The organism is uncultured Brachyspira sp., assembly GCF_944393015.1.
Lineage (GTDB): Bacteria > Spirochaetota > Brachyspiria > Brachyspirales > Brachyspiraceae > Brachyspira.
Genome location: NZ_CALXYQ010000010.1, coordinates 1 through 57,671, shown reverse-complemented (window position 1 = coordinate 57,671; position 57,671 = coordinate 1). Strand labels below are relative to the sequence as shown.

At 27.7% G+C, this 57,671-nt stretch carries 48 protein-coding genes, 1 tRNA gene, 2 pseudogenes and 1 riboswitch; of the genes and pseudogenes, 32 read left to right on the top strand and 19 right to left on the bottom strand.

What is annotated here, in order from left to right:
- The first annotated feature begins 167 nt into the window (after positions 1 to 167).
- The 8 genes from Q0K19_RS05460 to Q0K19_RS05425 all read left to right on the top strand — a co-directional run bounded on the left by Q0K19_RS05460 (position 168) and on the right by Q0K19_RS05425 (position 8,495).
- Positions 168 to 923, top strand: coding sequence for a transporter substrate-binding domain-containing protein (locus tag Q0K19_RS05460; protein ID WP_297246109.1), 756 nt, complete (start codon positions 168 to 170; stop codon positions 921 to 923).
- A 322-nt stretch (positions 924 to 1,245) separates the two neighbouring features.
- Entirely contained in the window at positions 1,246 to 3,510 is a 2,265-nt protein-coding gene (locus tag Q0K19_RS05455) for an AAA family ATPase (protein ID WP_297246107.1), read from the top strand.
- Positions 3,511 to 3,607: 97 nt separating this feature from the next.
- Complete coding sequence (locus tag Q0K19_RS05450; RefSeq protein ID WP_297246105.1) at positions 3,608 to 4,942, top strand: restriction endonuclease; 1,335 nt, start codon at positions 3,608 to 3,610, stop codon at positions 4,940 to 4,942.
- A gap of 602 nt (positions 4,943 to 5,544) precedes the next feature.
- Complete coding sequence (fabV, locus tag Q0K19_RS05445) at positions 5,545 to 6,723, top strand: enoyl-ACP reductase FabV (protein ID WP_297246103.1); 1,179 nt, start codon at positions 5,545 to 5,547, stop codon at positions 6,721 to 6,723.
- Positions 6,724 to 7,102: 379 nt separating this feature from the next.
- Positions 7,103 to 7,177: transfer RNA gene (locus tag Q0K19_RS05440), tRNA-Asp, on the top strand.
- A 27-nt stretch (positions 7,178 to 7,204) separates the two neighbouring features.
- On the top strand, positions 7,205 to 7,468 hold the full coding sequence (rpsT, locus tag Q0K19_RS05435; protein WP_297246101.1) for a 30S ribosomal protein S20: 264 nt from the start codon (positions 7,205 to 7,207) through the stop codon (positions 7,466 to 7,468).
- A gap of 309 nt (positions 7,469 to 7,777) precedes the next feature.
- Positions 7,778 to 7,912 (top strand): hypothetical protein, encoded by a 135-nt coding sequence (locus Q0K19_RS05430; RefSeq protein ID WP_280642022.1) that lies wholly within the window; start codon positions 7,778 to 7,780, stop codon positions 7,910 to 7,912.
- A gap of 115 nt (positions 7,913 to 8,027) precedes the next feature.
- Positions 8,028 to 8,495: a PepSY-like domain-containing protein gene (locus Q0K19_RS05425; RefSeq protein ID WP_297246098.1), complete on the top strand. Its 468-nt coding sequence runs from the start codon at positions 8,028 to 8,030 to the stop codon at positions 8,493 to 8,495.
- On the opposite strand, the gene Q0K19_RS05420 is transcribed toward Q0K19_RS05425, so the two are convergent.
- Positions 8,496 to 9,500, bottom strand: coding sequence for a tetratricopeptide repeat protein (locus Q0K19_RS05420; protein WP_297246096.1), 1,005 nt, complete (start codon positions 9,498 to 9,500; stop codon positions 8,496 to 8,498). It abuts the gene before it with no gap.
- A gap of 172 nt (positions 9,501 to 9,672) precedes the next feature.
- On the opposite strand from Q0K19_RS05420, the gene Q0K19_RS05415 reads away from it, so the two are divergent.
- Both Q0K19_RS05415 and Q0K19_RS05410 read left to right on the top strand, forming a co-directional pair.
- Positions 9,673 to 12,507: a YidC/Oxa1 family membrane protein insertase gene (locus Q0K19_RS05415; RefSeq protein ID WP_297246094.1), complete on the top strand. Its 2,835-nt coding sequence runs from the start codon at positions 9,673 to 9,675 to the stop codon at positions 12,505 to 12,507.
- A 112-nt stretch (positions 12,508 to 12,619) separates the two neighbouring features.
- On the top strand, positions 12,620 to 13,960 hold the full coding sequence (locus Q0K19_RS05410) for a CoA-disulfide reductase (RefSeq protein ID WP_297246092.1): 1,341 nt from the start codon (positions 12,620 to 12,622) through the stop codon (positions 13,958 to 13,960).
- A 465-nt stretch (positions 13,961 to 14,425) separates the two neighbouring features.
- Here Q0K19_RS05410 and Q0K19_RS05405 read toward each other — a convergent pair whose 3' ends face one another.
- The 8 genes from Q0K19_RS05405 to Q0K19_RS05370 all read right to left on the bottom strand — a co-directional run bounded on the left by Q0K19_RS05405 (position 14,426) and on the right by Q0K19_RS05370 (position 21,906).
- Positions 14,426 to 14,914: a ferritin family protein gene (locus Q0K19_RS05405; protein WP_297246090.1), complete on the bottom strand. Its 489-nt coding sequence runs from the start codon at positions 14,912 to 14,914 to the stop codon at positions 14,426 to 14,428.
- Positions 14,915 to 15,116: 202 nt separating this feature from the next.
- Positions 15,117 to 15,587: a 6,7-dimethyl-8-ribityllumazine synthase gene (ribE, locus tag Q0K19_RS05400; RefSeq protein WP_012671528.1), complete on the bottom strand. Its 471-nt coding sequence runs from the start codon at positions 15,585 to 15,587 to the stop codon at positions 15,117 to 15,119.
- 241 nt (positions 15,588 to 15,828) lie between these two features.
- Positions 15,829 to 16,677, bottom strand: a complete 849-nt coding sequence (locus Q0K19_RS05395; protein ID WP_297246085.1) for an Rpn family recombination-promoting nuclease/putative transposase — start codon at positions 16,675 to 16,677, stop codon at positions 15,829 to 15,831.
- A 162-nt stretch (positions 16,678 to 16,839) separates the two neighbouring features.
- A complete protein-coding gene (locus Q0K19_RS05390; RefSeq protein ID WP_297246082.1) occupies positions 16,840 to 17,709 on the bottom strand; it encodes a hypothetical protein in 870 nt (289 codons plus the stop codon).
- A 267-nt stretch (positions 17,710 to 17,976) separates the two neighbouring features.
- On the bottom strand, positions 17,977 to 19,176 hold the full coding sequence (locus tag Q0K19_RS05385) for a bifunctional 3,4-dihydroxy-2-butanone-4-phosphate synthase/GTP cyclohydrolase II (RefSeq protein WP_297246080.1): 1,200 nt from the start codon (positions 19,174 to 19,176) through the stop codon (positions 17,977 to 17,979).
- Between the two features lie 82 nt (positions 19,177 to 19,258).
- The gene (locus Q0K19_RS05380) at positions 19,259 to 19,900 is read right to left on the bottom strand and encodes a riboflavin synthase (RefSeq protein WP_014489069.1); all 642 of its coding nucleotides are present in this window, start codon (positions 19,898 to 19,900) and stop codon (positions 19,259 to 19,261) included.
- A 113-nt stretch (positions 19,901 to 20,013) separates the two neighbouring features.
- The gene (gene ribD, locus Q0K19_RS05375) at positions 20,014 to 21,123 is read right to left on the bottom strand and encodes a bifunctional diaminohydroxyphosphoribosylaminopyrimidine deaminase/5-amino-6-(5-phosphoribosylamino)uracil reductase RibD (RefSeq protein WP_297246078.1); all 1,110 of its coding nucleotides are present in this window, start codon (positions 21,121 to 21,123) and stop codon (positions 20,014 to 20,016) included.
- A gap of 142 nt (positions 21,124 to 21,265) precedes the next feature.
- Positions 21,266 to 21,401, bottom strand: a riboswitch (FMN riboswitch).
- A 52-nt stretch (positions 21,402 to 21,453) separates the two neighbouring features.
- Complete coding sequence (locus tag Q0K19_RS05370; RefSeq protein WP_048593291.1) at positions 21,454 to 21,906, bottom strand: dual specificity protein phosphatase family protein; 453 nt, start codon at positions 21,904 to 21,906, stop codon at positions 21,454 to 21,456.
- A gap of 176 nt (positions 21,907 to 22,082) precedes the next feature.
- Between Q0K19_RS05370 and Q0K19_RS05365 the strand changes: the two genes are divergently transcribed.
- Positions 22,083 to 22,982: a LysR family transcriptional regulator gene (locus Q0K19_RS05365; RefSeq protein ID WP_297246075.1), complete on the top strand. Its 900-nt coding sequence runs from the start codon at positions 22,083 to 22,085 to the stop codon at positions 22,980 to 22,982.
- 533 nt (positions 22,983 to 23,515) lie between these two features.
- Here Q0K19_RS05365 and Q0K19_RS05360 read toward each other — a convergent pair.
- Together Q0K19_RS05360 and Q0K19_RS05355 are read right to left on the bottom strand one after the other, a co-directional pair.
- Positions 23,516 to 24,598 (bottom strand): alpha/beta hydrolase, encoded by a 1,083-nt coding sequence (locus Q0K19_RS05360; RefSeq protein WP_297246072.1) that lies wholly within the window; start codon positions 24,596 to 24,598, stop codon positions 23,516 to 23,518.
- 43 nt (positions 24,599 to 24,641) lie between these two features.
- Complete coding sequence (locus Q0K19_RS05355) at positions 24,642 to 25,208, bottom strand: DapH/DapD/GlmU-related protein (protein WP_297246070.1); 567 nt, start codon at positions 25,206 to 25,208, stop codon at positions 24,642 to 24,644.
- A 731-nt stretch (positions 25,209 to 25,939) separates the two neighbouring features.
- On the opposite strand from Q0K19_RS05355, the gene Q0K19_RS05350 reads away from it, so the two are divergent.
- Positions 25,940 to 27,295, top strand: a complete 1,356-nt coding sequence (locus Q0K19_RS05350) for a PhoH family protein (RefSeq protein ID WP_048593287.1) — start codon at positions 25,940 to 25,942, stop codon at positions 27,293 to 27,295.
- A 628-nt stretch (positions 27,296 to 27,923) separates the two neighbouring features.
- Positions 27,924 to 28,688 carry a hypothetical protein gene (locus tag Q0K19_RS05345; protein WP_297246067.1) on the top strand — a complete coding sequence of 255 codons (765 nt, stop codon included), beginning with the start codon at positions 27,924 to 27,926 and terminating at the stop codon, positions 28,686 to 28,688.
- Between the two features lie 733 nt (positions 28,689 to 29,421).
- On the opposite strand, the gene Q0K19_RS05340 is transcribed toward Q0K19_RS05345, so the two are convergent.
- Complete coding sequence (locus Q0K19_RS05340) at positions 29,422 to 30,345, bottom strand: ankyrin repeat domain-containing protein (RefSeq protein WP_297246066.1); 924 nt, start codon at positions 30,343 to 30,345, stop codon at positions 29,422 to 29,424.
- Between the two features lie 673 nt (positions 30,346 to 31,018).
- On the opposite strand from Q0K19_RS05340, the pseudogene Q0K19_RS05335 reads away from it, so the two are divergent.
- From Q0K19_RS05335 to Q0K19_RS05305, 7 genes and pseudogenes are all read left to right on the top strand, one after another.
- Positions 31,019 to 31,282 (top strand): annotated as a pseudogene (locus Q0K19_RS05335) (ankyrin repeat domain-containing protein); the annotation flags it as partial.
- A 129-nt stretch (positions 31,283 to 31,411) separates the two neighbouring features.
- Positions 31,412 to 32,005, top strand: a complete 594-nt coding sequence (locus Q0K19_RS15400) for an ankyrin repeat domain-containing protein (protein WP_367172138.1) — start codon at positions 31,412 to 31,414, stop codon at positions 32,003 to 32,005.
- 43 nt (positions 32,006 to 32,048) lie between these two features.
- Positions 32,049 to 32,366 (top strand): hypothetical protein, encoded by a 318-nt coding sequence (locus Q0K19_RS05325; protein WP_297246064.1) that lies wholly within the window; start codon positions 32,049 to 32,051, stop codon positions 32,364 to 32,366.
- A gap of 460 nt (positions 32,367 to 32,826) precedes the next feature.
- Positions 32,827 to 35,361, top strand: coding sequence for a DUF5682 family protein (locus tag Q0K19_RS05320; protein ID WP_297246062.1), 2,535 nt, complete (start codon positions 32,827 to 32,829; stop codon positions 35,359 to 35,361).
- A gap of 332 nt (positions 35,362 to 35,693) precedes the next feature.
- Positions 35,694 to 37,076: a TolC family protein gene (locus tag Q0K19_RS05315; protein ID WP_297246060.1), complete on the top strand. Its 1,383-nt coding sequence runs from the start codon at positions 35,694 to 35,696 to the stop codon at positions 37,074 to 37,076.
- Between the two features lie 7 nt (positions 37,077 to 37,083).
- Positions 37,084 to 38,337 carry an efflux RND transporter periplasmic adaptor subunit gene (locus tag Q0K19_RS05310; protein WP_297246058.1) on the top strand — a complete coding sequence of 418 codons (1,254 nt, stop codon included), beginning with the start codon at positions 37,084 to 37,086 and terminating at the stop codon, positions 38,335 to 38,337.
- A 45-nt stretch (positions 38,338 to 38,382) separates the two neighbouring features.
- Positions 38,383 to 41,517 (top strand): efflux RND transporter permease subunit, encoded by a 3,135-nt coding sequence (locus Q0K19_RS05305; protein ID WP_297246056.1) that lies wholly within the window; start codon positions 38,383 to 38,385, stop codon positions 41,515 to 41,517.
- 399 nt (positions 41,518 to 41,916) lie between these two features.
- On the opposite strand, the gene Q0K19_RS05300 is transcribed toward Q0K19_RS05305, so the two are convergent.
- The 3 genes from Q0K19_RS05300 to Q0K19_RS05290 form a co-directional block, all read right to left on the bottom strand.
- Complete coding sequence (locus Q0K19_RS05300) at positions 41,917 to 42,558, bottom strand: hypothetical protein (protein WP_297246054.1); 642 nt, start codon at positions 42,556 to 42,558, stop codon at positions 41,917 to 41,919.
- Positions 42,559 to 42,705: 147 nt separating this feature from the next.
- Positions 42,706 to 43,350, bottom strand: a complete 645-nt coding sequence (locus Q0K19_RS05295) for a hypothetical protein (RefSeq protein WP_297246052.1) — start codon at positions 43,348 to 43,350, stop codon at positions 42,706 to 42,708.
- A gap of 345 nt (positions 43,351 to 43,695) precedes the next feature.
- Entirely contained in the window at positions 43,696 to 44,232 is a 537-nt protein-coding gene (locus tag Q0K19_RS05290) for a hypothetical protein (RefSeq protein ID WP_297246050.1), read from the bottom strand.
- Between the two features lie 318 nt (positions 44,233 to 44,550).
- Here Q0K19_RS05290 and Q0K19_RS05285 point away from each other — a divergent pair, with 318 nt between their 5' ends.
- The 11 genes and pseudogenes from Q0K19_RS05285 (at position 44,551) to smpB (ending at position 53,578) form a co-directional block, all read left to right on the top strand.
- The gene (locus tag Q0K19_RS05285; protein ID WP_297246049.1) at positions 44,551 to 46,095 is read left to right on the top strand and encodes an acyl-CoA carboxylase subunit beta; all 1,545 of its coding nucleotides are present in this window, start codon (positions 44,551 to 44,553) and stop codon (positions 46,093 to 46,095) included.
- A 30-nt stretch (positions 46,096 to 46,125) separates the two neighbouring features.
- Positions 46,126 to 46,446 carry an OadG family protein gene (locus tag Q0K19_RS05280; RefSeq protein WP_297246048.1) on the top strand — a complete coding sequence of 107 codons (321 nt, stop codon included), beginning with the start codon at positions 46,126 to 46,128 and terminating at the stop codon, positions 46,444 to 46,446.
- Between the two features lie 91 nt (positions 46,447 to 46,537).
- Positions 46,538 to 46,936: a biotin/lipoyl-containing protein gene (locus Q0K19_RS05275; RefSeq protein ID WP_297246046.1), complete on the top strand. Its 399-nt coding sequence runs from the start codon at positions 46,538 to 46,540 to the stop codon at positions 46,934 to 46,936.
- Positions 46,937 to 46,951: 15 nt separating this feature from the next.
- Positions 46,952 to 48,079 carry a sodium ion-translocating decarboxylase subunit beta gene (locus Q0K19_RS05270; protein WP_297246044.1) on the top strand — a complete coding sequence of 376 codons (1,128 nt, stop codon included), beginning with the start codon at positions 46,952 to 46,954 and terminating at the stop codon, positions 48,077 to 48,079.
- 185 nt (positions 48,080 to 48,264) lie between these two features.
- Positions 48,265 to 49,530, top strand: coding sequence for a pitrilysin family protein (locus Q0K19_RS05265; protein ID WP_297246042.1), 1,266 nt, complete (start codon positions 48,265 to 48,267; stop codon positions 49,528 to 49,530).
- A gap of 137 nt (positions 49,531 to 49,667) precedes the next feature.
- The gene (locus tag Q0K19_RS05260) at positions 49,668 to 51,023 is read left to right on the top strand and encodes a signal recognition particle protein (RefSeq protein WP_047113031.1); all 1,356 of its coding nucleotides are present in this window, start codon (positions 49,668 to 49,670) and stop codon (positions 51,021 to 51,023) included.
- Positions 51,024 to 51,045: 22 nt separating this feature from the next.
- Positions 51,046 to 51,288 (top strand): annotated as a pseudogene (rpsP, locus tag Q0K19_RS05255) (30S ribosomal protein S16); the annotation flags it as partial.
- A 149-nt stretch (positions 51,289 to 51,437) separates the two neighbouring features.
- Positions 51,438 to 51,680, top strand: coding sequence for a KH domain-containing protein (locus tag Q0K19_RS05250; RefSeq protein WP_014489041.1), 243 nt, complete (start codon positions 51,438 to 51,440; stop codon positions 51,678 to 51,680).
- Positions 51,677 to 52,186 (top strand): ribosome maturation factor RimM, encoded by a 510-nt coding sequence (gene rimM, locus Q0K19_RS05245; RefSeq protein WP_297246035.1) that lies wholly within the window; start codon positions 51,677 to 51,679, stop codon positions 52,184 to 52,186. Before Q0K19_RS05250 ends, rimM begins: the two co-directional genes overlap by 4 nt.
- Before the next feature lie 116 nt (positions 52,187 to 52,302).
- Positions 52,303 to 52,968, top strand: a complete 666-nt coding sequence (locus Q0K19_RS05240; RefSeq protein ID WP_297246033.1) for a DUF305 domain-containing protein — start codon at positions 52,303 to 52,305, stop codon at positions 52,966 to 52,968.
- A 124-nt stretch (positions 52,969 to 53,092) separates the two neighbouring features.
- Positions 53,093 to 53,578, top strand: a complete 486-nt coding sequence (smpB, locus tag Q0K19_RS05235) for an SsrA-binding protein SmpB (RefSeq protein ID WP_012671549.1) — start codon at positions 53,093 to 53,095, stop codon at positions 53,576 to 53,578.
- A gap of 7 nt (positions 53,579 to 53,585) precedes the next feature.
- On the opposite strand, the gene Q0K19_RS05230 is transcribed toward smpB, so the two are convergent.
- The 4 genes from Q0K19_RS05230 to Q0K19_RS05215 all read right to left on the bottom strand — a co-directional run bounded on the left by Q0K19_RS05230 (position 53,586) and on the right by Q0K19_RS05215 (position 56,222).
- On the bottom strand, positions 53,586 to 53,864 hold the full coding sequence (locus Q0K19_RS05230) for a hypothetical protein (RefSeq protein ID WP_297246030.1): 279 nt from the start codon (positions 53,862 to 53,864) through the stop codon (positions 53,586 to 53,588).
- 3 nt (positions 53,865 to 53,867) lie between these two features.
- Positions 53,868 to 55,097: a hypothetical protein gene (locus Q0K19_RS05225; RefSeq protein ID WP_297246028.1), complete on the bottom strand. Its 1,230-nt coding sequence runs from the start codon at positions 55,095 to 55,097 to the stop codon at positions 53,868 to 53,870.
- Positions 55,098 to 55,330: 233 nt separating this feature from the next.
- Complete coding sequence (gene groES, locus Q0K19_RS05220; protein WP_008722116.1) at positions 55,331 to 55,597, bottom strand: co-chaperone GroES; 267 nt, start codon at positions 55,595 to 55,597, stop codon at positions 55,331 to 55,333.
- 112 nt (positions 55,598 to 55,709) lie between these two features.
- Complete coding sequence (locus Q0K19_RS05215) at positions 55,710 to 56,222, bottom strand: adenine phosphoribosyltransferase (RefSeq protein ID WP_297246025.1); 513 nt, start codon at positions 56,220 to 56,222, stop codon at positions 55,710 to 55,712.
- Between the two features lie 111 nt (positions 56,223 to 56,333).
- On the opposite strand from Q0K19_RS05215, the gene Q0K19_RS05210 reads away from it, so the two are divergent.
- Positions 56,334 to 56,462 (top strand): hypothetical protein, encoded by a 129-nt coding sequence (locus Q0K19_RS05210; protein WP_297246023.1) that lies wholly within the window; start codon positions 56,334 to 56,336, stop codon positions 56,460 to 56,462.
- Positions 56,463 to 57,671: the final 1,209 nt, after the last annotated feature.

Below are 57,671 nucleotides of genomic sequence, written 5' to 3'. Positions count from 1 at the left end.
ATGCCATCTAGTTTTTATATATTTACCTCCTTTAAATCTAATCTAAAAATAATGTAATTGATATTTATTTTATACTGTAACTAAATATTTTTTTTAAATAATTGCTTGACTTTTATAAGATATATATTAATTTTTAAATATATTATTTAAGAAACATTTTTATTAAAATGAGAAAAATTATTGTTTTTACATTATTTACTTTAATAATTTTTACTGCCTGTAGTAATAATTCTAATACAAATAACTCAGAAAATATTGCAGCTAATGAAGCATTAAAAGTAGGTATATATATTTATGATTATCCTATGCCGCATTCAGATACTGATGATATAGGCGGTTTTGATTATGATTTAATGAAAGAGATAGCTAAAGTATCAGATTTAAAAATTCAATTTGTTACAATGCAGTTTGATGATCTTATTTCAGCACTTAATAAAAAACGTATAGATATTATTATAGCTGCTATGACCATAACAGAAGATAGAGAAAAACTTGTGAATTTTTCTGACAGATATCTAACAGCTGGTCAAAGCATTGTAATAAATAAAGGAAATACTAATATAATAACAACTAATGATTTGATAGGAAAAACTATAGGAGCTATAAAAAATACTGTTTCTGATATTACAGCATCCAAAATAGAAGGTGTTCGTCAAGTAATAAAATTTGATATTGCCGGCAGTGCTTTTCTGTCTTTGAAAACGGGTAAAATAGATGCTATGGTAGTTGATAAACTTACTTGTATTAACTATCTTCAATATGATAAAGATTTAGAAATAGTTGAAACTATAGAATTCCCAAAAATGGGATATGGTATAGCTGTAAGAAAAGAGGATACTATTTTACTTAATAAAATTAACAGCGGACTTAAAGAAATAATGGCTAATGGTACTTATCAAAAATTAGTAGATAAGTATTTATAATATTTAGCAATTTAATTACACTTACCCGCCCTTTAGGCTTTTAGTTAATTCTGATATTTTTGAATTATTATTTTTTATTATTGCTAATAAAAATTGTTCGCTCTTGTTATGCGTGCCTACGGCAAAGGCTATGTAAAGAAACTTACCAGAGGCTCACAATTTTTATAATTAGCTTTACAATATTTAAATCTTAAAAGATATCAACTATTATTTTAGCTGCCCACACAAGATTTTTTTTAATTTAAAGTCTTAAAATATAATTCGCACAAATAGTATTATATAGTACATTGAATTTATTAATAATTTTTAATATAATATTAGTATGAAATTTTTTGTTATAAGCATATTACTTTGGAAAGATCAAGAACATAATATTAAAAATTTTGTTAAAACTTGTACAGAAGAAAAAAAATACATATTTTTTAGAAATAGAAAAACAAAAGAAAATTATTCTCGTTATGAAAGAGATATTGAAAATTTAAACTCTATACAAAAAGACGATATAGTATTTTTAAGAGTGAAATTGGATATTGGTGGAATTTATATTTATAGATATTATTCTTTTGGTAAATTTATAAATTTAGAAAATATAAATAGTCATGAATCATTTAATAATTACATACAGCACAAAAAAGAAAACTTTCAATTAATAAATATTTCAAATATTATAACTAATTTCGAAGGAATAAGAGATAAAGAGGAAGAAGGAAGAGTTTTTGAAATATCAGAAAATGAAGCTTTGAATATTGCTAGAGCTATTACAAAAGATGATAATTTTAATTTTAGTAATTATACAATGAAATATTGGGTAATAAGTCCTAATGTTTTAACTGATAAAAAAGAGCATCCCATTCAAAATTTTATTGATATGATGGAAAAAGATAAAGTTGCTTTAATGGGTTGGAAAGAGGATAAGCCATTAGGAAAGAAATTTGAAAATGATGTAAAATTAGGCGATATTATAATAATAAGTTTAAGGGTTAATTGGGAAAGGAAAGATTATTTTGTTGGTATTGTTGATTCTGATTCTTATCATTATGATTATAGAGACCGTTATATACAGGCAAGAAAATTAAAATATTTTACTCATATAAAAGAAAAAATATCTTGGAATGAAAATTGTACAAATGAAAGTATTCAATCACCGCCGGCAATATATGAATTAAATGAAAACAATGAATATGATAATAAAATTATGAAAGAATTTTTGAATATTTTAAATATTAAAATGGATAACGCTATGGAAAAATATATTAACCTTTTAAAAGAAAATTATAATCTTATACTAACTGGGGCACCTGGAACAGGAAAAACCTATTTAGCTAAACAGATTGCAGCAAAAATTATTTTTAATGATGATAATAAAGAGTATACAGAAGATTTGGAAGAAAATGAGGATTTCAAAAATCAATGCCAGTTTGTGCAGTTTCATCCATCTTATGATTATACAGATTTTGTTGAGGGATTAAGACCTATTAAAGATGGTAATGGAAATATTGGATTTGAAAGAAAGGATGGGGTTTTTAAAGAGTTTTGTAAAAAAGCACTTAAGAATTTAATTGAGATTGAGTCAATAATAATAAAAGAATATTTAATAAAATTTAAAGATGATGTTTCTAATATAATAGCTAATGAAGAAAAATTTGAAATTGATGGTATTAGCAGAAAAGCAGCTTCAATAAAATTTATAGAAATAAACAGTGATAATTCAATACATTATAAATTAAATACAGATACAGGTAAACATGAAGTATCTATACCAATAGATACTTGTGTGGAGATGTATAGAGATTTAACTTCTAAAGATATATACAGCTTGGATTATAATGATGTAAAAAAATTAAAACATTTTGATAGTTTACATACATATAAATATGGTTTTTTAAAAGCATTCTATGAAAAATATAATTCTCAAATAAAAAAAGAAGTAAATACTAAAAAGAAAAATTGCGTATTTATTATAGATGAGATTAATAGGGGAGAGGTTTCAAAAATTTTCGGTGAGTTATTCTTTGCTATAGACCCTGGATATAGAGGCATTAAAGGAAAAGTGCTTACTCAATACTCTAATTTGATAGATGAGGAATCAGAAAAATATTTTTATATACCAGAGAATCTTTATATAATAGGAACAATGAATGATATTGATAGAAGCGTTGAAAGTATGGACTTTGCTATGCGTAGGAGATTCGCTTGGAAAGAGATTAAAGCGGAAGATACGCAAGATATGCTTGATAGTATGTTTGATGATAATAAAGAAATTACAGAAAAAGATAAACAATCATTTATAGATGAAGCTAAAGAAAGAATGGATAATTTAAATAAGGCAATTAGTGAAATAGAAGGCTTTAATTCATCGTATCATATAGGGGCTTCTTATTTCTTGAAGTTAAAAAATTATTATAAGAGTTCAAGTGATAATAAAAAAACAGCATTTAAAAGCCTATGGGAGAATCATTTGAAAGGGCTTTTGTTTGAGTACTTGAGAGGTATGCCTGATATAAATGATAAACTTAAAAAGTTAGAAAATGCTTATTGTATAGAACAAGATACTACTAATATAGATGATAATAATATAGATAATTGATAAATTTTAAAATAAGTAAGAGCCAAAAATGCAGTTTTTTTGGTTCTTTTATACCAATAAAAGAACTGGGGTGCGGGGCAAAGCCCTGCAATAATAAATGAATACAAACAATAAAATTATTAAATTAAAAGATAATAATGATTATGATATATCACAATTATCAAACGATATAGATAAAAGCAATATTCAATATATAGCTAGCCATTCTATTGAAAATATTTCAGATAATATTTTAATATTTCCAAATAGTTTTGATGAGACTAAAGATATAAATAAAAAAAGTACAATATTCAATTTACTTGATGATAAAATACGTACTAACAATATAATGGGATTTATAAGCTACAATAATACGCAAATAAAAATCTCTTCAAGGTTCGCTGTAAATGATAATGAAGATTATTTTTTGCATTATATGCTTATGAAAGTGCTTTCTCTTAATGTTGTTAATTTAGAGCATAGTAAGGATTATGATGATTCGTTTGATTTTTTAATTTATATGTTTATTAGTTTTTTTAAGAGAGCATTGAGGCAGGGGCTTTTTAAGCAATACAAATTAATAAAGCATAATGATTCTAATGTTAAAGGCACTATTGATATTAATAGATACATCAAAAACAATATTCCTTTCAATGGTAAAATTTCGTACAATACTAGAGAATACAGCTATGACAATAATATCACTCAGTTAATAAGGCACACTATAGAATATATAAACACAAAAAACAAATATCTTTTAAGTTATGACAGCGAAATAAAAAATTATGTTCAGCAAATATTTTATTCCACTCCTAGTTATGAGAGAAATAAAAGAGAAAGCATTATAAATAAAAACTTAAAAAAATTATCACACCCATACTATTATGAATATGAGCCTTTAAGAAAAATATGCATTCAAATATTAAGGCATGAAAAATTAAAATACGGCAGCAATGATAATACTGTATATGGTTTATTATTTGACGGAGCTTGGCTTTTTGAAGAATATTTAAATACTTTCTTAGCTAAAGAAAATTTTATTCATGCTGAAAATAGAAATTCCAGTAAAGGTATAAATCTTCTTAATAATGCTTGGAAAGTTTATCCAGACTTCTATAAATTATCAGATAAAAATAATATAGTTCTTGATGCCAAATATAAAAAATTAAACTATGATAATAATGAAAGTATAGACAGAAACGATAAACATCAAATAGTTTCTTATGCTTATACGCTTAATGCTAAAAAGGCAGGTTTCATTTATCCAATAGAAATTGATAATTATAAAAATACTCATATAGGAAATCTAAATAGTAAATATAATAATGCAAATTGCGAGATACATAAATATGCTTTGAAAATTCCTAATCAAAATTTCAGCAACATAAAAAAGTTTGCTGAAGTTATGAAAGGTATTGAAGAAGAATTAATAAAAGATTTAAATAAATTTTAATTTTTTAACTTAATTTAACGCACGGTTAATGAAATTTTCAAATTAATGAAAATTAGAATTACAATTAAATCAATATTTTTAATTTCGTTTAACGTGCGGTGTATAGACTATAAATTTTAAAAAAAATTCTGGGTGGGCAGCTAAAATAACTGTTTGAAACAAAAAAGAAAGATAGTATAAAAATTGCATATTATGCTGAAAGGCTAGAGGGTGGGGCAAGTGTAATTTGATTTTTTGTATTAATTTAAATGCCCGCCCTTTTATATTTTATGTCTAATTAAAAATTACGACTTAAATTTTTCTATTGAGAACTTATAAAAAGCATACCCACCCTAATGTGATTAGAATTTAGAATCTATACACCGTATGTGTTATTTTTTGTATATTTATAGAGTTACTATTAATGTTATTTGTATTATATTTATTATTTATTTACCATACGTTTAGATGAATATATCATTTGTATATTTCATAAATTAATAATCATTTTGATTTCATTTTCATTTTATTTTCATTGAAAAAAAAGCAATTTTATTATAAAGTATTATAAAATTAGTTTGTAATATATTTTGAAAATAAAAAACGATAGGAGAATAAAAGATATGGTAGTAGAGCCAAAAATATTAAATAATATATGTATAACAGCTCATCCATTAGGCTGTGCTAAAGAAGTAGAAAATCAAATTAATTATGTGAAATCACAGCCGAAAGTAAAATCTAATGTAAAAAATGCTCTTATATTAGGAGCTTCAGGCGGATACGGACTTGCAAGCAGAATAGCCATAGCTTATGGACTTGGTGCTAAAACTATGAGTGTGTCATTCGAAAAAGAAGCTACAGCAAGAAGAACAGCTACACCTGGTTGGTATAATAACGAGGCTTTTTCTGCTTTTGCTAAAAAAGATGGAATAGAGGATAAAAATTTAATATTAGATGCTTTTTTAAACGCTTCAAAAGAAGAAGTTATTAAAGAAGCTAAAACATTCTTTAACGGTGAAAAAATAGATTTGCTTATATATAGTTTGGCAGCTCCAGTAAGAATGGACGAATCAACAGGAACACTTTACCGTTCATCTTTAAAACCTATAGGAAAAAAATATAATGGTATAGGTGTAGATTTTCTTACAGAGGAGTTATTAGAGGTATCTATTGACCCCGCTAATGAAGATGATATAAAATCTACTGTAAAAGTTATGGGCGGAGAAGATTGGAAATTATGGACAGATGCCTTACTTAATGCTGATTTATTAGCTGAAAATGCTATTAATGTAGCTTATTCTTATATAGGACCTGAAATGACAAAAGCTGTATATAGAGAAGGTACTATAGGAAAAGCTAAGGATCATTTAGAGGCAATAGCTCATGAATTGGATAAAGAAATGCAGGAGAAAATCAAAGGACATGCTTATGTGTCAGTAAACAAGGCAGTAGTAACTAGATCTTCAGCAGTTATCCCTACAGTTCCTCTTTATATAGGCATATTGTTTAAGGTAATGAAAAATAAAGGCATTCATGAGGGCTGTATAGAGCAAATGTATAGACTTTTAAACGAAAAACTCTATAATGGCGGAGAAATACCAGTTGATAGTGAAAACAGAATAAGATTAGACGATTGGGAATTGAGAGAAGATGTTCAAAAAGAGGTTTTGGACTCTTGGAATAAATTAACAAAAGATAATCTAAAAGAAATAGCTGATTTGGCATTATTCAGAAAAGATTATATGAATATGCATGGCTTTGATGAGGAAGGTATTGATTATAGCCAAGATGTTCAGATATGATAATTAATTATTAAATATGAGAATTAAGCGAAGGAGTTAATATTTCCTTCGCTTTTCTTTTTTGTATTATTTTAAATCCCGCCCTTTATACTTCTTGATATATTTTGAATTATAAACCTTTATATTCTTAACAGTCTAATAAGAATTTTTAGCTTCCCACCCAAGCTTTTTTAAATTTAAAATTGAATTTACCGCACGTAAAGTCTATTTTCATATATTATTATGCTATAATTGTTAATTTGTTTATGTTTTATGCGATTTTCAGCGTGCGTTTAATAAATAATGATATCAAATTTATAATTTTTTTAAAAATTTTTAAATTTAGTAGTTGACAAAAAACAGAATTAGTATATAATACAAAGCATTACTTAACTAATTTGGAGTTGTAGCTCAGTTTGGTTAGAGCGCCTGCCTGTCACGCAGGAGGCCGCGGGTTCGAGCCCCGTCAACTCCGCTTTTTATTTTAACATGGAGAGCGATAATGCCTAATATAGCTTCAGCATCTAAAAGATTAAGACAAAATGAAGTTAGAAATCTTTACAATAGAAAAATTAAAAGCTTTTTAAATACTCAAAAAAAGAAAGTAATTAAAGCAGTAGAAAGCAATGATAAAAATCTTGCTTCAGAAGAATTTAAAAAATATGCAAGTGCTTTAGATAAAGCTGCTAGAAAATCAGTTATTCATGCTAACAGAGCAGCTGCTAAAAAATCTGATATGATGAAAAAAATTAATGCTATGAATTAATTTTGATTATTATTAAAAAATAATGAGGCCTATACAGCAATGTATAGGTCTTTTTTTATGTTTTTTAATCCTAAATGTCAATTTATTTTAATAAAAATAAAAAAAAATTACCTTTTTGTAAAAAAAATATATATTTTTTTATTTCCTAATAGAAAATTTTTGTTATTAATATACAGTTTGAGTTTATTAAATGAATATATACAGATTTTATTATTAAGTTTATGAGCTTTGATGGTATATAAAGGTAAATTATTCTGTGTTGTTTTGATAATATTATCACAAAAAATATAATAATGGGGAGGATTGATTATGATTAAGAAATTCAAAAATAATAATTATAATGATTCTGTTATATTTAATGATGATGATTATAATTCTTTAATTGAAGAGTACAATGATATTATTAAAGATAATACATCTGATAAAGAAAATGAAAGCCTTTAATGATATTATGGGAATACCGGTTATAATTATTATATAGCCGGTATCTTACCTGCTAAAATAATTTGCGGTACAAAAAATTCTAACATTATAATGATAAAATACGAAAATAAACATTATGAAATATTTAAAATTGATTTTGCTTATATTGATATTGAATGTAAATATATATTCTCAAACCATGACAGAAAATTCTCTGCCTTTGAGAGCGAAAAATTTTTTAAATATTAATTTTCCAGGCAATAATATAGAATCAGTTTCATTATATCAAAATGGCGGCGGATATGAAGTTGATATAGATTTTGGTTATAAATTTATTTTTTATAATACAGGTCTTTGGAAAAAAATATCTATCATCAATGATGAGACAAAAAATATTGAAATACCTAGAAGCTGCATACATAAGTCTATGGTTAATGTTATAGATAATGAGTATCCGCATTCTAAAATCACCGATATAGAGAGAAGAGATAAGAATTTTATCATAAAATTAGATGATAAATATTTAATAGAAATTACAGGATACGGCATTATCATTAGTCAGGAAAATTTGGATAATGTTCAATCTGCTTCAACTAATAACTAATTAGGATGTTATTTCTTTAGATTTATTGAATGCTATTATAGATTTTTCTCTGTCCCCCATAGCGTTATAGGTGTTAGCAAGCAATATATAAACTTCCTTATTATTACTATCCAATTTAACACATTCTTCTAGTATATTTCCTGCATTATCATAAAGTCCTGCTGAGTAGTATGAAAGTCCTAAATAATAATAGGAAGATGAATGGGTATTATTTATTTCTATAGATTTATTTAAATATGATATGGCATTTATATAATCTTTTGTTTCATATAGAGAAATTCCAAGATAATAGTATAGTAAATAATCTTTATCATCTATATTTAAAGCATTATTAAAAGAAGATACAGCATTATCAAAGTCATCAATCATAAAGAAACATAGTCCCATATTGAAATATGCTGAATAATTATCTTTTTCTATTTCTGTTACTTTTTTTAATATATCTATAGCTTTTTTATATTCATATTTATCTTTATAGGCAATAGCAAGCATATAAAGACTTGTATAATCGTATTTATTAAGCTCCATAGCCCTTTCAAAAGATTCTATAGCTTCATCTGTTCTTTTTAGATTATATAAAGCTATTCCCAAAGTACGCCAATTAAGATATTCTTTAGGTGCCAGCATAAAAGATTTATTCAATACATTTACAGCATCTTCATAACGTCCAACTTCTACATAGCATTTGCCAAGCCAATTAAGACTTATATAATCATTGTTTTCTAATCCACAAGCTTTTTCAAGATATATAATAGCATTATAGTAATTATTTATCTTTGTATATGATATTCCTAAAAGTCTATGTATAGAATAATCATTATTGTTTATGAGTAAAGCCTCTTTGAAAAGTTCTATAGCTTCTTTGTGATCCCCTAATTGAGTATAGAACACTCCAAAATCTACTCTGGCTTTATGATTACTTGGTTCTCTATCGCATATATCTTTATAATGAGATATCATATTAGCTATTTTATTTTGAAGACTATAATCAGATGAATTGTCCATAATTAATTTACTTTCCCTAAAAAATAATTACTTATATAATAGTATATCTTTAAGTTAATTTTTTTCAACTTTTAATTTTACTATGATTTTTTGATATTTGAATTAATTAATATAATATGGTATAATATAAAAATTATAATAATTATTACTAATTAATATGGATTTTACTTTTATGGGACTATCATCATTTTTATATAATATATTTATATATCCAATAGAATTTATTTTAGAAACATCTTTTTATTTTTTCAAAGTATATACAAAAAGTTCTTATATAGTAAGCATATTTTTTATAAGCTTGGTTGTAAATTTTATTTCTTTACCATTATACAATATAGCAGAGAGATGGCAGCAAAAAGAAAGAGATATACAAAATAAAATGAAACCTATGATTGATAATATAAAAGCAGTATTTAAAGGTGATCAAAGGTATTTACTTATAAGGACTTGTCAAAGGATAAATAGATACAAAACTATTTATGCTTTTAGAGGAACTCTAGGGCTTCTTATACAGATACCATTTTTTATAGCTGCTTATCATTTTATGAATAATCTTGATGGCTTAGAATTTGCCCAATTTGGATATATAACCAATTTGGCCAAACCTGATGCGATGTTAAAAATAGGAAATATAAGCATTAATGTACTTCCTTTTATTATGACAGCAGTAAGTTTTTTGGCTTCTTTAGTATATTCAAAAAAACTCACTTTAAAAGAGCAGCTTCCCTTATACGTTACAAATTTAATTTTTTTGGTGCTTTTATATAACTCTCCTGCAGGACTTTTATTTTATTGGACAGTAAATTGTACTTTTTCATTAGTCAAAAATATAGTTTTGGAAAATTACAGTTTTTTAAAAAATAAATGGAATAGTTTTATAGAAAATAAAAGTATTATGGTATTAATAAAAAGAATTGTATTTATAATATTTAGTATTTTTACAGTTTTTATGTTTGTATATACAGTTCTTTATTTTTTAAGGGAAACTGTATTATCAATTTCTATAGAAAAACAATATTTAAGAATATTTAGAATAGATGTAAAAACATATAAAGATGTTTTTAGTATATGGTTTATATTATTTGCAATTATAATTTACAAAAAATATTTATATAAATTATTTAATATAAAATTAAACAATAATTTTCATCTATTAATATCAGCTTCTATTTCCATAACATTGCTTGCCGGACTTTTTATTCCTTCCACATTAATAGCTTCTTCAGGTCAGGAATTTAATGCTCCATTTACATTAATATTAAATAATATTTCTAAATATATAGGGGCATTCTTTGTTTATGCTTTATTTATTTATATTTTATTTTCTGATAAGGTAAAAAATACTTTATCATTGTTTATAGTATATATATCTGTAATATTTTTTGTTGATACATTTATAATAGTTGGAAATTATGGAAATATATCTAGTAATTTTATATTTGAAAATTCAGAACTTTTAAATTCAAGCATTGTGCAAATATTATTAAATATTTTATTCGTATCTATATTTATAGGAATTATTTACATTTTATTAAAGAAAGAAAAATCAAATATTATTATTAATATATATATGATAATATCATTAGTATTATTTACCATATCTGTTTACGATATAGTAAAGATTAATAAGGATCAAAAAATATTATCAAATATACAAAATGATTCAGAAAGATACTTATCAGAAGATAATTACAGTAATATTTTTAACTTGTCTAAAACAGGTACTAATGTATTTATAATATTATTAGATAGAGCCTCATCACATTATGTTTTAGAATATTTTAATGATAATAATAAATTGAAAAATGATTTTAACGGATTTATATTATATACTAATGTGCTTTCATATTCAAAAAATACTGTAGGTTCTATTCCTAGCCTAATGGGAGGATATGAATATTTACCTTATGAGATTACAACAGAAGGAAAATATAATTTAAAAGATAAATACAATGAATCTTTATTGGTAATGCCTAAAATATTTACTGATAATGGTTATAAAGCAAATATTTTTAATGCTACATTTGCAAATTTAAATTTTAGTTATGATACTTCTATATTTTCAAAGTATTCTAATATGAATGCTTATGCTGAGAATGATAATTTTATTAAATTCGCAATTAGTAATTTATTTAATGATTATGCTAATGAAACAGAAGAGATAAAGAATATACTTGATAAAAAATTATATAATGAAGATTCAGGTATTGATGATTTAAATATTCAAAGATCTTTTAGATTTTCAATTTTTAGAATTATTCCAAGTTTCCTAAGAAAAACTCTTTATAATGGTGCAGATTGGTATATATATGGAAGTGAGAATGCAGTAACTATCAATAATTCTTTAAAAGAATTTAGTATTTTAAATTCGTTAAGACATATAACATCAATATCTGAAAATGGTAATTATTTTAATTTTATTCATAATAATATAACTCATGAACCTGATTATATTAATACTAATTTACTTCCTTCTATATGGAAATATCAAATACCAAATATAGATATAAAGAAATTTAAAAACGAATTTTTAACAAGAAGCTATTATGCTAATGCAGCATCAATGAAAAATATTGCTGAATTAATATATTTTTTAAAATATAATAATGTTTATGATAATACAAAAATTATTATAATTTCAGATCATGCCCTAAATATTGAAACAGATTTTTATAAAAATAATGGTATAGAATTTATGGCTATATATAATGCATTATTAATGGTCAAAGATTTTTACTCTACAAATGATTTTACTATTTCATCTAATTTTATGACTGTTGCAGATCTTCCTTATTTATCTACAAAACATCTCACTAAGCAGATAAATCCGTTTACACAAAGTATAATTACAAATAATTATAAGAATGGAGAATTAAAACTCATAATATTAAATGAATGGCAGCCTAATAGACAATTAGAAAATAGATTTAATTTTACTAAATATTATACTGTTAAGGGAAATATATTTGATAAAAATAATTGGAAATTAAATACTTTACAAAAATAAAATATCATTGTAATTTTTTCAATTTTTATTATATTCTTAAATAAACAATAAGAATTGACAAACCTATTATTTTTTAATATACTACATATAGGTATATAAAAAGGAGTATAAAATGAAAAAAGTTATAATAATAGGAGGCGTTGCTGCTGGAATGAGTGCAGCTGCTAAAGCTAGAAGAGTAGATAAAGAAGCTGTAATTACAGTTTATGAAAAGACAGATGTTGTATCTTGGGGGGCTTGCGGTATGCCTTATTATGTAGGCGGTTTTTATGAAAGCCCTAATACTATGATAGCAAGAACTGCTGAAGCAACTATAAAATCCGGAATAGATTTGAAAGTGAAGCATGAAGTTTTAAAAATAGATGCTAAAAATAAAAAGGTATTAGTAAAAGATATAATAAACAATAAAGAATTTGAAGATAATTATGATTCACTTCTTATAGCTACTGGAGCAAAATCAATAATACCTAATATACCAAATATTAATATAGGAAATGTATCAACTTTAAAAGATTTCAGCGACTCTATTAATATGAGAGAGAAAATGAAAGACTCTAATATTAAAAATGTTGTAATATTAGGTGCTGGATTTATAGCTATAGAGGCTGCTCATGCTTTGAAGCATATAGGAAAGAATGTTACCATTATACAGCGTTCAGACAGAGTATTTGGAAATAAATTCGATAAAGAATTTTCTGATATGGTGATAGAGCATATAAAAGAAAATGTTGACTTACATCTCAATGAAAAAGTTCAGTCATTAGAAGCTGATAATAACAATAATGTAAAAGCAGTTATTACAGACAAAGGAAAATACGATGCTGATTATGTTGTTGTTGCTATAGGAGTTACACCTAATAATGATTTAGCTAAAGAAGCTGGCATTAAATTAATGGATAATGGTGCTATATTAGTTGATAGGGAAGGAAAAACAAGCATTGATTCTATATATGCCGCCGGAGATTGTGCGAGCATATATGATAAAGTATTAGATGATCAGACTTATGCTGCTCTTGCTACAGGGGCTAACAAATTAGGAAGAATGGTGGCAAGTAATTTGGTAGGAGGGCATGAAAAGTTTATAGGCAGTTTGACTAGTGCATGTATACTTGCTTTTGAGCTTGAAGCTGCAAGAACAGGTATCACAGAGGAAGAGGCTAAAAAAAGAAATATCAATTATAAGACTGTTACTATAAAAGATTTAGATCATACACATTATTATCCTGGTTATCAGGACTTACATATAAAACTTATATATTTAGCTGATAGCAGAAAGATAATAGGCGGTCAGATATTAGGAAAAAGAGGTGCTGTATTAAGGGCTGATGTTATAGCTGCTTGTATACATGCTGGTCTTACTGTAGATGAATTAGGAATGTTAGATTTATGTTATGCTCCTCCTTTCGCAAGAACTTGGGATTCTTTGAATGTGGCAGGAAATGCGGCTAAATAAACAATATTAATTTTCAACCATGCTGTTATTAATACAGCATGGTTTTTTATTTTATTCTACTATCCCACCCTCTAGGCTTTTTATTTTTTCTGGTATTATAGTGTCATTTTTTTATAAACTTAAACTGACATTTTTGCTTCCCACCCAATTTTTTTATGCGATTATGATGCCATTAACCGCACGCAGAGTAAAGCTATAAGTATGAACTGATTTATAATGATATGTTAATTATATAAAAAAAATTTCGTTCACCGTGCGTTGTGAGGTTATTTAAAATTTAAATAACACTTGGGCGGGTATGCTTTTTCTTTGTAGGCAATAAATATATATAAAATAAAAATTTTGATGAAAACATTGAAACAAAAAGGGCGGGGTATGTAAATAAAATTTTTTAATATCCTATTGCAAGTAACTCTATTATATAATAGTAAAACTTAAAATAGGATATTAATACTATATTTATTATTATTTTTTTATTTTATGCTTACATACAGGACACATAGTAGGATTTTTATTTTCAGAATCTATATATCCGCATATATCACATTGCCAGCTTGGTATATCTACTTTACTAGCTCTAAGTAAACTTTGGAATTGTTTTTTATGCCCATCTTCAATCCTTGCAACATTCATAAAAGCCATAGCCAATTCATCAAAGCCTTCTTCCTGTGCAGTTTTAGCATAAGATAGATACATGTCTATAGATTCATAATTTTCATTTATTATAGACTCTTTTAAATTTTCTTCTGTAGTAGGTATGCCATGAAAACTTTCAAACCATATTTTAGCATGCTCCTGTTCATTTCTAGCAAATCTTTCATAAGCAGCAGCAACATCTTCTTTACCTTCCTCACGGGCCTTTTCAGCATAATACATGTATCTGCATCTAGCCATAGCCTCACCTATAAAAGCATTTCTCAAATTAACCTCGGTTTTAGATCCTTTTAAATTCATAAGATAAGCTCCTTATTAGTAAAAAATTCTAATAAATAATATACTAAATTTATAAAAAAATAAATAGTTATTAAATGACAATTTTATTATTATAAATATAACAAATAATACAAATAAGGAAAATAAAAAAACAAGGAACTTAAAAAATAATTTAAGCCCTTGTTTTTTAATAAAATGAAAATAATATAAATTTATTAGATATTTACTTTTCTATCTCTCTGATTAAATTAACCATTTCAATAGCAGCCATAGCAGAATCAAATCCCTTGTTTCCAGCTTTAGTTCCTGCTCTTTCAATAGCCTGTTCAATGTTTTCAGTAGTAAGTACGCCGAACATTACAGGTATATCAGAATTAAGAGAAACATTGGCAATACCTTTTGATACTTCAGCACAAACATAATCATAATGAGTAGTAGAACCTCTTATAACAGCACCCAAACAAACAACAGCATCATACTTTTTAGATTTAGCCATTTTAGAAGCGATTAGAGGTATCTCAAAAGCACCAGGTACCCAAGCTACAGTAATATCATCGTCTTTTATGTTATGACGAGATAAAGCATCTAAAGCACCGCCCAAAAGTTTAGAAACAATGAATTCATTGAATCTAGCACACACTATACCGATTTTAATTGGTTTTTCACTAACGAGTTTTCCTTCAAAAGTTTTCATATTAACTATCCTTTTTTAAATTTGCTAGAAAATTGCTCGCTATCTAGGCTCTGGCAACTTCCTTCGTCAGTTACCAGAGGCTCGCAATTTATCTAGCTTTATATATTTTAAATTTGCTAGAAAATTGCTCGCTATCTAGGCTCTGGCAACTTCCTTCGTCAGTTACCAGAGGCTCACAATTTATCTAGCTTTATATATTTTAAATTTGCTAGAACCCTGACATTTTGTAAATGTCATACACTCACAAGTTTTCTATTTCTTCTATACTCAAACCTGTATTTTCACTAATTATTTTTATATCTATGCCAGCTTTTTTAAAGTTTCTAGCTATAGATATTTGCTGTTCTTTCTTACCTTCTTCAATTCCTAGTCTTCGCTCTTCTTCAAGCATTATTTGATTACCATATAAATATGCTTGTCTTTTATCATATTCATTCATCATCAATCTATCTTTAATGAAGTTATTATATCTTCTTTGTACTTCTTCCATTATAGGCTTTTCTTTTACTAATTCTGACATTATAACCTCCTTATTATCACCTTCCTTTATAGTAAAAAATTTAAGCCAGCAATTTAAATCAGGTTTTAATAAATTGTATTTAAATTTTTTTACTTCAATTATGTGTATTTGTAAATGGTCTGTTAATAATCTTTGATTACCTGTATCATAAATCATATAGCAGGAATGAATATTTTCTGAATCATCTAAATTAAAATTAAGAAGATTAATACTAATTACAGGAGTTAGTGCATCGTATTTTTCACCCTGCTTTAAAAGCTTGCTGTAATTAGAAGCCCAATAATAAAGTATTCTCTCTGGAAACCTTGAATTTCCTTGAAGCTGAATCTCTATTATAACAACTGAACCATTTTGAGTTATACATTTTACATCTGTAATTGTTTCTTTATCTTCATAATTTTCTTTATAATTAAATGGAGTTAGTATTTCAACACTTCTAAATGTCTTCATATTGGAGTCAAGCATTATTGAATTAATAAAATCCAACAATATTGCTTCACTTCCTATATCAGATAAAAGATATCTTACAAAATAATCATTCAATGTATTAAAATATTTTACATTATCCATAATACAAACATTATAATAAAATTAATATAAATGTCAAAATTATTATTATTGTTATGCTCGCCTACGCTAATATAAGCCAGCAACTAAAGTTACTGGCTGCTTCGGCTCGCTTTTTTATATAGTCTTCAAAAGCTTATAATTTTTTATTATTGCTATGCTATTTTAATAGCCTCCGTTTTCAAGTTTTATCTGTGAACCATGCACAAAGCCATGAATTGCATCTTTTCCGTCTTTAGCCTCTGGAGGAAGATAAAATACTTCAAGCCACTTTGTTTCGATATCTCTATAATTCTCATAATCAATACCTGCTCCATTGATAGATAATAAAACTCCCCCATTATAAATCATATCTCTTTTCAAAATCTTTCCTATTATTTTTCCATTTGCTTTATCTCTTATATTCACATAATCATCTTTAGAATTATATTGAAGTTCGTTGTAAGAAACATTTCCTGAATTATAATTATTTTTACTAAAATACTTTGTTTCTACATCACCTAAAGCCTTAAAACCTACAATATCACCGTAAGCCTCTCTTCCTGCATCACCTTCTTCATAAAAACGATAATTTTTAATTGTAACTTCAGCTCTTACAGCAGCAACGCCTAAAAATCTTTTATTCAAAGGTTCTGGTAATTTTACTTCAATATTTTTTAATAAAACACCGAAATCCAATCTGTCAAATTCAACGCCGCTAAAATCCCAAGAATCACCATGTTTAGAAGCAACTTGATTTTTCAAACCCATTTCAAATGAAGCATATAAAAAAGGAAGATCTACATTATTATCAGGATAAAATCTCAAAGCAGTATAATTATCTCCCATATCATCATTATCAGATCTTTCAAGAACTCCTGTTAATGTAATCTCTCCATCAAAATAAACCATACCATAATCGTTTACATCATAAGCTTGCATTGTATTTTTTGTCATTTTACCATTATCACTTAAAAGTTCATTGAAGTACGCTGCATCAGGTGGAAATGCCCATAATAAATTAATGCTTAAAAGAAATAAAATAATTTTTTTCATTGTAATAACTCCTGTTAATATATATAAAAAATTACTCGCCAATAAGCTCTAGCAACTTCCTTTGTCAGTTGCTAGAGGCTCGTAATTTTTTATTCTGTTGCTATGCTCGCGACGAAGTCCGCATTGCGAAGCAAGGTACTGCCTTAAATAAGCTAGTGAGTTTACTCACTCACACGTCTGTGCCCTGTGGGGCTGGCTTCGGCTCACTTTTTCATTATATAAAAAATTTGCTCGTTAATACACTCACAAGTTTTTTATTTTAAATTCTTAATCTAGTATGTGTCCCATACGCTCTTTTTTAGTCTTTAGATAAAATGCATCATACTCTGAAGCCTCTATTTGTATAGGCACTCTGTCTTTTATTTCAAGTCCGTAATTATTCAAATACTTTATTTTATCTGGGTTATTAGTCATTATTTTTATGCTCTTAATTCCCAAATTTTTAAGCATTTGATAAGCCTCATAATATTCACGCATATCATCTCTAAAACCCAAAGCTATATTAGCATCCACTGTATCAAGTCCGCTGTCTTGAAGCTCATAAGCTCTTAATTTATTAACAAGTCCTATTCCTCTGCCTTCCTGACGCATATATACCATTATGCCCCTGCCTTCAGAAGCAATTTTTCTCATAGCATAATCATACTGCTCTCCGCAATCGCATCTTTTAGAGCCTAATGCATCGCCTGTCAAACATTCAGAATGAACTCTGCAAAGTACATCTTCTCCGCTTGAAATATCTCCCATAGTTAAAACTACATGATGTTCTTTTGTGATTTTATTTACGAAAGTAAGTATTTCAAACTCTCCGTATTTAGTAGGCATTTTAGCCTTAGCATAAAGCTCCATTAAATCTTCATTCTTTTTTCTATAATCAATCAAATCAGAAACAGTTATCATTTTAAGATTATGTTTTTTAGCGAAATCAATCAAATCATCTCTTCTCATCATATCGCCGTCATCTCTCATAATCTCACAGCATAAACCGCATTCTTTTAAACCTGCTAATCTCATCAAATCAACAGTAGCTTCAGTATGTCCCATTCTAACCAATACACCGCCTTCTTTTGCAAGTAATGGGAACATATGACCAGGACGTCTGAAATCTTCTGGTTTAGCATTCTCATCAATAACTTTTAAAGCTGTTATAGATCTTTCAACTGCAGATATTCCTGTTGTAGTTTCAACATGGTCAATAGATACTGTAAAAGCTGTTTCATGATTATCAGTATTTTTTGTAACCATTTGATTTAAATTTAATTTATTTGTTATCTCTTTACTCATAGGCATACATATCAAACCCTTAGCATAAGTAGCCATAAAGTTGATATTTTCTGTAGTAGCAAATTCTGCCGCACAGATTAAATCGCCTTCATTTTCTCTATCTTCATCATCAGAAACAACTATAATTTTTCCGTTTCTTAAATCCTCTAAAGCTTCATCAATAGTGCTGTAAACATTTTCCATTTTTAATGCTCCATTTTTATTTTTTATTCAACTTTTTCCTAATATTTATTAGCTGTAAAAAGCTGTAAAAAGTGCATAATTATTAAAAACCATTTTTAAGTAAAAAGTCCATTGTTATATTGGATTTTTTACTATCATCATTATCTTCTTTAAATGTTAAAAGCCTTTCAACATATTTGCCTATAACATCATTTTCAATATTAACCTTATCACCTTCTTTTTTATAATAAAGTACAGTTTCCTTCAATGTATGAGGAATAACTGCTATAGAAAAAGTATTATCAGTTAAACTTGCCACTGTCAAACTTATGCCGTCAACAGCAACAGAACCTTTTTCTACTATATATTTCATTAAGTGTTTAGGCACTTCAATAGTGAGTATTATAGCATTGTCATCTTTTTTCATAGACTTAATGCTTCCCACTCCGTCAATATGTCCGCTTACTATATGACCGCCGAATCTTCCGCTTAAAGTCATAGCACGCTCAAGATTAACTTTACTTCCATTTTTTAAACTTCCTAAATTAGTACGGTTTAAAGTTTCTTGAGTAACATCTGCATTAAATATTTTATTATCAAAGCTAGATACAGTTAAACAAGTACCATTAACAGCAACGCTATCACCCAAATGCAAATCATCGAATATTTTGCTAGCTTCTATTGTTATAACTTTGCTTTGTACAGATTTAACAGTTCCTATTTCTTCAACTATACCAGTAAACATTATTAATATTTTCTCTCTTAAATAATTTCTGTACTTTTTCCCGCCGCAAAAAGTACCAAAAAGTGCAAGTATAAAATTAATTATATATAAAGCTAATATATTTCATTTATAAATTAATATTTTAAGTAATACTCCAAAAACAAATCATCTTCTATTTTTGTTATGCTGCCTTCAGTAAGTTTAACAGCATCATTAGGATCATCTATCCCTTCGCCTCCTATAGGGCTTTTTGCTTCAATACCTCCGAATATTTTTGGTGCTATATAAATCAAAGCCTTATTTACTAGCTTTTCTTTCAATAAACTCGCATGTAAAGCAGCACCGCCTTCAACATACACACTGTCAATATCTTTTTCTTCTCCAAGTATTCTCATCAAATCTTTTAAACTTACTTTGCCATTATCATTTTCTGTTTTTATTATCTCTATACCTACACTTTCAAGTTCTTTTATTTTTTTATTATCATCACTAATAGTAGCTATAAAAGTTTTTATTTCTTTTGCAGTTTTACAAATATTAGAATCCAAATCTATTTTTAATGAACTATCCAAAATTATTCTTATAGGATTTCTAGTATTTGGAAGTCTGCAATTAAGTGTAGGATTATCTTCTATTACAGTATTTATTCCAACCATTATAGCAGAGTATTTATTTCTAAATCTATGAGAATGCTCTCTAGTTTTTTCTGAAGTTATCCATTTTGATTTTCCGCTTACAGTAGCTATTTTTCCGTCCATAGTCATAGCATATTTCATAACAATGAATGGTCTTTTATTAGCTATATAATAGAAGAAAACCTCATTTAATTTTCTGCATTCTTCTTCAAGCACATTTACTATAACTTCAATACCAGCATCTTGTAATTTTTTTATACCATTTCCTGCTACTTTGGGATTAGAATCAACACATCCTATAATCACTCTTTTTAATTTATTTTTTATAATAGCATCAGCACAAGGAGGAGTTTTTCCATAATGAGAACAAGGCTCTAAAGTTACATATATATCAGCATCTTCAACATTTTCGCCTTTTTCTTTGGCATCTAAGAAAGCATTGATTTCAGCATGATTTTCACCACATTTTTTATGGTATCCAATGCCTATAACTTTTCCATCTTTCACTATAACAGCACCAACCAAAGGATTAGGACTTGTAAAACCTTCTCCTTTTTTAGCTTCCTCTATAGCCATTTTCATGTACTTTTCATGCATATTGTTCTGCATAATGCTAATACTCTTAAAAAAAATATTTTTTATTAATCTTTGAGGTTTTTAATTGGCGGATTTTTTGACTTGTAAACAAAAAAACTCTAAATGTTAAAAAATAACAATTAGAGCCATTATTTTATGTAGTAGTTTACATTAATTTTATCTTCTACCATCCAGACTTTAACTGTCGGTTTTGGAATTGCACCAAATCTGCCGTTTTTGAATAAGGAACATCAAAAAGGCTCGCGGACTTTACCGCCGGTATGGAATTTCACCTAGCCCCGAAGATTTATATGTAATAGTATAATACAAATATTTTATATTGTCAAGTATTTCGCTATAATGCTAAAAACTCATTATTTCGTACCAATAATTATCGAAGTATCTATACATTCCCATTCCAGGCGAATAGTAAGTGTATATTTCATGAAAATCTCTTAAAGCATCTTTGAATGAAGTATTACTTATATAGCCTTTTCTTGCCATATAAAGAAGTGCTATAGATGGAGATCTTGACATTCCAAAATTACAATGAACCAATACCTCCATATCATTTATATGTTCATCTATAAACTCCATAGCTCTCTTTATCATAGGAAAAGCATATTCAAAAGATAAGCTGCTTATATCAAGTAAATTCAAATATAAATCATTATTATTTTGATACACTTTTTTATCGCCTATATTTCCTCTTACGCCTCTAACAAAACAGCTTTGGCAGGCATGAACTATAGCCCCTTTAAATTCGGCACAATCTCTGTCATTACCTACATATAGATTTTTATATAATTTTTTCATAGTAAAAAACTCCAGTAAGTTTTACATTATAATTAAATAATTGAAATTGTCAATTTTAGTTTTATATATAAATTAAATATAACAAATAATAATCAAATTAATATTCATTAAATAATGATTTGCATTATTATTGCATTATTATAGAATATAAAAAGTTTATGTATTTCGGAGAGTATATGGAAATTAGGGCTTTAAAATATTTTTTAACAACTGTAAGAGAAGGCAATATTACAAAGGCGGCAAAATATCTTAATCTCACTCAGCCCAATTTATCCAGACAGATAAATATACTTGAAAGGGATATAGGACATAAACTATTTGAAAGAAAGCATAATAATATAGTTCTCACTCCTGAAGGCATTCTATTAAAAAAAAGAGCCGAAGAAATAATAGATATGATAGATAAAACCAGAGCGGAATTCAATTTTACTGATGAGTTAATAGCAGGTGATATATTTATTGGGGCAGGTGAGACTTGGGCTATGAGTTTAATTGCTTCTGTTATGAAAGATATTCAAGAAACTTATCCGCATATAAAATATAATATTTACAGCGGAAATTTTCAGGATATAACAGAAAAACTTGATAAAGGTTTATTAGATTTTGGTTTATTGATAGATCCTGCAGATTTATCAAAGTATGATTATTTAAAAGTGCCTGCTAAAGATACTTGGGGGCTAATCATGAAAAAAGATTCTGAGCTTGCGAAAAAGAAAAGTATAATAAAAACTGATTTATTGAATATACCATTAATCATATCAAGGCAGGTAATGGAAACTGAAATGCAGGACAATGATTTTTCAAGGTGGTTTTCTGATACTTTTGATAAGCTAAATATAGTTGCCACTTATAATTTGATTTACAATGCATTAATTATGGTTAGGGAAGGTATGGGTTATGCTTTATGTTTAGATAAATTAATTGACAATATGCATAATGAAAATATTTGTTTTATACCTTTAAAGCCCAAATTAGAATCTGGGCTTAATATAGTTTGGAAGAAGAATCAGGAATTTTCAAGGGCTTCCAAAATATTTTTAGATAGGATTACTAATGAATTTAATAATAAAATTTGATTCATAACGCACGGTAAACAAATCATAAAATATAAATATATTTTCTTTTTATAATACTGCTATAAATTAAAAAATATTTAATCGTGCGGTAAGTGCATAACAAATTTAAAAAACACTTGGGTGGGTACTAATAAATTCTAATTAGAATAAAAAATATAAAATAAGTTTTAATGCAAAATAAAATTATAAAATCTTGAGGGTGGGGAGTGAAAATAAGTTTTAAAATTTAATTACATCTGCCCGCCCTTTATACTTTTTAATTTTATTAGTTATTTTTATCTTTGTTTCTTTATAGTTTATACTGCAAATATAAAGCCCGCCCAAGCATTATTTAAATTTATTATTAACATACCGCACGATGAGTAAAATTATAAGAATAGATTAATTAATAATTGTAATTTACATAATAATTAAGGATTTGCTTACCGTGCGTTGTTTGATGATAATTATAAATAAAAAATCCAATAAAAAATCCAAGCATTATAAAAATAACACTTGGATTAAAGAAAACATTAATAAAAAAATATAATAGATTATTTCAAATTATCTTTGAAGAACTGAGATAATTTATCAAAAGGAATTTTCTCCATATTATCGTATAAATCAACATGGTCAGCATCTTCTATTATTAAAAGTTCTTTTGGTTCTAATGCTTCTTTATAAACATCTTCAGAATAGTATCTTGAATGTGCTCTGTCGCCTGCTACTAAAAGTATAGGAGTAGGAGAAACATCTTTAATATTAGCCATTAAAGGGAAATTCCAGAATGATACAGGCATTGTAGCAGTCCAAGAAGTAACAAAGTTTATAGCTCTAGGATGATAAGCTCTTTTAGCATAATAGTTGTAGAAAGCAGCAAATACAGGATCAGCATTTTCTGGAAGTTCTTCCGGTACAACCATTGCAGAAGCCATTAAATTATTGTTCTCATCAAAATAAGGTTCATGATTACCTAAAGCATAAGTTTTGCTTTCAGCATCTTTCCAACGCTGCTCGCTTAAATATTCTCTTATTTTTCTTCTTTGCTCAGGAGTATAATAGTCTTGATGACCTTTACTCATATCTCTTGACATATCATACATTGAAAGAGTAGCAACGGCTTTTATTCTAGTATCAGTTCCAGCTGCAGTGATAGCCATTCCAGAAAGTCCGCAAATACCTATTGCACCGATGCGGTTTCTGTCTACATAATCAAGCAAACCTAAATAATCTACAGCGGCACTGTAATCTTCAGTAAATATATCAGGTGAAGAAGTGTTTCTTACATCTCCGCCGCTTTCACCAGTAAAAGAAGGATCGAATGCTAAAGCAACAAAACCATAAGTAGCCATCTCCTGTGCATATAATCCTGAAGCTTGTTCTTTAACTGCTCCGAATGGGCCGGATACAACTATTGCAGGATTTTTTTGATTAGTGTAATTTTCTGGTAAATATAAATCTCCTGCTATTTCTATGCCGTAACGGTTTTTAAATCTTACTTTTTTCATTTCTATATTTGTGTAAATTTTGAAAACTCTTGTATCCATATTATCTCCTCCTTTATTTTGTGATTGGTTATTGTTACAAGATATTAAAAAAGTTAGTATTAAAGTTGCTGATAATATTATTTTTTTCATAGAAATCTCCTTATAATTAATTTTATTTGTAGTTAAATTTTTATTATAAATTTCTTATTATTTTAGCAGGTACTCCGCCGACTATCACATTAGAAGGAACATCTTTATTTACCAAAGTACCGGCAGCTATTATTGAGTTATCTCCTATACTTACACCGGGTAGTATATTAGCTCCTGAACCTATCCAAACATTATTGCCTATTGTTACTTTTGAAGGATATGTTGTACTTCTGTTTTGTATCTCTATTCCATGATTAAGTGTCGAAATAATTACATTCATACCAATAAATACATTATCCCCTATAGTGATTCCGCCTCTGTCCTGAAATGAACAGCCTGTGTTAAAAAATACATTCTTCCCTATTTTTATATTTCTTCCAAAGTCTGTATAAAATGGAGGAAAGCATGTGAAACTTTCATCTATTTTTTCACCTGTTAATTGTTCAAATAATTTTCTCACCTCATCTGTAGTATGATAGCTGTTATTGATTTGCATTGTTATTTTTATGGCATTTTGTGAGCATTCATATAAAAGCGGGGCAAGTTCTTTATCTTCACTTGATATAGGATTGCCTTCTTTACAGTGTTTTATAAACTCTTCTATATTCATTTGATTTATTCCTTTGTTTTAATTTATTTGTATTTTACAGAAAAAATAAATTATATCAAATATTTATGTGTTATATAGTTTTATGCCTAAGAAGTATAGTTGTGTTAGAATGTGTTTTATAATTAGTTTTTATATTTTTATGATATTATTCAATCAGTATTTATAATTTTTTATTGGTATTTATATATACTAAAAATTTTTAAGTTTGTCTATTTTTTTGTTGTTCTTTTTCCCGCCGCACGCCACAGGCAGACTTCGTCAAGAACCTTATATCCTCGACAGGCTCGGATACGTTTCGCGAAAGTGCAAGTGTAAAAATTAGCACTAAATCATACTAAAATTGTTTTACATTTAAGATAGATTATTAATTTAAGCTACAATATAGCCCTTCGCCGAAGGCGGGCTGTATCTGCTTCTTTGGGGCACCACCAAGTAGGTGCCTTGCCTACAGCACGCAGAGCGTCGGCAAAAGAATTAGGGGTTCGTGGACTAGTCCCCGAAAATAATAACAATATAAAAACTAATTTTGACAAACTTAAAAAATTTTAGTATATAATCATATTTGTATCATTTTATTATGTTATTAAAAGTAACACTATTATTCGTAAAAATAACAAAATTATATATTTATAATATTAAACGAGTTTAATGAATTTGATTTTTTCTTTCTTTTGTACAATACTTATTATATAGCATTTATTTTATGCTAAAAATCATTTTAAGGATTTGCGATGACAGAGAATTTTATACCTAATAAGAAAGTGTTCGTATTTGATACAAATGTTATACTTCATGATTTTAAGTCAATATTTTCTTTTGAAGAAACTAATATAGTTATACCTATTACAGTTTTGGAGGAAGTTGATAAGTTTAAAAAAGGAAGCGATACAATCAATTTCAATGCCAGAGAGTTTATACGAGAACTTGATGTCATTGTAGAAAAAAATGAGGAACTTCAAGGGGTAAAGGATATATTTAAAAAAGGTGCTTTGCTTGATAATAAAAGTAAAGTATTTATAGATGTTAATAATGAAGAGAGAGAAGAATTCAAAAAAATATTTGCTGGAAACATACCAGATCATAAAATATTGTCTTGTGCCTATAATATAAAATGTGAAAATCACAGAGTCATTCTTATAACTAAAGATATTAATATGAGAATGAAGGCTAGAAGTTTAGGAATAGACACTCAGGACTATAATACAGACAAGATAGAAAAATTATCTTCATTGTTTACAGGTATAGAAAGTATTTCAGGAGATAATGCACGCATTTATATAAAAGAGCTTAGCGAAAATAAAGAAATAGAAGTTAAAGGCGAGCATTCTATTTATCCTAATACATATTTCTGCTACAGAGTAAAAGAAGATGATGAGGCAGTGATAGGAAAATATAAAGATGACACAAAAACAATAGTTCATGTTGATACTGATATAAATGCTTATGGTATAAAGCCAAGAAATGAAGAACAGGCTATGGCTTTAGATGTTTTACTAGATAATAATATACCTTTAGTTACTATAATGGGTAAAGCTGGAACTGGTAAAACTCTTTTAGCATTAGCTGCTGCTTTAGCAAAAAGAAGAGAGTACAGACAAATACTTTTAGCCCGTCCAGTAGTAGCACTTTCTAATAAAGATTTAGGTTTCTTACCAGGCGATGTTAATAGCAAATTAGATCCTTATATGCAGCCTTTATTTGATAACCTTTCAGTAATACAGCATATACATTCTGATGACAGCGATGAAAGTAAGAATATAAAAAAAATGCTTGAAAATGAAAAAATAGTAATTTCACCTCTTGCATACATTAGAGGAAGAAGTTTGAACAAGATTTATTTTATAGTAGACGAAGCACAGAACCTTACTCCTCATGAAATAAAAACTATTATAACAAGGGCAGGTGAAGGAACAAAAATAGTTTTCACTGGAGATATTCATCAGATAGATACTCCTTATTTGGATGAAAGAAATAATGGTCTTACTTATTTGATAGACCGCACAAAAGGAGAAGTTTTAAGCGGTACTGTAACACTTGAAAAAGGTGAGCGTTCACAGCTTGCAGAACTTGCTGCCAATGTATTATGATTTTTTAATTATTTAAAACAATAAGGCATAAAGTGATGGATTCTTCGCTTTATGCTTTTTATTTACTTTTTACTGTAATCCTATATATTTTTTAATTTAATGCTAAAAATATAAATTAGTGCTTTCGCTTTGCGTACCTGCGGTAGCAACTTTTGCCACGGGAAAGTTGATAAAAATTAAAAAACATATTACAAATTTATTTATAATAACTCAAAAATTATATTTTATAAAGTTTAGAGTTTATTTAACGCACGGTGAGCGGAATCTTATTTATAATTTAAATTTTAATTTATAATTATTCTGTATTTATAATTTTGTTTAGCGTGCGGTATAAAAGCTATAAATTCAAATAACATTTAGGGTGGGTGCTGTAATTCCTGTTTTAATATTAAGGAAAATTTAAATAGAAATATAAAATTAAAATAATAAGGCAATAGGGCGGGCAGATGAAAATAAATTGATAAACTGAAACATTTATTTTTCAGCAAATAAAATATTTTATTAACTTTTTTAATTACAGTTAAAATCGAATATAACAATATATTCTTTACATAATATAAAAAAGAATAAACTTTCATATATTAATATGATTAAATATTATATATAATATAATATAAGAAAAATTTAATTGGGAGATATAATTAAAAATGATAAAAAAATACTACTTATTTTTATTATAGTATTATCTATAAGCTGCAGCAAAAATAATAATTCTGCCACAAATCCGAATTCACCTTCAAACTCAGACTTAAATCAATGGAAAGGTACATATAAGAGTATCAGCGATGAACAAGGCAACATTCTTATGACGTTAAACATAAATGATAATAATTCATTAGATATTGTTGCCAACAATGAAAGTATGCATGTGGATCCTTATATTATACAGGAAAATTCTGAAAATATTTATACCATTTATGAAAAAGAAAACAATGAAGAAGGTATAATATTAATCAAAATACTTTGGGAAGGACGTTTTGTAGAAATAGATTTATGGAACTCTGTTAATGGTCAGCTTACCTCATTAGGCAGAGTTACTTTATGTAAAGAAGAATTTTATAATGTAAATAGCGGAATATCAGATTATAAAGGTATAGTATATACTAAATTTGATGATGCTAGCAGTAAGCCTTTGACAGTTACTTATGAGATTGACGCTCAAGGTGCTATAATTATTAAAGATTCATCGGATGCTTCTCAAACAACAATAAATCCAGGATTTATTGTAAAAGTAGAATATGAACAAGGTTTAAGATATATGAATTTTATTGATCCTAACTCCTATATAACTTTTGATAAATATTCTTATAGAGATAACGCAGCTAATCTTATATCTTATGATGCTTTATTACAAAATAATGCCTTTGGTACTCCTATACCATATGTAGTTTAAATAGTAAGACTCAACAACCAGCACAGTAATATATACAATAAAATAAATTTTAAGGAGAAAATTTAAAAGGAGAAAATTTAAAATGAATAAAAAAAATAATATTTTTAGTAACTTTAGTATTTGCTGCTATCATAAGCTGTAAGGATAATGTTACAAATCCTAACACAGAAATTAAAAAAATAACAATTGCTGAGAGAGCTGGAAGTTATGAAGCTACTTATGGAACATCAAAAGTTGCTTTTACACTTGATAATGAGGGCAATCTTACTTATTTTCTTAGAGGAACATTAACTATTATCTATGAAGGAGGAAAAGTTAATATAGTACAAGATCCAAGCAGCACACAAACAATTATTGCTTTTCAGTTAGAAAAATATACTTATATTATACAATTTGAAAGCGAAACAGAAGCTACAGGAGGACAATTATTAATATCTCTTCCTGGTGCATCTCAGCCTCCTGCTTTTAAATTAGTAAAAATAAAATAATATTTAAAATATAATTTATAAAGAGGTATTTTATATTTTTTATAAAGTATCTCTTTTTTAATATAATAAAAATATATTTAACAATTTTTTATTTATATACACTATAAGTGTATATAAGTTTATCGAGTATATAAGGTTTCCGCCTGCGACTGAAGAGATTACCTTTAGGTAGGCTTGCGGTGGGAAAAAGAACAACAATAAAATTGACAAACTTCAAAATTTTTAGTATATATAATTAAAAAGTATTAATTATATTTTTTAAGAAGCTCAACTATATCCTTATAATCTTCTGATTTTGCTAAATCAAGAGCGGTATAACCATCTTCATCAGTTATAGAAGTATCAGCATTATTTTCTAAAAGTACTTTTGCAGCTTCAAATTGATTAAAACTTGCTGCATACATTAAAGCAGTCATTCCATAATCAGTGGTATAATTAATATCAGCACCATTTTCTAATAACATGTTTATTATATTAGTGTTTCCTTTATAAGCAGCATTCATTAATGGAGTAGGCGATATATCAGTATGTTCATTTTTTATTTCGCATACTGTATTGGCGTCAGCTCCCTTTTCAAGTAAAAATTTTACCATCTCTTCATCATTTAAAGAAACCGCATAAACTAAAGCATTAATTCCGTCAACATTCCTTGCTTCAATGTCAGCACCTTTTTCAATTAAAAGCTCTGTTATAGTAATATCATGGAAGCTTGCCATAAGAGGAGTAAAGCCTGTAAGTTCTTCTTTTAAATTAATATCCGCATTATTTTCTAATAAATAATTTATGATATCAGTTTGCTTATATTTTATAGCTTGTATTAAAGGTGTTGACTTAGAATATTCATCTATATCTAAATTATAATTAACATCTAAACTTTTTGATTCAATTAATTTTTTGATTGTTTCCAAATCTCCTGATTCTATAAAAGATATAATTTCTTTATCTGTGTATGAATAATATGTTGTTTCTTTTGTTTGATTTGTATTTATTGATGAATTATTTGATTTATTATCTTTATCATCTGTATTTGATTGTTCTGTTTTATTTATATTATTATCTGTATTGTCATCTAAATTTATAGTTACTTTATCTGTATTATTATTGTTTGATTCTTTGGTATTACAAGAAAATATAATTATAGAAAGTAAAAAAATTAATAAATATTTCATAAACAATATATCCTATAGTCAAGTTTTTTATTAGTATATTACAAAAATGTATTTTTTCAAGTTTTTATATTAAAGCCCTATGGGTATATTTTTATTAAAATTCAATCTTAAAAATTTATTTTAATAAAACCCCTCCCTTTATCTTTATTGTTTTATACTTGAATATTAAACTTTATTTGTTTTTTAGTTTAAATCAGAAATTAGAGCCCCCCGCCCAAGTGATTATTAAATTTAGAATCTCTTTAACGCACGGTTAATACGTTCTATAATATTGTGTAATTTTAATTTAAAACAAATCTATATTTTTAGACTCATTCTGCGTGCGGTTATGGTGCTATAAGTTTAAATAACACTTTGGGTGGGCAGCTAAAATAACTGTTAAAACTTTTAAAGAAAATAATATGTAAATGCCAGAAAATATAAAAAGGATAGAGGGTGGGCATTTAGAATTAAATTTTATAACAAACAGATTTATATGGTTTAAATAGTTATATTAGTTGACTTTTTATGTATATATTTATATAATAAGCTGTATTTTATACTACAAAGAGGTTATTTTATGAAGATTTTTAAAATATTTATTGTAATTATTTTTTCATTAACATTATTTAATTCATTAGCATTCACTCAATATAATAATGATGAAAAAGCGTTAATATAGGCTTGTAAGAAAGGCGATTTAGAAACAGCTAAAAAACTAATAAGAACAGGCACTGATGTTAATACAAAAGATGATGAAAGAGTTAGTGCTTTGATGTATGCTATTAAAAGCGGTAACTTAGATTTAATAAAAGAATTAGTAAGATTTGGGGCAGATATAGGATATTATTATGGTTCTTCTGATGATAGAGGTAAAAGCGTAAATATTGATATTGCCTTCTTTGCTCTTGAAAGCGGTAATAAAGATATTATTGAATATTTATTAAGCAAGGGAGCTAATCCTAATGATTTTTTATTTTTTGCCATATATAAAAATGATATCAATGGAGTGAAAGAATTTATAAAAAAAGGAGCTGATGCTAATTATTATCTTCCTTATGCATCTGAAAGAGGTAATGTTGCTATAATGCAGGAGCTTATAAGATCAGGAGCAAAAGATTTTAATAATTCATTGAGAAGAGCTATATTTGAATATATTTATCAGGAAATTGATAATAGTGAAGCTATAATTGAATTAATAAAAAGCGGTGCTGATATTAATATGACATTAAGCATAGATGTATCAGAAACAGACAACTATTCATATTATATTCAAGTACCAATATTCTTTTATGCTATGCAAACAAAAAATTATAATATAGTTAAGGCTTTTTTAGATAAAGGTGTAAAACTTGAAGGTACTAACTCTAATGAGCAAACAGTTATAATGGCAGCAATAATAACTAATAATGCTGATATAGTAAGAGAGATATTGAAGAAGGATAAAAGTTTATTAGAGGAAGAAATTGAAGATGAGACATTGTTAACTTGGGCTATAAAGAATAATAGAGGTTTTCGTTATGATTATAATTATAGTGTAGATGTAAAAGTTATTGATGCTCTTTTAGAGGCAGGTGCTGATTATAATGCAGAAAATTCCGATGGTAAAAATGCTTTAATGGTTGCAGCCTCCGAAGGCAGAGAGGATATTATTGAAGTGTTAGAAAAATACGGAGCTTAATTGTTATATAAGTGATAAATGATTTTATTTTTAAGGATAAATTATGAAAAAACTCATAATAATTTTTTTAAGTTTATTTTTGATTATCGGATGCAGTAAAGAAAATAAAATAGAAACTTATGTAGACGGTAAAGAAAATAATGAAATAATTACTAGTTATGATGAAATGATTATATATAAATCATCTCCTTCTTTAAGATATAAAATTAAGCCTGTAGGAATTCCTATTATAGAGTCCGTAGAAACCGATAAGGATATAAGTTTACTTCCTTCAGACTTTGTCATAATTGAATCTAACTCCAATATGACAATAAAAATGAATAGTGATGAATCTATTACATCAAATTTTACATCGAATTAAAAATAGGAGAAGAAGCAATTATGTCAGTAACAATAAATAATGATGGTCTAAAAAAAAATAAATGATAAAGATTTAAAAAAAATTAATTTAAAATTAAAAATTAAATCAAATTTAAAAACAGGAGAAGAAGCAGTATCATATTTAAATACAAATATAAAAGTATACAATTTAACTTTAAGATATATATTATGGATTTTGTGTGCTTTGCCTATATCTGTTACTTCACTAATGTATTTTAGACAAAAATGTATTGAAAATAATTTTCTTTCAATTTTTGATTTTATTATTGGTGATCCAATAATAGGAATAATGAAAATTGTATTATTTGTTATTGCTATTTTTGTTATGCTTTTTGGACCAATATATTTGTTTGGGTTATTATTTGGTGTGGCTAGTTTCTAATTATTGCATTATGCTGTTTTTATAGTAAAATACTTTTCATTGTTAAGGATTTTTAATAATGAAAAAAACGGATAAAACAAATAAAAATAGTATAAAAGATAATAACAACTTTGATGAGTGTTTTAAGGAAAGCATAAAAGATAATGTAATATTCTTTCCTATAAGACACCATTCGCCAGCATGCTCATATCATTTGAAGAAAGTTTTTGAGAGTTTTAAGCCAGATGCTGTTCTTATAGAAGGGCCAAGCGATTGTAATGATTTGATGAAATATATGGTTGAAGAAGATACTAAAGCACCATTTTGTATCTATTCAAGCTATGTTGATGGGAATAATGAAAAATACAGATGTTATTATCCTTTTTTGGATTATTCGCCGGAGTTTACTGCTATAAGAGAATCATTAAAAAATAATATTCATTGCAGTTTCATAGATATGAATTATGCTTTTATGATAGAAAATTCCAAAGATGATTCAAAGTCTGAAAAAGAAAATAATAGTAATGAAGAAAATTCAGAAGATATAGATAGTAATAAAGAAAATGATAATGAAGATAAAAAAAAGAAATTAATATCAATTTATGATAATGATGATAATAAATTCAATGTTAATGCTTATACTGTAGAGCTTACAAAAAAAGCAGGACTTAGAACTTTTGCCGAACTTTGGGAGAGAGATTTCGAGATAAATGGAATACTTAAAGAAAGCAAAGATTTTATAAAAAGCGTTTATGCTTTGGGCTATTATATGCGTTTGATAGAAGATGAAGATTTTGAAACTAGAAACAGAGAATATGTAATGGCTTTAAATGTTAAAGAGGCATTAGAAAAATATAATAGAGTTTTGGTAGTTACAGGAAGTTTTCACACTAAAGGCATAATAGATAAATTAAAAGAAGATGAAAAAGATAATAAAAAATTAAATAAAGAATATAAAAATTTAAAAAAATATATAATTTCAAATACAGCCAACTATTTAATACCATATTCATTTGAAGATGCTGATGCTAGAAAAGGATACAGAGCAGGAATAGAGTTTCCGGCATTTTATAATCTAGTTTATAAAGAGCTTGAAAATTACAGCAGTAAAAATGATACTAATAATATTGGCAATATGTATTTAAATGTTGTGATGTCATTTATAATAAAGGCTTCAAATATAGATAGGAATAATCATAATGTAAGCATACCTGATTGTATTAATGCTTATTATATGGCGGTTAATCTTGCAAAATTAAGGGGCAAGCATTCTGCAGGAGTTTATGAACTTATAGACGCTGCTAAAAGTGCATTTGTCAAAGGCGATATATCTTTGGAGAATACAAGCAATCTTGATTTGATGATGAAGCTTCTTTCAGGTATGTCAAATGGTCAGGTATCATCAAAGAGTATAGTTCCTCCTGTTGTGATAGATTTTAGAAATAAATGCAAAGAATATAAAATAAAAACTGATAAAACAGAAGAAAAAGAATCTATATTAGATATAGTAAAAAATGAGAGTCATTTTGAAAAGAGCAAATTTTTTCATAAGATGAGATTTTTAGATACAGGCTTTTGTAAATTAGAAAAAGGTCCTGACTATGTAAATAAAGTTAATAAGAACCTAGCTAGAGAAATTTGGAAATATGAATACAAAACATCTGTAGAATCGGCTTTAATAGATAAATCCGTTTATGGAGTAACAATAGAAGAATTAGCATCAAATTTAATAGTTGAAAGACTTAATAACCGCATAGAAGCCAGAGAAGTTTCAAAACTTTTAATAGAAGCTAATGTTATGGGTATTTATAGCTTTTTTACTGATAATTACAATAAAATAGAAGAAACTATACTTAGCGATAATAATTTTATAAGCCTTTGCTCCTGTCTTAATAATTTATCATATTTAGCTAATATGGAAGCTATTAATAATAATTTATCAAAAGATAGAGAATCTTTATTTGATAATTATGATATAATGCCGGTTATAGAATCTTTAGCTAAACAGGTATTTATACTTGCTGTTGTTAATATGGATTCTATGAAGAATTTAAATGAAGAAGAAGCATTAAAAAATTCTCATTATATAAAAGACCTGTATTCATTTACATTAGAAAATCCTAATTATTGCGATATGGATATTTTTAATGATAAGATAGATTTAATGCTTGATAATACATTCGGAAGTTCTCATATATATGCAGTTTGCTTGGCTTTAAAATACAAATCCGGAAGATTGATGGCAGATGAATTTTCTAATATAGTATCATCTTTTATGGAGTCTTCAGATATAGAAGCCGCTTCATATTTTTTGAATGGTATACTTTTAGCGGCAAGGGATATTTTATTTATTAATGAAAATATTATAGAGAGTATAGACTATGCAATAAAAAATTTAGATGAAGATAAATTTTTAGAGGTGCTTCCTAATTTTAGATATGCTTTTTCAAATTTAAGTCCTGTAGAAATAGAACGTTTTTCAGGTATTATAGCAGACAAATATAATATTAGTAAAAACAAAATATTGATTGATGTTAATTTATCCATAGAAGAAATTCAATTAGCTTCCAAAATAGATAATGAAGTTTTTGATTTAATTAGTAAAGCTTTATGAAAAAATCATAAAAATGAACATATTAATATCAAATTTGTATTATATGTATAAAATGATTTGTTGTTTTATTATTATTTATTCATATTTCTTATTTATTGATAAAAAATATAAATAAAAGCATTGTAAATATAGTTTACGATATTTATAATTTATTTATTATAAATTTATAAAGATATCAGGGGAACTATTTTTGAATTTATTCGTCTAATAATACAAAGTTTATATAATATGCTATATAGTAACTTGATATTTTCTATTCTAAGTTTATAATATAAAAATTTATAATTATTATTAAACTTCATAATATGATAAATTGATATTAGGAGATAGCGGTGAAATTTTATGTTACTCTGGTTTTGATTTTAATATTAAGTATCTCTTTATATTCACAAGATACAAATTTAACTGATGATATAGCATCTAATGAAGCCCCAGAGGTAAAAAAAATCTCTATATCTTTAGAAGATGCTTTGATGATGGCTTTTGATACTAGTAAAACATTAAAAAAGGCAGAATATGATGTAAGAATAGCACAGGTTCAAAAAGATGCTTCTTTTTCTGATTTATTTATGCCTTCTTTGAGTATAAGCGGAGGATTGAATTTAGCTCAATCTAAAGAATATGAAATTAATAATGTTTCTACAGGTGTTTATACAAGTCCTGATACTTGGTCAGCTTCTGCTACTTTATCCAAAACATTATTTACAGGATTTAGAAACTGGAACACAGACAGAGCAAGAGATGTTAATTTGAAAATGAAAAAAGATACATATTATGATGAAAGACTCAATGTGGATCTCAATACAAAATTAAATTTTTATAGTACATTTGTGGCTCAGGAAAATTATAGAGTATATTTACAGCAGCAGCTGAATTATAGTAATAGAATGAGAGAATCATATATAAAGTATAGAAACGGACAGGTTTCAGAATATGAATATTTGAATGCTAAGGTACAATATGAAACTACAAAACCTCAAGTTATAACTTTAAGCAATCAGTATCAGAGTTTAAAATTAACGTTTATAAGACAAATAGGATTAACTAATATTGCCGATGAAGTAGATTTAGTAGGAAATATATTAGATGCTACTAATATAGCATTGCCGGATATGGCTTATGATGATTTGCTTACTGTGATAATGAATAATAATATAGAATTAAAAAATATTGCTAGTAATTTAGAGATGTTAGAGTATAATAGAAAGGTAGCAAGAAGTTATTTATGGCCTACTCTATCAGCAAATGCTAATGTTGGTATTAGTACAGTAGATAAAATAAAAATGGAGAATGGTACATTTAAGAAAAATAGGCAAGGTGAATTTAATTGGGGAGTAGGTTTTTCTCTTAATTATAGTCTTGACTCTCTTTTACCATTTTCTTCTACAGCAAAAAATGCCGAAGAAATTGAACTTAGCATAAAGCAAATGGAAGTAAGCTATGATGAGTTAAGAGATACTATAGAGATAAACAGCCGAGATTTGATTTCTACCGCAAGATCTCAGGCGGTGAATTTACAGTCGCAGGCAGAAAATGCTAGAACAGCAGCTTATGCTTTACAAATGGCTCAAAGACAATATAGAGGCGGTACAATATCCACACTTGAACTTAATGATGCCGAAATAACATATTTGAATGCACAGCTTGCATATTTACAGGCTATATATGATTATTTTTCAAGCACTTTACAAATACTAAAACTTTTGGGAGCTTAAGGAGATTATGATGAGAAGAATAAGTATTATAATATTATCAATTATTTTAATTCTATCTATTTTATCTGTTTCTTGTAAGAAATCAGCAGTAGATTTAAAGAAAAAAGAAAATCCTATAAGTGTATTAGTGGCTGCACCTATAAAACAGCCTTTAGAGGAATATCTTGATTTATCAGCTGAGATTAAAGCTATTAAAGAGGTAGAAATATCATCCGATGTTCCTGGAAAAATCGCTAATATATTAAAATATGAAGGAAGTTTTGTTAATAAAGGTGATACAATAGCATTGATAGACAGATTTGTAATAGGAGCAAATTATGCCTATGCTCCGGCAAGAACTCCTATTTCTGGTTATGTTACAACTACATATATGGCAGTAGGTGCCTCAATAGCTGCTTCTACTCCCATAGCAAATGTTGCTGATATTAGCCAATTAGAAGTAGAAATACAAGTTCCTGAACGTTCCATTACAGGAATAGAATTGGGACAAAAAGTAATTATAAGAGTTCCTTCAGCTCCTAATAAAGAAATAGAAGCTACTATTACTAAAAGAGATTATGCTGTTAATCCTTCAACACGTACTTTGATGGTAAAAGCTTTAATAGATAATAAAGAAAGACTTTTATTACCTGGAATGTTTTCCGATGTATCAATACTTTTGAATTCTGCTGATAATGTATTTGTTATACCAAACAGTGCTATGTTCAGTGATGATTTAGGTAAGAATTATATATATGTTGTTAAAGAAGATAATTCAAATAACCCTCCATCAGAGGTTAAGTCAGGAAATTCAACTAATGTTAAATACAGAGCATATACAAGAGAAGTTAATGTATTATTCACTTCTAAAGATAAAGTAGCTTTAAGCGGAGGACTTGAAGAGGGAGAAGAAGTTGTAATGTTCGGACGTGAATTCTTGAAAAACGGATCATTAGTTAATAGAATAGAAAATGACCCTACTATTTTAGAATATATCACTCCTCCTACTGCAGTTGCTTCAGCTGATACAAATATAATAAATAACAATAATAATACACAAAAAACACAGCAGTCTGCAGCAAAACCAGCAGCAAATACAAATACTACTGTAAAAAATAATACAACAACTACAAAACCAGCAGCTACAAAACCTGCTGCTACTGTAAGAAACAATACTCCTGCTGCTGCAAAGCCTAATACAGCAACTACAGTAGAAAAACCAAAACAAACTGAAACAAATACTTCTAATGATGATGATGCTATATATTCAATTGGAGGTTGATTTTTTCTTATTATGATTATAGCTAAAATTAAATAAGGAGCGATTATGAGAAGTTTTATTGAATTAATAGTAAAAAGACCTGTAGCCGTTTTTATGGGTATAGTTGCTGTTGTTATACTCGGTGCTGTTAGTCTTTCAAGGCTTCCTGTCGACTTTTTGCCTGACATGGAATTGCCTTTTATTAGTATTAGGACAACTTATGATAATGCTGGTCCTGAAGAGGTAGAAAAATCTGTTTCTAGGATAATAGAATCAGCCGTTTCTTCAGTTAACAATATTAAAGAAGTAAGTTCATCTTCAGAAGAGGAAGAATCAAGAGTTTTTATAGAATTTAACTGGGGAAGTGATTTGGCTTCTGCTACAGCCGATATCAGAGAGGCAATAGACAGAATAAGAAAATCTTTGCCTGATGATGCTGAAAGCCCTGCCGTTTATAAATTCTCCACTGATAATATTCCAGTTATGGAAATATCTTTCTATGGTACAGACAACTTATCTGCTTTATATAATTTGGTTGATAATCAGATATTAACTAGTATAGAACAGGTTGGCGGTGTTGCTATGGCTGAGATTAGAGGAGGACTTAAAACTCAGATTAAAGTTGATGTTGATATGAACAGACTTCAGGCTTATGGACTTGATATTAACTCTATAGTAAGCACATTGGCTATGGAGAATCAGAATATATCAGGCGGTGAAACTTATGAGGGAGTTTATAAATATACTTTAAGAACTACAGGTGAGTTCAAAACTGTTAATGATATAGGAAATGTTGTTGTGGCATTAAAAACAAATAGTACTCCTATAAGACTTAGAGAATTAGCTACAATTTATGAAGGTTATGATGAAGACGGCGATGTAATGAAAGTAAATGGTACTCCTGCCGTTAACGTTTCTATAAATAAAGAATCAGGTGCAAATACTGTTGCCGTTTCTGATGGTATAAAGAAAAGATTAGATTCTCTTAATTTACCTGAAGGTATAAAATATGAGGTATTATTCAATAGTGCTGATAATGTTAATAATGCTATAAAAGGGGTTCTTGATACTGCTTGGCAGGGAGGATTATTCGCTGTTATTATTCTTATGATATATTTATGGAATGTAAGAACTGTACTTATAATAGCTATATCCATTCCTATGTCTATAATTGTTACATTTACTTTGATGTACTTCTTTGGAACTACTTTGAATATTATATCACTTTCAGGACTTGTACTTGGTATTGGGATGATGGTTGATAACTCAATTGTTGTACTTGAGAATATATTCTTCTATAGGAATAATGGTTATGGTAAATATTCATCTGCTATAGACGGTACTTCTACAGTGGCACTTGCTATATCTGCTTCTACTCTTACTACAATAGCAGTATTTTTACCTTTCCTTTTCGTTGAAGGTCAAACTGGACAGATGTTCAGAGATTTATGTATTACAGTTACTGTTTCTATGACAGCTTCTTTGGCTGTTGCTTTGACAGTTGTTCCTATGCTTGGGGCAAGACTTGTAACTACTAAGAAATCTAAATTCTTATCTAAATTTGAAAATTTCTTTGATAAATATTTCCACTCTAAGGTTAATTATATATATGAGAAAGTATTAACTTTTTCTGTTCATCATAAAAACAGAGTATTAATTCCTGTTATAACTATAGTATTTGCTGTTATAATAGTAGGATTGATGTTAATAGGTAAGGAAGGATTCCCTGAATCAGATGAAGGTCAGTTAATGGCAAGTATTACTATGCCTGTAGGTACTAGAAAAGAGCAGACTGGGGCATTTGTTGATAGAATGAGAAAAGATATAGAAGATGTTATAGGAAAGGATTTAAGCAGAATACAATCAAGAGCTAGATCCGGTTCCGATGCCAATAAAGGACAGATAAGAGCAAAACTTATAGATAAATCAGCTGGAAGAACTAGAGAAACAGAAGAATATGTTGAGCTTGTAAGGAAAAAATTAGCAAGCTATCCTGCTACTATCAATGTTGACTCTGTAACTAGTATGAAAGGCGGCGGAAACAGTGATTCAAGCGGTATAGATATAGATATTGTTGGTGAAGATTTAGTTAGAGCTAGAGAATTAGCAAACAATGTAATAGCAGCATTACAAGATGTTCCTGGACTTAGAGATGTTCGTCTTAAAAAAAGTGATGCTAGTCCTGAGCTTAATGTTGTAATTAACAGAGATTTGGCTTCAAAGATGGGACTTAATATAAATACTGTTGCTAATTCTATTAAGACAAGTTTCGGAGGTACTACTGCTACAAGAATGACTCCGGATAATTCAGATGTTACTGATATTGATGTTATAGTAAGACTTAATGAAAGAGACAGAATAAATATAGAAGATGTTAAGAGAATGCTTATACCAACTCCAAGCGGTATGGTTCCTATATCAGCAGTTGCTAGTGTAGATAAAAATTTTGCTCCTACAGAGATAACAAGAAAAAATGACAGCAGAATCACTTCTATTACTGCTTCAGGTTATGGAAGACCTATGAACCAAATAATGAATGATGTACAGGCTACTATCAATCAAAAAGTTTTTGTACCTTCAGGATTTACTATAGTTTATTCAGGAGATTATGAGGACATGCAGGAAGCATTCGGACAGCTTTTACAGGCTTTATTCTTGGCTTTAGTATTAGTTTATGCTATTATGGCTAGTCAGTTTGAATCTTATATAGCTCCTTTCGTTATTGCTCTTGCTATACCTTTTGGATTTGCTGGTTCTCTTGTATTGCTTCTCATTGCAGGACAGACTTTAAGTGTATACAGCGGTATAGGTGTTATAGTTCTTATAGGTATTGTAGTTAATAATGGTATAGTACTGATAGACTATATGAATCAGCTTATGCATGAAAAGAAAATTAATGGAGATAAAGCAGCTTTGATTGCTGGCCCTAGAAGATTAAGACCGGTTTTGATGACTTCTCTTACAACTATATTAGGACTTCTTCCTATGGCTTTATCCAACGGAGAAGGTAATGAGATGTATCAGCCTTTATCATTAGCGCTTCTTGGAGGTTTGACAGTTTCTACTATGTTTACACTTGTTATAGTTCCTACTGTTTATGCGGCTATTAGAAATAGAATACCTCTTAAAGACTATGATGCTAAAGATATAGCTAGTGTTGAAACTAGTATAGATGATGCTTTGAGTACTCCAGGTAAATAATAAATAAACATAAATATAATAATAAAAGGGCTTGAGTTATAATACTTAAGTCCTTTATTTTTTGTATTTATTTTATTTGTTAAAAATACAGTTTTTATATTTTAACGCACGGTAAACAAAATTTCTAATATAAAAAAATTAAATTACAATAATACTATATTATTAATTTAGTTTTTCGTGCGGTAAGTAAAATAATAAATTTAAAAAAATCTTGGGTGGGCAGCTAAAAAATTTTAATTAGGCATTGAATAAAAATTAAATTCAAATTGAAAATTAAATCTATAAACCTAAAGGGTGGGGAGTGAAATTAAAATAAAAAAATATAATAATTTTATACATAAAAAAGGATGCATTATTTATATGCATCCTATAAACTAACTAAATTCAATAAATAAAATATTAGAATCTTATACCAAGCTGAGCACCTAAATCTACACTTGATAATTTAAAGTCATAAGTTTTACTTTCCATAAATGGTATATCGTAAGAAATATAAATACCAGCAGTTAAATTAAGCGGTAAAATAAAATCAAGAGTAACTTTTACATAAGGTATAAAAGGTTTATTAAATTCTCTGTATATAGTTTTTGTATCATACATACTAGCTTGAGCTATTCCATTTTCTCCTCTTTTATCATACATAAGTCCTGCTATAGGGAATTTGAATCCTCCTCCTACACCTATAGATATGAAAGCTAAATCTATTCTAGGCATTAAACCAAGATTGAAACTGTCAAAAGAAGCACCATATCTTCCTTTTTCTCCTTTTAATCCGAAAGCAAATACATCTTTTTGATAACCTATATCAAGACCTATTCCTAAAGCTATATTACTTATTCCGAAATAATATCCAGGTATAACATGAATACCAAATTCAAAACCAGCATCAGCTTTAGTATATTTAGCGGCATCTGTTCCAGTATATGTTCCTAAACTTACTCCGAAAGGAAATAGAACATTTACCTCAAATCCTGTTTTTGCCATCAAACTTCCGCTTAATGTAACAATTAATAAGCATGTAATTGTTATTATTTTTTTCATTTTTTATAGTCCTTTTATTTTATTGCCTTATATATTCGACAATGATAATAATATATTTATAAATAAAAATACTATGTTTATGTACTTATCAAAAAAAATGGGAATGCTTCTATATATAAGCATTCCCAAAAGATTATTTCATATTAATTAGAATCTTAAACCAACCTCTGCCCCTAAGTCAAAAGCTGAAGATTTTACATGAAGAGTAGGGTCTTTAGTTTCAACTAAAGGTATATCATAGGAGAAATAAGCTCCTAAAACTATATTATAAGGCAATAAGAAATCAACAACAGCTTTCACATAAGGCATATAAGGATTTTTAAAAGTATCTTTAAGTTTTTTATAATCATATCCTTGAGAAGTATATCCTCCATCACTTTCTCTGAAATAGCTGCTTCCTGCCAAAGGTATTTTTACTCCGGCTCCTACACCTATAGAAACAAAAGCAATATCTATTCTAGGAAGTACCCCTATCATTAAGCTGTCAAAACTTAATCCGCCTCTAGATTTTTCATCTATTGCAGATTTGAATGCAAATACATCTCTGTTATATCCTAAGTCCAAACCTAAACCAAATGATAAATATTCAAATCCAAAATAATAAGAAGGCTGAACATGAATACCAAATTCAAAACCAGCATCAGATTTTATAATAGAAGCATCATTTCCGATGAAACTGCTGAAACTTGCTCCAAGCGGAATAATAAGTCCTAAACTGAATCCTGTCTTTGCCATAAGTCCGCTGCTTAAGCTCATTACTAATATACTTGTTATTATAATTAATTTTTTCATTTTATTTTCTCCTAAAATAATTTATGTATCTATCTATATATAAAATTATAAGCATAAAAAATAAACTATATATAGTTTGTTTTTAGTTCATTTATTCTATATGCTATAATATAATTTGAATTATTTAATATATTTAAATTGTAAGAATAATCTAACTTTTTTCAAGTATTTTTTGTATATTTTTAATTTTCGACCGAATGGTTAAAATGTACAAAAGTTGTAGATATAAAATGAATATTTCTTTTTTAAGAATAGAGCTTTAATTTTTTAATTATTAGTGAAATAAAAAAGGACATTCTCTATTAAAGAAAATGCCCTAATTATTATCAATTAATTTTTATTTAATTATTTTGAAGCGGGAGTAAAATCTGTCCATTTAGCATTAACAAGTGTCATATTGATAATAAATGATATTTTTGAAGCTGTAGTATTATCTGTAGCTGTAAAACCTGCTTTTTTGAAGCTATCTAAATCAAATTCACCATTTTTGGGAGTTATGTCAATAAAAAAATCTGATTCAGTTTCTGAGATAGGCTGTGAACCTAATCCTATAGTATAAGTTATTTTTGAATTTGGTATAGCTTTTAATTTCTCTTGTATTTTTGATTCAGCTATATCAGTTGTTGTTGTATTATCATCTGGCTTAGCAGAGCCTCCATTTGCTTGAATATCAATATTATTTGCTGATATTGTTGCAGAAGATATATCACTTAAAGTTATAGTACCTTTTTCAGCTATGTTAAGACCATTTAATGCTGCTATTTCATTTTTTAAATCTTCAAAAGTTATTTTATTTGTTGTTGGTGATGTTGTGTTGTTTTTATTACAGCTTACAGCCAATGCTAAAACAAATAAAAGAGATAAAAAAATTTTTTTACTCATAATTTCCTATTAATTTTTATCATATTTTTAATATAGTAGAATATTAACAGATTATGTTTTAAAGTCAATATTTTATATATATGTTTGTAGTATAAAATATAATATTATTTAAAGTATATAAAAATATCTTATCACTTTATTTGATATATTTTATATATAAAAAAATTAAACTTTCGACTAAATTGTTAAAACATACAAAAGTTATAAAACACCATTGCAATAAATAAAAAATAGTTATATGTTTCTTTAACTAGTCATTTAAATTTTTGTTTAAAATCTAATAGTTAGATAAAAAATCTAATAAGGACTTAAAGAAATATGCAAGAAAAAATCAATGAATTAAGAAAAAGAAAAGAAAAGATAGAAGAAGGCGGCGGTAAAGAAAAAAACGAAGAACGCCATAAAAAAGGTAAATTAACAGCAAGAGAACGTATATTACAGCTTTTAGATGAAGGTACTTTCTGCGAGATTGATGCTTTTATAGAACATAGATGCAGTGATTTCGGTATGGAAAAGAATAAAGTTCCAGGCGAAGGTGTAGTTACAGGATACGGTAAGATAAACGGCAGACAAGTATGTATATATGCTCAGGACTTTACTGTTATAGGCGGTTCTTTAGGACAGATGCATGCTGCTAAGATTTGTAAGGTACAGGATATGGCTATAAAATTAGGCTGTCCTTGTATTGGTATTAATGATTCAGGCGGAGCTAGAATACAAGAAGGTATTGATTCATTAAGAGGTTATGGTGATATATTCTATAGAAATGTTCAGGCTTCAGGAGTTATACCTCAAATATGTGTTATAATGGGACCTTGTGCAGGAGGTGCTGTTTATTCTCCTGCACTGATGGACTTTATATTCATGACTGATAAAAGTTCAAACATGTTTATAACAGGACCTCAGGTAGTAAAAGCTGTAACAGGTGAACAGGTTTCTGCTGAAGAGCTTGGAGGAGCTTTTGTTCATAGTAAAACTTCAGGAGTTGCTTCTTTGATGTTCCCTGATGAAGTTTCTACATTAGAAGGTGTTAAAAAATTATTATCTTATATACCTCAGAATAATTTGGAAGATGTGCCTTTAGAAAATACAGATGATGATCCTAACAGATCAGATGAAGAATTATCAAATGTTCTTCCAGATGCTCCAAATAAACCTTATGATATAAAAGAAGTAATAAAAAGGGTTGTAGATAATGGAGAGTTTTTTGAACTTCAGCCATTATTTGCTAAAAATATAGTTATATGTTTTGCCCGTCTTGACGGAAAATCAGTTGGTATAATAGCTAATCAGCCTAATGAAATGGCTGGTGTATTAGATATTAATGCTGCAGATAAGGCTGCAAGATTCATTCGCTTCTGCGACAGCTTTAATATTCCATTGATCACATTAGTTGATACCGCAGGATATTTACCTGGTGTGGGACAGGAGCATAATGGAGTTATAAGACATGGTGCTAAACTTTTATATGCTTATTCAGAAGCTACTGCACCAAAAATCACTCTTATTATAAGAAAGTCTTACGGCGGAGCTTATATAGCTATGTGTTCTAAGCATTTAGGTGCTGATATGGTTTATGCTTGGCCTTCTGCTGAGATCGCTGTTATGGGACCGGACGGCGCTGCTAATATCATATTCAAAAAAGATATAGATAATGCTCAGGATCCTAAAAAAGTAAGAGCTGAAAAAATAGAAGAATATAAAAAAGAATTTGCTAATCCTTACAGAGCTGCTGTTAGAGGTTATGTAGATGATGTAATAGAGCCTGAATATACTAGAAGCTATTTGATTAATGCATTGCATCTTTTAGCAAGCAAGAGAGAAACTAGACTTCCTAGAAAACATGGCAATATACCTCTATAAAATTTGATTTTAAATTAAAAGGAGAATTGAATGGAACATAATGCAGCTATTACCGTATTTGGTATAATGTCTGTTTTTATAGTTGCTTTAGTTTTTTATATATTGTCTTTAGTTTTGGGAATGATTTTCAAAACTAGAAATATAAAGAAAGAAGAAGAAATTATAAAAGTAGTAGAGGAAAGTAAAACTAAAGAAGAAGATTTAATAGATGATACTGAACTTGTAGCAGTGATCACAGCTGCAATATCATCCTATACAGGTATGTCTAATAATAGATTTATTATTACATCTATTAAAGAATCTAAAACTCCTATATGGGGAATGGTAGACAGAGTAAATAAATTAAAATAATAATTAAATTATAAGACTCTATTAATTTTATTTATTAGAGTTTTTAAAGAAAGATTTTTTATATATAAATATTTTTTTGGAGAATAATATTATGACTAAGCAATATAAAATCACAGTTAATGGAAAAACTTATGATGTATCAGTAGAGGAGATAAGACCTGTAGCTTCAAATAAAACAGTATCTACTATAGTTAGTACTCCAGTAAATACGCAAAAACCTGCAGCAGCTCCAGCACCAAAACCTGCAGCAGCTCCGGCAGCTCCAATAGATGAGAATGCTATATCAGTAAAAGCAACTATGCCTGGTACTATAGTATCATTCAGTGTTGCAGTTGGAGATAAGGTACAGGAAGGTCAGGTTGTAGCTACATTAGAAGCTATGAAAATGGAAAATGAAATTACAGCTCCTGCTTCAGGTGAAGTAAAATCTATACATGTTGAAAAAGGTTCTTCAGTTGTAGAGGGTCAGGTTATATTACAAATCAAGTAATATAAAGGGGTGAATATGAATAAAGCTTTAGGTTTGGATTTTAACAATTTACTTACAGGTTTTTATCCGCCAACTGTAGCCCAAATTATAATGATGCTTTTAGGAGCATATCTTATATATATGTCTATATATTATAAGAAAAAGCCTTTGCTTCTTCTTCCTATGGGAGTTGCAATACTTGCTGCTAATATGCCTCTTCCTAAAATGACAGAAGATGTAGTAAGCGGTTTTTTGGGTTTAATGCATAGCGGTGCAGACAGCGGAGTTTATCCTGTACTTGTATTTTTTGCAGTTGGTACTATGATAGATTTAGGGCTTGTGCTTGCTGATCCTAAGAATTTCTTTATAGGTGCTAGTTCTCAGATTGGCATACTTGTAGTATTTTATATTATGAGCTCTTTGAATTTGGGAGAAGATTTATCTGCTGCTACTGCAATTATAGGTGCTGCTGACGGATCTTTGGCTATGTATATGGCTTCTTTGATCACAGAACCTAAATATTTTGCTGCTATTGTTATGTCTGCTTATCTTTATATGGAGCTTCTTCCTTTACTTCAGTCAGGACTTACAAAGGTTTTAACTACTACAAAAGAAAGAAAAATCCCTATGAATTATTTAAGACAAGTTTCAAGAGGAGAGAAAATCATATTTGCAGTTATTGCTATGGGACTTTGCGGAATATTTTTGGCAAACTCATTTCCTCTTATAGCTGCTCTTTTATTCGGAAGTATTTTAAGAGAATCAGATATTATAAAAAATTTCTCAATCAATTTGCAGAAATCTTTAACAGGAATACTTACAATGCTTATAGGTATAGCAATAGGTTCTTCCGCTTCAGCTGATTATTTTATGACATTAAATACAGTGATAATATTTGCTTTTGGTTTATTGTCATTGATATTAAGCACTACTATAGGTATAATTGCTGCTAAAGTTATTAATATATTATCAGGCGGAAAAGTTAATCCTATAATAGGTTCTGCAGGTTTAAGTGCTTTTCCTATTCCTGCTTGGGGTGCCCATGTTTACGGACAGGAGAATAGTTCATCTAACTGTCTTCTTCTTCATGCGATGGCAGTTAATATTTCAGGTATAATATCTGGTGCTATTGTTATGGGTATACTTCTTACATTCTTTCATTGATTAGAGATCATACGATTAGATAAAAAATAAATTAATAATTAAACAATGCTTAACCCTATTTATTGATTTAAATAGGGTTTTTTTTATATAAAAATCATTAGTGTTATATTTTATGTATTACACTGTCGAAAATTATAAAATTAATATATAATAATTTTAGTATAAAAAATATTTATGGAAAAAATATGGTAAAAAGATTAACGTTAAAAAACGGTACAAGAGTTATTTTAGAAAAAATGCAGATGCTTGATACCGTATCTATAGGTTTTATATTTTTAACAGGAAGTGCCAATGAGAAAAAAGAAGAAAATGGTTATACCCATTTCATAGAGCATATGCTTTTTAAAGGAACTGATAAAATTACTTCAAAAGAACTTGTTAGAAATATAGAAGGTGTAGGAGGCATGTTTAATGCTTTTACTTCAAGACATTTAACTTCATTTTATATTAACATAATATCTAAATATTTTGATAGGGCAGTTGATACTTTAGAAAATATTATGCTTCATTCTGCATTTAGAGAAGATGATATAAACAGAGAAAAAAAGGTTATTATTGAAGAGCTTAAAATGTCAAATGATACCCCTGAAGAAATATCAGCTAATCAATTTTTTGCTGCTGCCTATAAAGGTACTTCTATGAGTTTTCCTATAGGAGGAAATATTAATAATATAAAAAAGATAAGCAGAGAAAAAATTTATTCTTATTTTAAGGAGCATTTTAATTCTAATAATTTAATTATATCTATAGCCGGCAATTTTGATATTGATTATGCTGTAGATAGACTTGAAAAAATAAAATTAGAAAAAAGAACTAGAACGGTTAATGATGAGCTTCCTTTTTATTATAAAACCATCACTAAAGAAAAACAAGAAATTAATCAGGTTTATTTTTCATTAGTAACACCTTCGTATAATGCCTGCGATAATAAAAAAAGATATGCTATGAATATAGTTAATGATATATTCGGGGGAAGTTCTTATTCAAGATTATTTCAATCAATAAGAGAGAATAAAGGACTTTGTTATAATATATATAGTTATAATTCCAGCTTTATAAACGGCGGTACATTTGAGATACATGGTTCTACTAGTTTGGACAGATATGCAGAAACTATAGAAAGCATATATTATGAAATAGAAAGATTGGTTAATGAAAGGATATCAGAAGAAGAGATTGAAGAGGCAAAAGAGAGTTATAAAGGTTCTATGGCTTTCAGTAAATTCAGTGCAGAGTTTATAATGAATAAAAATGCCAGACATGAGCTGTATTCATCTAAGTATATTTCATTTAAAGAGCTTTATAATATAATAGATAAAATAGATTTGAAACTAGTTAATGAAGTAATAGATGAAAAATTGATGAATAAAAAATTCTTTTTAACATCTGTAGGAGCAAAAGGAACTAAAGATATAAGTAAGGCTTTAAGCAGTAAACTTAAATTAAACTGATGTTAATGTATTAAATGTATTATAATATTCTTTATTATCGTATGTAATTTTTTGTAAAATTGTGCTAAATATTGACTTTAAAAATATATTATGTATAATATTACTAGGAATTAATATGTTTATAAGGTTGTTTTTTAGTGTTTGGTAATTTAACTAAATCTATATCTAATGTATTCTCTAAAATACAAGGAAAAAAAGTCCTAACAGATAAGGATATAACAGATAGTTTATTAACTATAAAAGAAGCACTCTTGTCTGCTGACGTATCTTTAGAAGCTGCAGATAAGTTTCTTGAAGAAGCTACTAACAGAGCTATAGGAAAAGAAAAATTAGAAGGTGTAGAGCCTGCTAATCAATTTGTAGCCGATGTTCATGATACTTTGGTTAATATGATAGGCGAGGGTGAAAGCGGTTTAAAATTAGAGCCTGTTGAGAAAACTACTATAACTTTGCTTTTCGGACTTCAGGGTTCTGGTAAAACTACTACTTCTGCTAAATTAGCTAAGTATTATAAAGATAAAAGACGTGTTATGCTTGTAGGACTTGACGTTCATAGACCTGCCGCTATGGAACAGCTTGCCGTTTTGGCTAGAGAAGTTGGTGTTCCTTATCATATAGACACTAAAGAGAAAAAAGCATATAAAATACTTAAAAAAGCACTTTCAATTGCTAAAAAAGAGCAGTATAATATGATATTAGTGGATACTGCAGGACGCTTAGAGATAGATGAAGAAATGATGCTTGAACTAAGACGTGTTGTAAACTCTGCTAATGTTACAGAAAAATTATTGGTTGTGGATTCTACAGCAGGTCAAAGTGTTTATGATGTTGCTAAAAGTTTCCAAAACAATATTGGAATTAATGGTGTTATACTTACAAAATTCGATTCCGGAGTTAGAGGCGGTGCCGCTTTATCTCTAAAATATGCCACTGGTTCATCTGTTAAGTTTGTCGGAGTAGGTGAGCATTTAGATGATATTGATGTATTTGATGCTAAGAGAGTAGCAGGACAAATACTCGGTATGGGCGATATAGTAAAATTGGTAGAAAAAGCCCGTGCTGCTATAAGTGAAAAAGAAGCTCAGGAAATGCTTCAGAAAGTTATAGAGAATAATTTCGATTATAATGATTTCTTGAAGCAGATAGAAGCTACTGCTAAAATGGGCGGACTCAGTAAAATGACATCTATGATTCCGGGTATGGCTAATGTAGATACAGAACTTTTAATCCGTGAAGAAGAGAAATTTAAAAAGTATAAAGCTATTATACAGTCAATGACTAAAAAAGAAAGATTAGCCCTATTTCCTTTGAATAATTCAAGAAAGATGAGAATATCTAAAGGAAGCGGTCAAAGTGTTTATGATGTAAATCAGCTTATAAAGCAATTTACTATGATGAAAAACATGATGGGCAGTACTAAAAAGATGGATAAGCTCGCAAAGTCCCTAGAGGGTATGGGTATGTCTATAGATGATTTAAACAAATTAATGTAAATAAACTTGGAGGAAAAGAAAGGTGGTAAAATTAAGATTAAAACGTATAGGTCGCAAACATGAGCCTCATTATCGTATCGTAGCTGCAGATGCTCGTTTCCCACGCGATGGTCGTTTTATTGAAGAGCTAGGTTGGTTTAACCCTAAAGCTAAAGATGTATTATATAAGTTGAACATAGAAGGCTTAAAAAAATGGCTTTCTAATGGTGCACAGCCAACTTATGTAGTAAAAAGCATTCTTGTAAAAGAAGGCTTAATGGAAAAAGATAAAGGTGCTCCTCTTGAAAGAAAGAAAAAAAGAGCATTGAAAAATCCTGAAAAAAGGCGCAAACATCGTAAACAAGCTAAGCCTGAATCTGCTGAGGAGAAGAGCGAAGCTTAATTTACGTCTTATAATATATAAAGGAGTGTGCTATGACGGAAGAAAAAGAGCTTATTGAGTATTTGGCTAAAAAATTAGTGGATGAGCCCGATGGTGTTAGTGTTAAGGTTATTGAAGGTGAGAAGAGTACGATTCTGGAATTGAAAGTGAACCAAAGCGACATAGGTAAAATTATAGGTAAAAGAGGTCGTATTGCCCATGCATTACGTACTATTCTTTTTGCAGCTTCCATGAAAAGTGGTAAACGTGTAATGCTTGAGATTATTGACAATTGATTTTTTTTTACAGCAAAATCACAGGTTTACATGGTTTAAAAGGAGAGGTAGAAATTGCTTTTTCTGATAAGAGTTATTTTACCTCTCTTCCTGTTTTAACTAACAATACGCCTGTTATCATCAACAATCAAACATTTACTCTATTAAATGTCAAAAAGAAGAACAAATCTTTTGTGTTCCAATTAAAAGATATAAATACTATAGAACTTGCTCAAAAGTTAATAGGGCTTGACATATTTATAGATTCTTCATATTTGCCTCAATTAGATGATGATACTTTCTATGAGGCCGAATTAATAGGCTACAAAATCATAGATACTGATAATAATATTTATGGTGAGATAATTGATGTATACAGCCTTCCTTCTAATTATGTATTTGAAATTAAATTAAAAGAAAATAATAATATAGTTTCAATACCTTTCGTTAAAGCATATTTCGGAGATTCTGATAAAATCAATAAAACTATATGCATAATACAGAAACCTATATTTGATGATGATTAATATTGTTTAATTAGATATAGTTTTTAATATCATTATAATTTTTTACTTTTTTCATATTATAAAAGTTATTAGATTGAATAAAAATCAATGATAAAAAATAAATAAAAGGATGGAAAATGAAAAAAATTATAACAACATTTATTATTTCTTTAGCTGCTTTATTATTTATATCATGCTCAGGAAAAAATAATTCCAATGCAGCAGCAGATACAAACAGTATGGATCATTCAGCTCATTCTATGCATCAAGGAGGAGGTTCTGAGATTATAGATTTAATGCATCAGCCTATGATGGAGCAGGATTTTCAAAAAACTGCTAATATAGATGCTGATTTTTTATTTAATATGATTCCTCATCATAAAGGTGCTATTCTTTCTTCTCAAAAATTATTAGAAACTACTAAAAATGAAAAGTTAATAGAGTTAGCTAATAATATAATAACAGAACAGAATAAAGAAGTTACAGAATTTGATGCATTGATTAAAGAATTAAATGCTAAAAATACAGATTACAGCGGTATAGATACTGAAGCTATAGGAAATGAAATGCAGATCATTATGGACAATATGATGTCTGATATGTCTGCTATTGAAATGACAGGAAATAATGATATAGATTTTCTTAAAGGCATGATACCTCATCATCAGGCAGCTATTGATGTTTCTAAAAAGATATTAGAATATACTAAAGATGATAAAATAAAAGAGATAGCAAACAGAATAATAAAAGCACAGGAAAAAGAAATAGAAGATATGAATAATATGATTAATTCTATGAGTTAAAATTTATAAAATTTGATAAAAGAGCTGGAATTAAAAATTCCGGCTCTTTTTGTATATATTGAATAATTGACAAATTTATTTATTTTAGTATAATCTATATACTTAAATATTATGGTAATGTATTATGGCTAGTAAAAAGGATAAAAAATCAGGCAGCAATACTATTTCTTCTGGTGAAATAGTAAAAAATAAAAAGGCTCTCTTTAATTATGAGCTTGTAGAGAAATTTGAGGCAGGTATCGTTTTGCTTGGTACAGAAGTAAAATCTCTTAGAGAGAGAAGTGTTAATATGTCTGATAGTTATGCCTCTTTCAAAAAGGGTGAGCTTTTTATAGTTAATATGCATATATCTCCTTATCATTTCGGAAACAGAAATAATCATGAACCTTTAAGAGAAAGAAAACTTTTAATGAAGAAAAGGGAATTAAGAAGATTATACGGAAAAATTAAAGAACAAGGTCTTACTTTAATCCCTGTTAAATTATATTTTTCTAGAGGAAAAGTTAAAGTAGAATTAGCTTTGGCAAAAGGTAAGAAGCTTCATGATAAAAGAGAAACTCTAAAAAGAAAGACTTTAGATAGAGAAATGGAAAGATATATAAAAAGATAAAGTAATTTTATTCATAAGATAAAGCGTTTCTTATATAAAATTCTATTTTAGCAATATTGTCTGATACTTCTTTTATATTTGTTTTTTTATCTTCATCTGTTTTATATTTTTTTAATGAATCTATAAATTCCATTAATAAATTTTTTATATTTTCCATAGACATTTTTTCAAACCTTTTTGCTAAAACTTCTATTTTGTCTATAGTGCTGTAATCTATATTGTTTACGCCGCTAAAAACTATATCGGATAAAAGCAGTTCTAAGTCTCTTAATAAATTAAAAACCATATATTACCTATTATTATCTTTTATTTTCAATAAATTAAGTCTGTATAGGAAAGGAATATTTTTTTTTACTTTTACGATATAGAATATAGAAGATACAAATATTCCAATTAAAGCTGTTATTAAAGATGTATCACTCATAACAAATACAGTTTGATATAATATTAATACACATATAGGTATATATATTCCTCCTGCTAATGCAGTGAATATTAAAAAGAAAAAGAACACAAATACAGGATTTCCCATAACAGCATTATTGACTATATATTCTGTAGCAATATGAGTGGAAAATGTTTCAAGATAAAGGTATATTGTAGAAATACAAGCTAGTATAAAAAAGGCTATAGCATATATTTTTTCTCTTTTCATTAAGAAGCCGGCTATAAAGAATGCTATAAGTATAACAGAGAATATATAACTATCTAAAAGCAGAAAACAAGCTACTATTAATAGCTCTGTCAATATTATGAATATCATAAGAGCAAAATTCTTTTTTATAGATGCAAATCCAAAGAAAGTATATATGATGATTTTAGATTTACTATTTCTATATTCTTCATATATATGTTTAAAGTAGCTTATAAATATTAATGCTATAGATACTAAAAATAAAGACGGAAATAAAGTTGATGTTATTAATACAGAGCTTTTAATATTTACATCATCGCTATCTCCAATTAATAGTTTTGAAGATATTCGATTTTCTTTTTTTTCTTCTATATTTACATAGGCATATTCTTCATAAGATATATTTGTATTTCCGGTAGACCCAACATAAAGTATATGCATAAGCACAACGCCGTTTCCAGGATTTTTTAAATTTAATTTAGCCTTTGCTATTCCGTTTTCATCTGTAGGAACTACGTATATATTGGTATACATATTAGTTGATTCATTAGTATTTACTGCAGCTTCTTCATTTTCATCAATTTCTTTTAAAAGTATTTCTTCTTTTTGATTTTCATCTATTTCAAAATCAAACATATCAGGATGTAATGATGTGAATCTTACCAATCTATTAACAAGAGGAAAGCCTCTTCTTTCAAGCATTATAGATATTTCATTTTGAGTATTTGTAGTATCTGATTCATTAGTTTCATCTGTTTCTTTATATATAGTAAAATTATTTTCTTTTTCGTAAGTGAATTTATATTCAGGATCTTTGTTAGTGGTATTATCTTGAGCATACACTATATTTAATATTGCAAGAAATATTATGAAATATTTTAGCATTTATAAAAATCTCCTGATTAAAGAAATGAAATTAATGATTTAATTATCGAATAAATTAATAAAATTAAATAATATAATTTGTTATATTATTTAACCTTATTAATTCTTTATGATACGAAAAAGTTTTATTAACAATAATATAAACTGCCAAAAACCCTAATTAGTAAAAAAGAACACCATCTTTTTTTTTAAAGATTAGTGTTCTTTTTATTTTTTATTTGTATAGCTATTAATTATTTTATAAGAGCAACTATCTCTTCATTTTTTACTATTAAATATTCAGTATCGCCTTCTTTTATTTGAATACCAGCATATTTATCATATATAACTATATCGCCTTTTTTTACTTTTATATCTTCGCTGTCTCCTACTTCTATAACTTCTGCTTTCTGAGTTTTTTCTTTAGCTGTATCTGGGAGAAGTATTCCGCTTGAAGTTTTTTCTTCTTGTTCTAATACTTTTAAAAGAACTCTATCTGCTAATGGTTTAATAGATGACATATTTTATATCTCCTTAAAATGTATTTATTTCGATAATTTTTTTTAATAATTTTTGCTATATTCTATAATAAAAAATGTTAAAAGTCAATAACTGATTAAATAGTAATATTCCTTAATATTCTATGAGAACATGAACCGGATATTTCTCTATTTCTTTTCTTCCGTTTAATTCTTTTAATTCTATTAAGAAAGAAGAGCCTACAACTATACCCTCTAATTTTTCAACCATTTTGATCATAGCAAGTGCAGTTCCGCCTGTAGCAATTAGGTCATCTACTATCAAAACTCTATCGCCTTTTTTAAGTGCATCTTCATGCATATATAAAGTATCTGTGCCGTATTCTAGAGCATATTCTTCTGAAATAGTCTTGTAAGGAAGTTTTCCTTTTTTTCTTACAGGAATAAATCCGCAGTTTAGTTTATAAGCTAATGCTGAACCTACTAAAAAACCTCTGCTTTCTGCTCCAACTATATAATCTATTTTTTCGCTGCTTATTTGCTCAGCCATTTTATCTATTGCATATTTGAAAGCATCTTTATTTTGAAGTAATGTAGTGATATCTCTAAAAAGTATGCCTTGTTTAGGATAATCTTGAATATTTCTTATATAGTCTTTTAACTCCATATAACACCTCGTTTTATTTAAAAATAATTATGTAAACAATTACACAGCTTTTTATTATAATACTTTTATGAAAAAAATCAATTAAAAAATACTGCTTTTAATAAACTAATTATGAATTACTATATTGGTATAGATTTAGGAACTTCATCTGTAAAAACTTTAATAATGACATCAAATATAGAAATGGCAGTATTATCTCAAAAGGATTATGATTTTGATATGTTTTTAGTATTAACTTAAATCATATAGATATCATATTTTAATTGCTGTTATAGAGTTGTATATTCTTTAAAAGACTGCTTTATGATTTTGACTGATGATTTTAATATTAAATGCAATAATTAATAGATTCTGGTGGAGGTTCTTATAGTGATGTATGGCTTCGATTTAGACTGATATTTTAAATAGGGAGATTTATATTTCAAAGATTAAGAAGCAGGCGCATTAGGGGCAGCTATAACTTCGGCTGTTTCTGATAAAGAGTATTCAAGCTATGAAGATGCTGTAAAAAATATTATAACTTACAATGACAAGCCTATAACTCAATTAATGAGAATGTGAAAATTGACTTTGAATATTATCAAGTATTTAAAGAATGCTATAAAAGAAATTTTGAATTGATGAGTAAATTAAAAAATATGGCTTATTAGGTTATATTACGCACGCAGAGAAGATTATAAACATAATAGGATTATATTATAAAATTAATCCCAATTTATAAAAAAGTTAATCGTGCGTTAATAGGCACAAAAAATTTAATTAACATCTAGGGTGGGTGTTAAAATAACAGTTAAAAGTAAAAAAGAAAAATAATACAAAAATTACTTATTATTGTAAAAAGCCTAGAGGGTGGGCAAGTGTAAGTAAAATTCAAAAATTATTTTTTATTTCATTTATAATTTTTAGCTTAATAATAAAATAAATGTTTTAATATGAATTTGTAAAAATAATATGTTGCGTATCGATGGAATTCCATATCTAATGCTGATAGAATTTTTAATTAAGTCCCATTGCTATATGTTCTTTTGCAGCTTTTACGAAGTCCGAGAAAAGTTGATATAAAATAATATAATTTTTGAACTATATTTAAAAACCCCGCCCTTTATTTCTTTTTATCTAATTTAGAATTTTTAACTTTCATTATCTTTATAGTTTATTTATAAATTTTAGCACCCGCCCAAGTTTAAATTAAATTTAAAATGTATTTAACGCACGATAAAATGAATTTTAAATATGAATTTAATTATAAATATAACTTTAATTATATATAAAAATTCGCTTACCGTGCGTCTTGGAAATAAATAAAACTACTCTAAATACGCATTAAAAAATCTATATAAACCTTGAGAATCATATTCTACATTTTTTAATTTAGGAGATACTAAAAGTGCCTCAGAATAAAAATATATCGGTACTATAGCATTGTCATTCATAAAAACATTCTCTGCT

Coding starts and splice junctions, on each gene's coding strand:
- Q0K19_RS05225 (WP_297246028.1), bottom strand. CDS start 55,097: ATGCTAAAATATTTCATAATATTTCTTGCAATATTAAATATAGTGTAT.
- Q0K19_RS05310 (WP_297246058.1), top strand. CDS start 37,084: ATGATGAGAAGAATAAGTATTATAATATTATCAATTATTTTAATTCTA.
- Q0K19_RS05370 (WP_048593291.1), bottom strand. CDS start 21,906: ATGAAAAAATTATATAAAAATCTATATGTAGGTAATGACAGAGATTGT.
- fabV (WP_297246103.1), top strand. CDS start 5,545: ATGGTAGTAGAGCCAAAAATATTAAATAATATATGTATAACAGCTCAT.
- Q0K19_RS05405 (WP_297246090.1), bottom strand. CDS start 14,914: ATGAATTTAAAAGGATCTAAAACCGAGGTTAATTTGAGAAATGCTTTT.
- Q0K19_RS05230 (WP_297246030.1), bottom strand. CDS start 53,864: ATGGTTTTTAATTTATTAAGAGACTTAGAACTGCTTTTATCCGATATA.
- Q0K19_RS05365 (WP_297246075.1), top strand. CDS start 22,083: ATGGAAATTAGGGCTTTAAAATATTTTTTAACAACTGTAAGAGAAGGC.
- Q0K19_RS05455 (WP_297246107.1), top strand. CDS start 1,246: ATGAAATTTTTTGTTATAAGCATATTACTTTGGAAAGATCAAGAACAT.
- Q0K19_RS05305 (WP_297246056.1), top strand. CDS start 38,383: ATGAGAAGTTTTATTGAATTAATAGTAAAAAGACCTGTAGCCGTTTTT.
- Q0K19_RS05340 (WP_297246066.1), bottom strand. CDS start 30,345: ATGAAATATTTATTAATTTTTTTACTTTCTATAATTATATTTTCTTGT.
- Q0K19_RS15400 (WP_367172138.1), top strand. CDS start 31,412: ATGCAGGAGCTTATAAGATCAGGAGCAAAAGATTTTAATAATTCATTG.
- Q0K19_RS05285 (WP_297246049.1), top strand. CDS start 44,551: ATGCAAGAAAAAATCAATGAATTAAGAAAAAGAAAAGAAAAGATAGAA.
- Q0K19_RS05320 (WP_297246062.1), top strand. CDS start 32,827: ATGAAAAAAACGGATAAAACAAATAAAAATAGTATAAAAGATAATAAC.
- Q0K19_RS05425 (WP_297246098.1), top strand. CDS start 8,028: ATGAAATATTTAAAATTGATTTTGCTTATATTGATATTGAATGTAAAT.
- Q0K19_RS05450 (WP_297246105.1), top strand. CDS start 3,608: ATGAATACAAACAATAAAATTATTAAATTAAAAGATAATAATGATTAT.
- Q0K19_RS05350 (WP_048593287.1), top strand. CDS start 25,940: ATGACAGAGAATTTTATACCTAATAAGAAAGTGTTCGTATTTGATACA.
- Q0K19_RS05295 (WP_297246052.1), bottom strand. CDS start 43,350: ATGAAAAAATTAATTATAATAACAAGTATATTAGTAATGAGCTTAAGC.
- Q0K19_RS05385 (WP_297246080.1), bottom strand. CDS start 19,176: ATGGAAAATGTTTACAGCACTATTGATGAAGCTTTAGAGGATTTAAGA.
- Q0K19_RS05215 (WP_297246025.1), bottom strand. CDS start 56,222: ATGGAGTTAAAAGACTATATAAGAAATATTCAAGATTATCCTAAACAA.
- Q0K19_RS05355 (WP_297246070.1), bottom strand. CDS start 25,208: ATGAATATAGAAGAGTTTATAAAACACTGTAAAGAAGGCAATCCTATA.
- Q0K19_RS05325 (WP_297246064.1), top strand. CDS start 32,049: ATGAAAAAACTCATAATAATTTTTTTAAGTTTATTTTTGATTATCGGA.
- Q0K19_RS05420 (WP_297246096.1), bottom strand. CDS start 9,500: ATGGACAATTCATCTGATTATAGTCTTCAAAATAAAATAGCTAATATG.
- smpB (WP_012671549.1), top strand. CDS start 53,093: ATGGCTAGTAAAAAGGATAAAAAATCAGGCAGCAATACTATTTCTTCT.
- ribD (WP_297246078.1), bottom strand. CDS start 21,123: ATGCAGAACAATATGCATGAAAAGTACATGAAAATGGCTATAGAGGAA.
- Q0K19_RS05290 (WP_297246050.1), bottom strand. CDS start 44,232: ATGAGTAAAAAAATTTTTTTATCTCTTTTATTTGTTTTAGCATTGGCT.
- Q0K19_RS05300 (WP_297246054.1), bottom strand. CDS start 42,558: ATGAAAAAAATAATAACAATTACATGCTTATTAATTGTTACATTAAGC.
- groES (WP_008722116.1), bottom strand. CDS start 55,597: ATGTCATCTATTAAACCATTAGCAGATAGAGTTCTTTTAAAAGTATTA.
- Q0K19_RS05410 (WP_297246092.1), top strand. CDS start 12,620: ATGAAAAAAGTTATAATAATAGGAGGCGTTGCTGCTGGAATGAGTGCA.
- Q0K19_RS05280 (WP_297246048.1), top strand. CDS start 46,126: ATGGAACATAATGCAGCTATTACCGTATTTGGTATAATGTCTGTTTTT.
- rpsT (WP_297246101.1), top strand. CDS start 7,205: ATGCCTAATATAGCTTCAGCATCTAAAAGATTAAGACAAAATGAAGTT.
- ribE (WP_012671528.1), bottom strand. CDS start 15,587: ATGAAAACTTTTGAAGGAAAACTCGTTAGTGAAAAACCAATTAAAATC.
- Q0K19_RS05275 (WP_297246046.1), top strand. CDS start 46,538: ATGACTAAGCAATATAAAATCACAGTTAATGGAAAAACTTATGATGTA.
- Q0K19_RS05210 (WP_297246023.1), top strand. CDS start 56,334: ATGAATTACTATATTGGTATAGATTTAGGAACTTCATCTGTAAAAACT.
- Q0K19_RS05415 (WP_297246094.1), top strand. CDS start 9,673: ATGGGACTATCATCATTTTTATATAATATATTTATATATCCAATAGAA.
- Q0K19_RS05270 (WP_297246044.1), top strand. CDS start 46,952: ATGAATAAAGCTTTAGGTTTGGATTTTAACAATTTACTTACAGGTTTT.
- Q0K19_RS05395 (WP_297246085.1), bottom strand. CDS start 16,677: ATGGATAATGTAAAATATTTTAATACATTGAATGATTATTTTGTAAGA.
- Q0K19_RS05390 (WP_297246082.1), bottom strand. CDS start 17,709: ATGAAAAAAATTATTTTATTTCTTTTAAGCATTAATTTATTATGGGCA.
- Q0K19_RS05430 (WP_280642022.1), top strand. CDS start 7,778: ATGATTAAGAAATTCAAAAATAATAATTATAATGATTCTGTTATATTT.
- Q0K19_RS05250 (WP_014489041.1), top strand. CDS start 51,438: ATGACGGAAGAAAAAGAGCTTATTGAGTATTTGGCTAAAAAATTAGTG.
- Q0K19_RS05240 (WP_297246033.1), top strand. CDS start 52,303: ATGAAAAAAATTATAACAACATTTATTATTTCTTTAGCTGCTTTATTA.
- Q0K19_RS05265 (WP_297246042.1), top strand. CDS start 48,265: ATGGTAAAAAGATTAACGTTAAAAAACGGTACAAGAGTTATTTTAGAA.
- Q0K19_RS05380 (WP_014489069.1), bottom strand. CDS start 19,900: ATGTTTACTGGTATAGTTGAAGAAATAGGAACTGTTAAATCTGTACAA.
- Q0K19_RS05460 (WP_297246109.1), top strand. CDS start 168: ATGAGAAAAATTATTGTTTTTACATTATTTACTTTAATAATTTTTACT.
- Q0K19_RS05360 (WP_297246072.1), bottom strand. CDS start 24,598: ATGAAAAAAATAATATTATCAGCAACTTTAATACTAACTTTTTTAATA.